Below are 55,696 nucleotides of genomic sequence, written 5' to 3' on the forward strand. Positions count from 1 at the left end.
GACATGTTTGCATAGGTTTCCGGTTCTGCTGTTTCCGCTACCCGAAAAGGACCATTCACTGCTCCTGCGTTCGATTCTACTGAGACTGCACGAGTGCCTTCTGCAGGCATTTTATTTCTTGCCTTGGCAGGAGGCGCGATGGTTCGGTCAGAATGCTGCGTGCGGATGCCGTCGAGTTGCTGGAAACTCTCATTCGAGACGTTAGCGTCCTGCTCTTGTCACGGACTTGAACAACCATGCTGGTGTATGGTTTATGACGCGGCATGAGCTCTGATTCCAAAATCTTTGTCGGCCTGAAGCCAATCCGCAAGAAAGCCGCCCCCGCGCTGGATGTTAAAGGTCCACGATGCCAATGGGATGGATGCAGCAAGACGGGTACGCATCGTGCGCCGGTCGGGCGCGATGCCGAAGGACTTTATCTGCTTTTCTGTCTTGAGCATGTGAAGCTCTACAATGCCGGGTACAGTGCCACGGGGCAATCCGAAGGCCAGACCGCCCGCTATCAGAAGGAAGCGGTCTCGGGGGCACGCGCGACGCAAGGACAGGTTGCGCGCGAAGCTGAGGAAATCCCCCTCCCCTCGACGCAGCGTTCAGGCTCGGCCAAGTCATTGAACGCGCGCAGGAGTGCGGCGGAGCGTCAGGCCCAGAAGGCTGAACTCCAAAAACGGAAGCTGAAAGTGCTTGAAGCGCGCGCCTTCGAAATCCTGGGCCTGACTGAAGACGCAAGTGCAGACGAGATCCGTCGTCGCTACAAGGAAAAGCTCAAGATGCATCATCCTGACGCCAACCAAGGTGAGCGGGACACTGAGGGCCAACTTCAGGCATCGATCGAGGCGTACAGGATCCTCAAACTGAACGGTTTCTGCTGACCTTGTCGATAAGCAGTGCGCGGCTTCTGGTGTGAGCGCCGACGGTGCGTCATGCGGGCAAGCCAACTGCAGAGAATTGGTCGACGGGCCGGTTGCTTCGGCTTCCATCAACGCCACTTGTGAGATCGAAGGAAAGCAGCCATCAGCATGGTAGGCATCTCGAGCTTGCAGCCCGGTTTTTCCTTGGCTGTGATTGCAAGCCGGGTCGGCATGATAACTGATCGTGGTACGGCTCGGGCCGTGATGGCAGCGACCAATGCGGCTAATTAGTTATCTGGCGAAGCAGACTGTAGTGTTGGGTCCGCGTTTTCGCCTGAGATGAACGACTTCCAGCCTGCGGCGTCCCTTTGCCGCTTTTGCTAGTTCTCCTTAGGCGGGCTCGATGAGGCAGGTCTGACCGGCAACCGGCTTTGCCTCGATCGTCTTCCCGCAACGGCAGTCACGAGATTTGTTGCCCCGGACAGCTTTGCCGCCCTCCGCTCCATCCAACAAATCTCCTGTCCTGCCGCCCTCCATTGCATTGCGGCCCTTTGGGTGCGGTCCGATCGTTGCCAGTCTTTTCGACTGCTATCGAGGCCGCAATGGAGCGGCTAGATACAGCAAAAGGAACCACGATAATGGCTACCATCGGCACATTCACCTCTGAAAAGAACGGCTTCACCGGCTCGATCCGCACACTCGCTCTCCACGTCAAGGCACGCATCGCCCGCGTCGAAAACCCTTCCGAAAAGGGACCGCAGTTCCGCGTCTACGCCGGCCCGGTCGAGCTTGGCGCCACCTGGCAGAAGACGTCCGGAGAAGGTCGCGATTACCTCTCTCTCAAGCTTGACGATCCGAGCTTCCCGGCCCCGATCTATGCGACGCTGACGGAAGTTGAAGGCGAAGACGACCTCCAGCTCATCTGGTCCCGCCCAAGTCGCGACTGACACCGGCCCTCGGCCCTGCCCAAGGTGGGGCCGAACCGCTTTGAAAGGCTGGCAAAAGGTGATGGCGGCATCCGCGCTGCTCGAAAAGTCTTGGGCGCGATGAACGGAGCGCGAGATGTTGGTCGACGGTTAAGGTTGTAGGCAATGAAGTTTGATATTTGGGTAGGGATCAGTGCGTAGGCGCTGATCCGCGTTTCGTAGGGGAATACCCTCGGCTTCGCTTAAGGCGTGTCAGGTCGAGAAACAGGATCACCGCTTCTTTTTCGTTCACGAAATAATGGGCCAGTTCCTGCCCTTGCGTTCCAATCCGACCCCAGCGGCGTCGCAGGCAGATTTCTCCGAACAGCGTGCGCTCAATGGCAAGGGTATAAAACCGCGCCATGTTCTTCCGTCGGTCGGTTCGCTCGATATAAATCCGGTAGGGTTGCGTGATCATGGCCGAGATTCGCGCATCTCGAATCTGCGGTCCAACGAGACTTTTGAATCGGTCAGGTGACATCGATTCATTCGCGTGAAGTTTTTTGCGGACTTGGCCCCGGCGATGCGAAATGCACTCTGCACTTTTGTCGGCTTCACACGCCAAGCGCAGGATAAGGTCAACCGATCGCGTTGTTCTGCTCAGCGGAGTGTCCGGAAGGCAATCGAATAGATCAACGCACTCGCAAGAGCGATGAGGTCGAACAGCAAAAACATTGCCGGACCTCCAAACGCTGCAAGTGTCAAACCGCCGATGATCGCTCCAAAGAAGTTTCCGGCATGGCTTATGGCATGCGCACCGAAGTAGCTGCCGCTTCTTGGACCGGAAACCAATGTGTCCACCAGCACAAATTCTGCGAGAACGACCAGAACCTCGGCAATGGACAGAAGAACCATGGACGCCATCAAAGCCGGCAAGGCGGTCGAGATGGCGAAACCGATCTGGCTTGCACATAGCATGATACAACCTGCCAACAGTCCGGGCAGGCCCCCAATGCGCGCAATCATCCGCCGGACGATCGGATTGGCCAGGAGCACAACAATACCGTTGGCCGAGATCAGGATCGCATATGTTTGTGGGCCGTCTGCTGTCGTGGACATGAGGTAGGGACCCATGGTCGCAGACCAGTGACTATAGACCGAAAGCGCGAGCGCACTGCCGCAGATCAGACTGAGCAAGCGCCTGTCCTTGAGTGCGTCCCAGATGATGGCGACTAACCGAGAGGTGCCGGTGATGTCGACGGGCGTTTCATCGGGCACCGGCATATTGACGAGGAGGAGAACGAAAAGCAGCACCGCAAAGATCATCCCCGCGATCAGAAAGCCTGTGAGCGTCGCGGGGCCCGCGGCAACACTGATGATCGGACCGATCGCCCATCCCAGGTTCGATGCCGTATAACGCCAGGAATAGTGGATGAGCCGATCCCGCTCCTGCGATGCATCGCTGATGATTGCCCTCGATATCGGGCCGAACACTGCGATCGAAATTGCCGCGATCGTATAGGCGATGACGTAGAGCAAGGCCCCGCCCGCCAGTCCCATGGCTGTTATGCTCAAGGAAAGCATCCCCAGCACAACTGCAACAACCGCTTTCCGTCCGATCGTGTCCGACCACGTACCGGCGATGGGAGCGCAAACCGCCCCGAGCAATGGACCCGTGCCGACGATCAGGCCGATTTCGGCCAATCCCATATCAAAATCGCGATACATGACGATTGCAACAAACGTCAGGCTCGTGGCGCGCGCCACGGAAACAAAGAACGAGCCGGCAATGATGAAGACGACGGCCTGCGGCATGCGCAGCGCATCGTCCAGGGATCTTCGTAAATTCCTCAATGTCGCGTACTCCGGCGTGTTGTTACGCTCGTCGGATTGCCTCGGCATTTTCTATGACTGCCGTCGCGGGTGTTTTGTGAAAAAGGAGAGTTCGCATGGCAGGAAACATGCGTTTGTCGAAGTCTCTGGCAAGACTGCGGCTGGTCGTAGATTCGACCGGATTCGAGCCTGCACTGCGCGACGTTTCCGCGATCTACGGCCTGAAACACACGACATGCCTCATCGTGCGCGCCAATGTCGGCACGAAACTTTATCCCTTTTTCTGCACGACATATCCACGATGCTGGACGGATATCTACCTTGCGCGTTCCTATTTCAAGATAGATCCCGTGGTCGGCAGTATCCGCTGGGCACGTCTGTCGGTGGACTGGTCCCGCTTCCAAAGGAACTCGCCGGCTGTCGATCAATTTTTCGAGGAAGCACGCCTGCACGATGTCGGCACGAGTGGCCTGACGGTGCCGGTCAGGGGACCAGGTGGCGAGCGCTCGCTGTTTTCCGTTTCGTCCGATCTGCCGACGCAAACCTGGGCGAAAATCAGTGAAGGACTGAGCCATGATCTCCAGATCCTTTCCCACTATATGCACGAAAAGGTCATGACTGTTGTCGACATCCAGGCTGGCTCAGCGGTCCGCCGTCTTTCTGCACGTGAGAAACAGTGCCTTGAAGCACTCGCATCGGGCCGGCTGCCAAAACAGATCGCGGCATCGCTCGGCCTGTCAGAAAGTGCGGTCAGGCTTTATCTACGGTCTGCCAAGCGCAAGCTCGGCGCATCGACGACCTATCATGCTGTCGCCAAGGCAAGCCTGTTCGAACTGATTTCGATCTGAGCGACGCGGGCGGCGACACCGTCAATCTGCGTCCATTTCCACACCCGTCAATCTGGCGAAATTGGCAGGTTGTTGCTGTCTCAAATCACATCCAAACTCTGCGTTTGCTGACCGACCGCCACCGCCTGACGCGGTGAACCGGCGGCTTCCACCTGCAAAATCGCATAGGCTGGATGGAGAAATGTCGTGATCGATGCCGAGCTTTTGCAGCGGTGGCGCAACGCGCCGCGTCTAAACGACTTCGCTGCTTTCTTTGAACGGACCGCTGCCGGCCAGGGTGGCGCGCCTGATCTCGCTGAGCCAAATATCGATCTCGGCCTGCTCGACTTCGATCTCGAAGCGCGTGTCTTTGCCGATACGCACAGGCGTCTCTGGGGTCCCTTCGATTTTCATTATTTCGCGAGCATTCCCTACCGCCTGGAAGAGGAATGCCGGTTGGGGCCGGCTCTCCTTCGCACGGCGCTTGGGACATGGGCCCAGACGGGGCGGCCAGCGAGCATCTATACGCTCGGCACCGGCACGGGCTGCCTTGCTCGTACGCTAGCGCTGTTCGGCGCCGGCCGGATTGAGGCATTGTGCTGCAGCCCGACGGCCTCCAACGAGCAAGCCTTTCTTGCGAACCGCGCCAGCGATCACGCCTTTTTTCATCATGGCCCATTCTTCGACCTTGATGCCGATCGATACGCAAGCGATCCCGAACTTCGACGCTTTGCCGACGGCTTCGACATCCTGTTCGAGGACACCACGTTTCAGATGTACGACGCCGATCGCATCCGGCAGCTTGAGTTTGTCTATCCGCGCATCAGGCCAGGCGGGCTTCTGGTCCAGGTGCAAAAACTCGCGCACCCGGATCCGGAGCAATACCAGGCACGCGAACGACAGAAAGACGAACTGTTCAAGTCGCGTTATTTTTCTTCGATCCTGATTTCCGACAAGAAGGAGGAAGTGCTGGGCACGATGAGTGACATGCAGGTCGATAAGGACACCACGATCGCCGCGCTCAAATGCTTTTTCCGCTATTCCGTTGCGACCTGGAACAGCGGCAATTTCTATACGATCGTGTCCTCCAATTCCCGCGCAGCCATTGTTGAATTCATATTTCTCCTGTTGAGACCGGCAATCCCTCCGGCATTCAGTCACACCGACCTGCCCGCTGTCTGGAATGAAACTGAGGCACACCCGATCTCGACCGCTCTTTCATGGCGCTGGCCGAATTTCACAGCTGGTGCCGCTGCCAGTCCGCGGCTGGCATCATGAAAACCGGGGGCACCATGATCGATACGGAGGCGAAATGCGCAACGCCCGAAGAGGTCCGCGCTGCCCTCACCGTACTGATGCCGCCGCTTGCCGATTTCTGGTCGCGGCCTCTCCGGGACTATGCTGCCTTCGTTTATCAGACCGCGCGTCGTCGCCCGGTCAGCGCTGCCAGAGCATTTGCCATGGACCGGCTGCAGGATGCCGTTCTCCGCGCGGCTCTGCGAGCTGGCTTTGAGCATCAGGAAGCGCAAGCGGCCGCGGAGGAATTATATGCATCACCTGTGGTGCAGACCGGGCCGCATTGTCTGATGTTGTATGAGCCCGATGCCTTTTAAACGCATCTGTTCAGCCTGCTGGGGCTGCGCGCGTATTCCAGGAAATGGCATGTCGCTTATGCTGGCTCGACCATGTCATTCAACGAATCCGCAAAGAAGGGACCCGGCTGGCTGCGGATAGGCGGAGAGCCGCTCAACGTTTTCGGATTGGCGCGCAGCCGCATGGACGGCAGCAGCATCTGCTGCAGCAATGGACCATTTCGGTTTGCCCTAACGAATACCGCGGGCCAGATCGCACCGAACGCCGCTGCGGCTGATCTTCTAGCACATTTGCCATCGTCCTCTTTTTCGACCGCAGCCGAAGCACTCAAAACCGCAAACATTGTCCTATGGGAGCAGAAATTCTCGTCGGCTGCAAAGCTCCTGCAACTCGACGATTTCGACCTGGCCGACCTGATTGCAGACCACCTTGATTCCCCCACCTCCTGGCTCGCGTCCGCGTTCTTCGCAGATGGGGGCGCCAAGCATATGCTGCAGGTGATCGAAGACCTCAATTGTGGGCCGTGGCGCGGGTGGATACGGCCGACCACCGATTTCTTCTGGCATGTCGGTCGGGACCGCATTCAGCCTTTACGGCTTGAGGATGGTCTCCTTCGAAGCGCTAGCTCCGTAAGCGTCTCCGTGGAATTCTCGGCGTCAAGCATTTCGAGGGCGCTACGACGGCGTTTGCTTTTACCGAACATGTTCATGGCCTTTCTCGTCCTGTCGATCCTGCCGGGTATCCGCGCACTCGGCGGCTGCCGCCAGACCGTTTACTTACCGCTTATGCGCTACCTCGCCGCCATCGCTGTTGCGCGATCGGGTGACCGCACCTTGCTTGGTGATCTACGAAAAGATGAAGGGCCATCGCTCTGGGGACATCGCGTTCTGCGACCGGTCGATGCGGATGCCTTTCCCGAAATGGAGCGCTGGACCACAGTCGAGAACCTGTTGGCAGCATATTCCGAGATGCCGCTGATCTTGGCGAGCGGTGATCTGGCCAGTTTTACCGGCGATACGATCTGGGGGAGCATGTCCAGTTCTTTGAACTCCGGAACAATCGGACCGGCCTCTCTGGAATGGGTGTGGTCGGGGTTCGCGTAATGAAAGCTGTCAGCGCAATAAAACGCTTGATTCCTATTGCGGCGCGATCACTCCTCCGGGACAGCTTCGGCGGGCGACGCAACTTTATCTGTTGCGCCGCGACCAGCTTTTGCGGCGGTCAAATCCAGAAGTGCGACAGGGCGAAGGTTGCGGGCATCGACTCCCACATCGAACTGGCGTGGCAGCGGTTTCAACCGTCCGTGTGAATGACCATGAAGATTGATCGACTTCTTTCCCATCTGGTTCCACGTCCGAAAAGCATAATGACACAGTATCAGATGACGTCCCTCTACAAGCAACTCCGTATAATTTTGAACGCTTGACCATTGCCGGGCGCTGGTTGTGCTTGGAGGATCGTTGTTGCCGATAATGAGATGTTTGCGCCCGTTGAGACGGGCAAGCAAGAGGTCGCAATCGCCGGCGCGCGGCGACAGGACATCACCCAGATGCCAGACGTCGTCGTCGCGGCCGACAACGTCATTCCAGTTGGCAATCAGCGCTTCATCATGTTCCTTGATCGATGAGAACGGGCGACGATCGATGCGCAGAACACGGTTGTCCCCGAAATGCGTATCGCTTGTGAAATAGATCATATCTAGAGCCCGGAAATCATCGCATCTCAATCGTGCCGTTTTCCTCGCCGTCCCAGTACTGAACGCGATCGGCTCGCACTTTGATCAAAACCAGCCCTGGTGTTTCGGGGCCATCCGGGAACCAGCGATCGAGCGCTTTCATCCAGTGATGTGCAAATTTGGGTTTGTCGCGGATCAATTCCGCCTGGCCTTCAATGGAAATGAAGATGCCGGGTTTGCCCAAGAGGCCCGGCGGTTCGGCAAACGACAGTGTCACGCCTGGATCGCGGCCGATGTCAGCGACCTTGCGCGTGTCCTCATAGGAGAAAAACCAGCTGTCACCATCATAGTCAACATCACCGTTATTGCTCATCGGCCGGTTGGAGATTTCTCGGGTTAAGCCTTTCGTCGACATCATGCAGAAGTCGATTTTCCTCAGTTTCGCGGCGATTTCATCCATCGTTTTTTTGCTCATGCCGTCCTCGCTTTTTTGGGGGGCGACGGTAATCGCCCCCATTTTCATTGGGGATCTGCCGGGTTCACGAGATTTTCCGCAATATGCCGTCAGCGTTCAGACAGATCTGGCGTCGTCGTCAGGCAACCTGCCGTCCGGTGTCAGCTCATCCACGGTGCGTGGAAGGTCCTTGCTCAATCGCGACAGTATCTCGTCGCGTGACAGACCCGTTTTTGTGGCAAGCTCATCGAGGACATCGGGACCGATTGCCTGTGCGAGCTGATCGGTATTGATGTCCTCGTTGGTGCCGGGCTGGACCCATGATTCCGCTTTTGCCCCTTGCCCGTTCTGCTGGAACGTCTTGAGAAGGTCGCTCAGGCCTCCATTGAGGATGCCGCCGGAGGTCAGCCCGCCGAGCAGGCCGCCCAGGCCGCCGGATCCGCTCGCGCCCGTCAGCTTGCCGAGCAGATCATCCAGGCCGCCACCGCTTTGGCGAGGCGATGGTCCAGATCCCGTTTGCGCGCCGCCGGTCCCCGCTCCTTGCGGCTCGGATTTTTGCAGTCCGCGCAAAAGTTCGGCGATTTTGTCGCGGTTTTGATAGCCCGCGACGGCGAGCACGCCCAACAATGCCTTCAATTGACCACTTACCATGACACTCTCCTGATGTCGGTGTTTGTGATCATCCAAACGATGGCATCTCACGAACGTTCCGAGAAAATCAGGAACGCGCGCCGGGTGTGGCGTGTTTGTGTGATGAGGCCGTGGTGTGCCAATCGGACATGACGGAGACGGTGAACGCAGCGGTTTTTCCGATTTCTCGCTGCGGGCAACGAAATGCCAGGCGAGCACCTTTACCTGTCCACCGCGGTCTCATCCATAAACAGGCACACCGGAGCACACTGAGTTGCCACCGTTTAATCTGCGTGCGGTGTTCCGTGACCGGTGATCTCGAGAACGCCGTCGTCGAAGCTTTAAAGCTGCCGGCTTAACGACCTCGCCCGCAGCTGCGCGATCGAGGCATGTGCGGACGCTCATTCCAACATCGCCTGGAAGCGCGGGCCGTCGATTGATGCCAACTTTTTACCTTATGCTTTTGCTTGTTCTAGGCCGCGCGCCCATGTGCTGGCGCGTCGGGCGGCGGTGTCAATATTGTCCACAACGGTCAGACCCGTTTTCGCTTTTCTTGGCTTGAAGTCGTGATCGCCGTCCTCAAGCCAATTCAATTCGATAGAGCCTGAAAGATCGTAGGACTGAACTTCCTCTTTCAATCCGAACGCGTCGCGCGTGCCCTGGCAGATGAGGGTTGGCGTCCGTAAATCTGTAAGGTGAGCGGTCCGCAGTGCTTCCGGCTTGCCGATCGGGTGGAACGGATAGCCGAGGCACAACAGCCCGGCGATCGCGCCCTTGTCCAGCAGATCGTCAGCGATCATGCTGGCCACGCGACCACCCATCGACTTGCCGCCAATCAGCAGGTTTGCTCGGCTGCCGAACTCTTCAACGACGGCCATGAATTCGTCCTGCAGGTGCTCGGCGCGCGGAGGCGGGCTACGCTTGCCGGTGATGCGGCGCGCGGCCATGTATTCGAATTCGAACCGGACGACCTGAAAGTCGTTCCGCGTCAGCGCGCCCGACATGTCCTCCATCCATCGGGTGTCCATGGCGCCTCCGGCACCGTGGGCGAGCAGGATTGTAGCAGCCGCATGTTCTGGACCCGTTACGATTTTTTTGTGGCTCATAATCCCTCCGTTCGGTTCATCATTTTTCCTGTCCCGTTTGTCAGGGACCTTCACGCCACACGACACAACGCGATCGTCGATACGGGTTTTCTGGTGCCCGGCGGGACAAGCAGCGCCGTCGCCCAATAACCGATACCGCAATGAAAAAGTAAGCTGAAAAGGCCCGGCTCCCTCCCAAGATGCCGGGCCGACGCTCTGGAAGGCCGAGGCCGCATCAGAACTGGCCGGACGATATTGTTTATATTAGCAGAGTCAATGGATCATTCAACTCAATCGGGTCCGGCATCGTCTGATGCCGGACCCGAATATCTCTTCGAGGGGGATGAAGAGTTTGACCGGAAGCATGAAGGGCGGGGGACGGGGCGCTTCCGGTTACCTATTGAACGCTGAAGCCGGCCGATTGTTCCCATCAATCGCAGTGGTCGCCGAACTAGGCTTTGTCTCGCTGGCGACAGGCCGCATGGCTGCCATGCATGAACACGCATTGCTGATCCCCGGCGGGTTCGGTTACGAAGGATTATCGAGATCGACACTCCTCCTCCCAGTCGGTCCCGGTCGGACGGGCAGCACTCCTCCTCCCAGCTGCACGTCACTTTTCGAAACCCGCCGCACCTCCTCCCGCGGCGGGTTTTCGCGTTTTGCAGCTTTAATGGTCGCGTCATACCGCACTTAGGGTTCGGAAGCTTGCAAGCCTGCGCTACTTCGCATGCGCCTTCTTTGGTCCGAAAATGCCAAGGGCAAGCACGATCAGAGCGCCCACCGCAATGCCGAGGACCGCTTGCAGGAACGAGGTGGCGATCCAGCCAACCACTACGGGGATGGCACCGACCGCTTGCTGCACGACTGTCGCGACATGTTCAATGAAATGTTCTGGGCCATGAAGTCCGAATTCGGCCAGGCCGTGGATGATGATGCTGCCGCCCACCCAGAGCATTGCGGCCGTACCGATGACGGTGAGTGCCTGCAGCAAAACCGGTGTGCCTTTGACGAGACCGCGGCCGAACGATCGTGTCGGACCCGATCCCGTCTCGGCGAGGTGCAGTCCGATATCGTCTGCCTTCACGATCAGAGCCACCACGCCATAAACCACGACCGTGATCAGAATGCCGACCGCAGCCAGCACGGCCGCCTGTGTCACGAGGTTCGACGTCGATACGCCAGCGAGCGTAAGGGCCATGATTTCGGCCGAGAGGATGAAATCCGTGCGGATTGCACCGGACACCTTTTGATCCTCCAGCTGCTTAGGATCCATCGCGGTCTCGCCGACGCTGTCGTCATGCGCTGCATGGGGGCTGATTGCTTCATGCAGTTTTTCGACGCCCTCAAAGCACAGATAAGCGCCGCCGATCATCAGCAGCGGGGTGATCAGCCAAGGTGCAAAATATCCGAGCAGCAGGCAGATCGGCAGCAGCAAAACCAGCTTGTTCCTGAGTGAGCCGAGCGCGATCCGTCCGATGATGGGCAACTCGCGGCTGGGTGACAGCCCAACGACATATGTTGGTGTCACGGCGGTGTCGTCGATAACGACGCCGGCGGCCTTAACGCTGGCCTTGGCAGTCTGGGCAGCGACATCGTCCAGTGAAGAAGCAGCCAGTTTAGCAATGGCTGCAACGTCGTCCAAAAGTGCAATCAACCCTGTCGCCACGCGTCATTCCCTATAAAGATTTCCGCAGTGTATCTAGTTGGGTAATTGGTTTTTGCTAGGTGGTGAACGGTCGCACCCGTGCGAAATCCTCTGCGCACCACACTGTTTGCCACGGGGCGATTTGCATGCGGCGAGATACACCGGTGGCCGTTTCACCTACGGCTGCGCTGAAATGCGCAGAGCCAATGCTTGCGTTCCGAGCGGAACGGTTTTGCCGGGGGTGATCGGTCCCGCCTTCCGCTGCGCGGCGCTTCGCTAAGGCTCCTGCGGCAGCCCATTTTCCGGTCAAAACCGTATCGAGAATTCCCGCTTTCCCGGCTGCGGCCGTCGCTATGCTGAAAGCTCCGATACTCTTCATTGCTGCTCCCGGATCTTGGCCTTGACGCCGGCTGATCCGTGATGGCGCTTGCGCGCCGTTACGCTTGCGGTGGCGGTTGCATTATACGGAGAACTGGATCTGCTCAGATCTTCTCATTTTGGCGCGACGCTCGACCAGTCTCAAGGATGAGCGGTCCCCCCGATTTTGCGCGCCGGACGAGAGTCGTCCCACAAAATCGGCCCCCCCACTCCTCGGCTCCGCCGTTCGCGTTCGCGATCCCTGACCGAGGCCAGTCTCTACGCTCCAGAACGTCATCTTTCGAAACTCAGGGAGAACGGGAACGATGACAATGTCACTCGAAACACTGATTGAAGAACTGCGTGCCGAGCTAGTAGCCTTCATTGACTGGGATGAGTGGCAACAGATCAAAGCAGAGATGACCATCGTCGAGGTGAAGCTCACTGAGGAGAAAGCAGCTTTCGACGCGTTGACGAGCTCGGAGCCAACCGACTGAGGGCGGTAATGTCTAAACCGGTTTCATACATCAGCTCCAGCCGTTCTCGACCGAAATCAAACAATCGACGCTCCACATCTCCCGAATGAACGGCGACGCTTGGATCACTCCGGTCGAGGCCGAGTTCTGCCCAGAGCTTGCGCACTTCAGGGGTGAGAAAGTGCTCTTCGATACCGATCAGCTACATGGAGGTTTCTCCCTATCAATCTATCCCATCACCAGGGGACTGTCTTACCCATGCGATCGAGATATTCGAGGCCAGGTTTTCCCTGCTTTTCAAGAAGCGTATCGACCACTTGGGGAACCGCTTCCTCGACGGCAAGCGGCGCAGCCGCACCTCCAAGTTCGGTCTTGATCCAGCCTGGCGCGATCAGAACGAGGGCGCGGGCGCCACCGGCGTTCCTCGCGGCATAGCTTCGCATATACTGGTTCAGCGCCGCCTTCGTGCCACGGTAGACTTCGTGGCCACCTTTCTCGTTGTTGGTGACGCTGCCCTGGCCGGAAGACATGATCCCGATAAGGCCGGCAGGCTTTACGACATCCTGAAGGTTTTCGACGGCCCGCATCGGGCTCAAGGCGTTGGTGACCATGACGCGAACGAATTCTTCGGTGGAAACGTCGGCAATTGTTTCGTCCTGATTCCTGTTCGCGGTTCCAGCATTGACGAACAACATGTCGAAGCTGCGGCTGACCAGTCGAGCCCGAAGCGCACCGACCTGCTCGGGTTGCGTTATGTCCACCGTCTCGATCTCGATACGGCCCGCGTATTTTCGGGCGAGATCATGGAGAGCGGACGGCTGGCCACGGTCGCGCACGGTCGCGACGACGATCCAGTTTCGTTTCGCGAATTCAGCGGTGATCGCAAGACCCAGCCCGCGTGATGCGCCTACAAGCAAAAGCGAGGGACGGGAATGGTCGCTGTCAGAAATAGTCATGATGGCATTGCTTCCACTGTTGCATACGTCCCTAATCTAAGGCTCAAGAGAGATTGCGCCAGACGCGCGAAAGGCAAACAAAGTGTGCGTTGAACGCCTTCCCAACAATGACGTCCGCTATATATCCTGCCTATGCAGAGCGTTGATCTGAACCTTTTACTGGCATTGGATGTCCTCCTTTCCGAGAGGAGTGTGACAAAAGCGGCGCGCCGTTTGCGGCTGAGCCCATCGGCAATGAGCCGCACGCTCGCCCGATTGCGCAAATCCACGGGTGACCCGTTGTTGGTGCAGGCAGGGAGGACGCTGACGCCTACGCCCTATGCGGAAAGTTTGGTCGAGAGGGTTCACACTCTCGCCCGTGACACGCAAGCCGTGCTCCAGCCGTCGGTGGTGTCTTTGGACCTGAGCACGCTGGACCGAACATTTGTCCTGCGCGCAAGCGAGGGGTTCGTTCAGGCACTTGCCGGGCCACTCGTCATGGCCGCAATCAAGCATGCTCCGAAAGTTCGGTTTCACTTCGTCCCGAAGCCCGACAAGGACGCACAGCCGCTCCGTGATGGCCTGATCGATCTCGAAGTTGGCGTTTTCGGAACGACCGCGCCGGAACTGCGCCAACAGCTTCTATTCAGAGATCGGTTTGTAGGCGTCTGCCGTGCAGACCATCCGCTTTTGAAAGAGGAAGTCACCGCCGAGCGATATGCTGCTTGCCGTCATGTCGTGGTGACGCGGAAAGGCATAACGGCCGGTCCTGTCGATGTTGCTCTCCAACAACGGGGACTTCACAGAGAGGTTACGCTCACCGTTCCGTCCCACCCCGAGGCCGTCTGGATCGCCAGGAACTCCGATCTCGTTGCGCTGGTCCCAAGGACCTGTCTCGGCAACGCGATCATCGGCGACTACACGACTGATCTTGGTGTCACGGCGTTTACGCTCCCGGTCCAGACGGAAGAAATAAGCGTTTGCGCCATCTGGCATCCACGTCTCGAAGTAGACCCCGCTCATCGTTGGTTGCGCGAAACTCTTTCGGCGGTGTGCAGGACGGCATATCCAACAAAACGCGGATCTGACGAAGAGTAATATTTCTATCTGGGCGTGAATACGGCGCCGCCGGATATGGCCTAAATGACTCTAACGATACCGCGCGCGAAGCAGAGACTGCTCGTGCTTGTTCGAATTGGCGCTGGGTTTGCCGGTATTTTGACCATGGCATCACATTCCGTAGAAGAATCTTTCGGTTACACTGAAGTCGGATAACGGCCGAAAGTGGTCCTCGAAGCTTCGACACCGTCAGGATAAGGCGCCGAGCTCGGCAGTTGCTTCCTCTGCGCCAATCTCGGCATCACGCCGGAGCTCGAGCCTCGACCGGATCACGCATCTTACCTGCAGTCGTGGCTTTCGGTGCTGGCCCATGACAAGCGGGAGATCTTCCATGCAGCCGGAGGCGGAGTTGAATGCTGCGGCCTGACGCTGAATTGCGGTCGGCACCACCGGTGGCGGCCGCGTGATCCACAATGCGAGGTTCCCCATCCTGCTGATCCTGGAGACCTTTTGCGATGGCAGCATCCAGCCTTCCCCAGATCGAGGGTTTTGCAGCATCTGGCCTTGGTTTCCGGGATGACTTTCGTTCGACTGTGAACGGCTTGGTCTGCTGGCGCGTAGTCTCTCCAGTTTGCGACTCGAATTGCAACGATATCGCATGGGGCATCGTGGACAAGGCCGCGAATATTGGTGGGGGGAGCAGCCGCCGCCAATTGAAGCTTGCAGCAACGACGGTGCAAGTCTGGGGTGGTGTAGGATGCCATTCGCGCCCCCAAGGCAAATGCGGCGTAACGCCATCGCCATTTCCTTGACGTCAGAGTTTCCGGCAACCCATCTGCGGGCTCGATGTGGCATGTCTGACCGGAGACCGGCTTCGCCTCGATCGTCTTCCCGCAACGACAATGTTCAGATTTCTTACCCCGGAAGGCTGCGCCCTCCTCCTCTCCCACTAACAAATCTGCACCTTGCCGCCCTCCATTTTATTGCGGCCTTATCAGGTGCGGGCCGATCGTCACCGGTCTTTGCGACTGCCATCGAGGCCGCGATAGGCGCGGCCCGAAACACAGAAAAGGAATAGGACAATGGCAACCATCGGCACCTTCACCTCCACCGAAAACGGCTTCACCGGCTCCATTCGTACTCTCGCCCTCAACGTCAAGGCGCGCATCGCCCGGGTCGAAAACCCCTCCGATAAAGGCCCGCAGTTCCGCGTCTACGCCGGAAGCGTTGAACTCGGCGCAGCCTGGCAGAAGACCTCTGAGCAGGGCCGCGACTACCTATCGGTCAAGCTCGACGATCCTTCCTTCCCGGCCCCGATCTACGCAACGCTTGCTGAGGTCGAAGGCGAGGATGGCCTTCAGCTTATCTGGTCTCGCTCGAACCGGGACTGATTGACATCACGAGGCTCCGCCACAGGCGGGGCCTTCCCCTCTTCCGAGAGGTCAAAGCCGGACCTGGCGTCGAGCCAGTTTCGGCTTTCGTGGTGCCATACGGTGGGCGGGGAAGTTGCTCATAATGCGGAATGGTACCAAATGAGCAGGACGGCCTCAAGGATGAGCGGTTCCCCCAATTTACTCGACCCGCCCGATGGGCAGCGTCCGCAAATCGGCTCCCCCACTCCCCGGTTCAGCCGGTCGCGGTCGCGATCCCCGACCCCGCCATACCCTTCTTGGAGCCATTGGTCATCTTTCGCAAACGTCAAGGAGACGAAGATGACCTAATCTCTCGAATTCCTCATCGAAGAACTGCGTGCCGAGCTATACGAGCTTTCAGCATCTATCGACCAGAACGAGCGCCGGGAGATCGCGGCGGAGCTGGAAAGTGCCAAGGCAAAGTTAGCTATCGAGAAGGCAGCGTTCCAACAGTGCTAATTCGCGATAAACCACGTGTTGGTTTGAAGGGGTCGGTTGCTGCCGACAAGCTTTCGTTTGGAAAGGTAAACCCATCCCGCCCCGCGTCGGGCGGCTCACTTCTCTGGAGAGTATCGTGATCGTGCCTACAGCCGCCGGCGAAATTCACTCGGGCTCATTCCCACAATCCTGCGGAAGCTCGCTGCGAAGGATGAGGGCGTCTGATAGCCGACGCAAAGCCCGATTTCGGTCACCGGCAAGTCCCGATCTGCGAGCAATTCCTGTGCGCGTGCGATGCGCATCATCGTCAGCATTTCGTGTGGGTTGCGCCCGGTCGCCTTCTTGAATGCCGTGCAGAAATGGAAGCGGCTGAGATGCATGAGGGCAGCGAGCTCATCGAGGCCGATCTCTTCCTCCATTCGGCTGCGCATGTAGGCAATGACGCGCTTGACCTGCCACTCGGCGAGCCCGCCACGCCTTGCCGCAGGATCGTGAAGTGCCGCGAAGCTCGAATGACCGCGCACAAGCTGGGTGCAGAGGAGGTCAAGTCCTTGTTCGACGAACAGGCCCGAACTGGGCCCCGCGGCCATCGCTTCGTTGCTGAGCATCGTGATCAGGTGGACGACCGTCGGGTCTTCGAAGGCTACACGATGCAGCAGGTCGAAGTTGCGGCCATTCGTCAGTTCCTCGACAGTGGAGAGCAGGCGCTCGTGGGTCAGATAGACGTGGCTGACATCCGAGGTGCCTTCAATATCCCAGCGGCCCTCCTGCGCCTTAGCATTACAGTTGCGATTTTGATTTTAGGTGAGCGCGTCGGGCGGCAGCTTGATGCGCTCGTCTCCAACATGACCATGCGATGACGTAGGCAGGCTTTATGCGCCTCTGGGCAAGCTTATTAGCAATGCGTCGGACCTCCTGGATGGACCAGCGGATCAGATCTTGATGGTTCTCATCCGCGGTCTTTTTTGGGGCGCCGCGTTATTGGCGCGATATCGGATCACAGCCATCATTGCGAAGGCGAGCATGACGAGAGAGACATGGCGATGCCAGCCATGCCACGAGCGGGTCTCATTGTGATCGAGACCGAGCTCGTTCTTGGCGGTCTCGAAGCTATCTTCGATTGCCCAACGGTGACCTTCGACGGAAACGAGCGTCTGAATGCCTGTTCCGGTTGGACACCAGGTCGTGAAGAATGCAAGATCACCATCGCTGATATTGCGCCGGATCAACAAGCCACGCGTCCAAAGCCCGGTTTGCGTATCACTGTATTCGTCGGCATCGAGATCGGCCAGTTCGCAGTAGGCCCAGTCATGAAGCCGCGCGCCTTTTGTGCCATCGCCGGCGGAAAGGCGCTGCCATGCAGTTGGATCGAGATCACGAGCAATCTCAAGAGCGGTTCCTGCGACGGAAGGCTTACCGGACCAAGAGCCAAAATGATGATCCGATTTAACGCCCAGAACATAACCTTTGCAGGCTCGGCGCAGCGCTCCTTCGACGTCTCCGACGCCATACACGGCATCTGCTGCCACCCATGAAAAAGGCACATCGGCTACCAGCGCACGCCCGATCATATCGACGGCAAGGGCCGGCTTGGTGCCAAACGTTACAGCTTCAGGAACATGAGCGGCGGCAAGCCTTGCGGGATCGCTGGTCCAACTCTTGGGTAAGTAGAGGGCTCGATCGATAAAGGCATGCCCGCGAGCTGATACATAGGCGGCGAACACCCCGATCTGGCAGTTCGTTATCTTGCCCGCTGAACCTGTGTATTGACGCGAAACTCCGCAGGATGCCTTACCCTGCTTGAGAAAGCCGGTCTCATCAATGACAAGGACTGCATCATCAGTAGCAAGCTGCTCGATGACATACTCTCGCACGATGTCGCGGAGTTCGTCGGCCTCCCACCGTCCGCGACCCAGAATAGCTTGTTGCTTCCAAGGGCCTGAATCACCAGCCGCCTCAGCCCGCATCCAGCCCGTCTTACGGCGCTCGTCACCCAGTAAGCCATCCAGGAAAAGGTTTGCCGAAGCTGCAACGCGCTCCTGCGTAAACAGCCCGCGAATACGAGCCTTCACGTCTCGCAGCGACGATGCCCACAGGTCCAACGTTGTCTCGATTGATGCACCCATCATCCATGACCTCCGAATCATGGAGACCATAGATTCAGAATTAACAAAAAATCGCAACTGTAATGTTAGGTATGATGACGATCGTGCCCCGACGCGAACGTGCACGAAAGTTGACGCCGGCCGAACCGCGTAAGCTCATGTCGCCGTCGCCGCCGTGATGCGCAACGATCACGTGCGCGGGGAGTGCACCGAGCGTGTTATGGACAGGGCCGTGCTGCCAGCGTCCGGTAATCAAAGTGTCGCCGCGCCGCCCATCGGAAATGGTAACCGATGGCCTGGCGAGGATGCGTGCCATCCCGTCGAGCGCGTACTCGGAATCCTTGATGTGCATTGCTGGCGCTGGTGCCCGTGTCACCCGTGTTCGCCCCCTCACAAGCAGCCCGACCAATCGATTTGCAGAATTTTCTAGCACGGAGGCACCGCGACCGCAATTTCGGAACAGTTGCCGCAAGCCGCAGACGGCGGGCCACAGAGGAAGAGGCTATCTCCAACACGTCGGACGTAACGTCGCGCCGACACTCAAAAATCGAAGGAGATCAGACATGACCCAGCAAAAATCCATCCTCGTCACCGGTGCCGGTTCGGGCTTTGGCAAGGCGGCCGCCATCGGTATGGCCAAGAACGGCCACCACATCATCGCAACGGCACAGGTGTCGTCGCAGGTCACCCCGCTTCGCGAAGAGGTAAAGGCGCTGGGGCTGTCCGAAAAAATCCGCATCGAACGCCTTGATCTGACCGATCCCTATGACATCAAGCAGGCCCAGGGCTGGGACATCGACATCGCGACAGTGCATTTGGGCAGTTCAGCAAAGAAGGTGACCAATTGGCCGCGCGACAGTTTCCTGCGCAAGACCACTCTTCCATCGCTTGCCGCGGCATGAACCTGAAATACCCGCTTTGCAAGGTCCAGGCCGACGATGCTAACTTCCTTCATGGATGCTCTCTCCTCTAAGTGACGTTCTCGCGGATATCACTCTGGCACATTGCGATGCCGTCGGGAGGGGGCATCCACTCCATCAGCTCTCAGTGGAAATCAACACGCCGAGCTTGCGAAGAGCGCGCCTTACAGCGGCGGGTGGATTGTGAGGTGTTGGCATTTGTCGCCTTCGCACTACAAATATCGCCGATATGTGCCACGAAGATTACAATTTATCCAGATGACCGGCGCGGGAAGCTCTTATTTTCTTATCGCTTGGATCACGCCCTACAAAAAGCCCTGCCGCCAGGCAGGGCCATGCACGTTGAGAAACGTGGCGGCGCGCAAGTCGCGCCTGTTATTTGTTCAGGGTGTCTTTCAGGGCTTTCGCCGGCTGGAAGGCGAGCTTCCTTGCCGCCGCGACCTTGATCGTGGCGCCGGTGGAAGGGTTGCGGCCTTCACGTTCCGGCGTATCCTTTACCTTGAATTTGCCGAAGCCAGGGATCGAGGTTTCCGCCCCGGACGTCGCGGCATCGGTAATTGCGGCAAAGACGGCTTCGACGATCGCCTTGCCCTGAACCTTGGTCAGCCCGTGCTCGGACGCGATCTTGTCTGCGATTTCATTGGTCGTGGTCATGATTTTTCCTTCGTTGATGTCCGAACCGTTCCATCGAGACGTGATTCTGTCACGCCGTCACCGCGCTGCTTCGTGGAATCCGGAGGGTTCTCCACACGAAATCGCGTATGCGCAGGCAGTAAATTCCCCTTCCACTTTGCTTGCGCTCCTTCCTGTTTATGCGGGCACTTTGACGCTTGCAGCTGCGATGCAGATCCGGATGAGGTCGTCTTCAGGCCCGGACTGTATGCTTGCATCTGCGGTTTGCGCGCTGGTACGACCCTCACCTGAAATGGAGCAAGGAAAACATGCGCATCAAATCAATCTTGGCTGCTACCACGGCAATCGCCGCTTCCCTCATCGGCAGCGCGACCGCAACTGTGGCTCAGGAACCGACAGCCTGCCAAACCGTGCGGTTTTCTGACGTTGGCTGGAGCGATATCTCGGCGACGACAGCAACCGCCTCGGTTGTCCTTGAGGCGTTGGGTTACAAGCCGCAAATCAAGCTCTTGTCTTTGCCGGTGACCTACTCGTCGTTGAAGAGCAAGGACATCGATGTCTTCCTCGGGAACTGGATGCCTACAATGGAAGCGGATATCCGCCCCTATATCGAGGATAAAAGCGTCGAGACGCTCGGCGCCAATCTCGTTGGAGCCAAATACACGCTCGCCACCAACGCAAAAGGCGCCGAGCTCGGCATCAAGGACTTCAAGGACATTGTTACGCACGCCGACGCGCTTGGCGGCAAGATCTATGCGATCGAGCCAGGCAATGACGGCAACCGTCTGATCCTCGGCATGATCAAGAAGAACCATTTCGGGCTCGGGGCACTCGATATCGTCGAGTCTTCGGAGCAGGCCATGCTGGCTCAGGTCATGCGCGCCGACAGGGCGGGTGACGCGATCGTTTTTCTCGGATGGGAACCGCATCCGATGAATGCCGCGTTCAAGCTGACCTATCTGACTGGTGGCGATGATGTCTTTGGCCCCAATTTCGGGGGCGCCGAAGTGCGCACCAATGTACGCGCCGGCTATTTGCAGGAATGCCCGAACGTCGGTGCTTTCCTCAAGAACCTGAAATTTTCCCTGCCGATGGAAAACGAGATCATGGGTAGCATCCTCAATGACGGTGAAGACGCCGAAGACGCAGCCACAACCTGGTTGAAGGCGAACGGCGCAGCGATCGAACCGTGGCTTGCGGGCGTAACCACAGCAGATGGCAAGCCCGGACTTGAAGCCGTCAAGTCTGAACTGGGCCTCTGACCCAGTCGACTGAAGGAAGCAGCATCGCTGGCTTCCTTCAGTCGCTACGTCACAAGAGGCCGGTTGGCTTCGTATGGTCGGCCTGCTGATCTGTGTGAAACCTGTTTTGGCCGACACAGGGTGTCATGTCCCGCCGACGGAACCACATCGCGCGACCGCATCGCAGCGGCGCATTGCCCGCCGTGAAGACGATCTGTTCGTCGGCGCGCATTCGCAGGACCTCATGCGGCTGAATCAGCGGCCGGGCGGCCATTTGCTTTGAACGCGTCCGAGACGATCCGTGCGATTGGACGCTGCGGCTGATTTGATCGATTTCGACCGTGGTCGTGCCGCACCGACGCGAGATATAGTCAGCTGTTTCCGGGTCGTTGATCGCGGCGAATGAGATCCAGCTGGCGCTCTCGAACCACTTGCTGGACGCGTCGCGCCCACCATAGGTTTCCCGCAGCTGGCCGATGGACTGGTAGATCATCGTCAGCGTGATGCCGTACTTTCGTCCGGCATCACGCGCTGTCTCCAGCACCCGCATGTAACCGAGCCTTGCAATCTCATCGAGGAGAAACAATGCCCGGCCTTTGATCGCTCCATCGCGGTTGTAGATTGCGTTGAGGAAGGAGCCGATGATGACGCGCGCCAGCCCGGCATGGGTCTCCAAGGTCTTGAGGTCTATATTGATGAACACGTCGGTCTCGCCGTCTGCCAGTGCATCGGTGGAGAAGCTGGACCCGGACACCAGCGCGCCGTAGTTCGTGTAGCTCAGCCAGTGCGTCTCCTTGATCGCATTGGCGTAGACCCCACTGAACGTTTCCGGTGTCATGTTGACGAAGGCGGCGACATTCTCCTTCACGAAGTCGGATGCGGAATTATCGTAGATCTCTTGCAGGCGCGCGCGAAGCTTCGGCTCAGGCTCCGACAGATTGGCGCGGACCTGGCGCAGGGTCTGGTACTTCGCGTCCGTATGTCCGGAAAGGCAGACGTCGGCGATCATCGCTGTCAGAAGCTGGAGACCAGATGCACGGAAGAAGTCGTCGCGGACGCCGGTCGCGCGACCGCTGTCGCTCATGATCCATGACGCGACGGCGGCGATATCCTCTTCCTTTGTGCCGCCATGGCGACCGATCCAGTCGAGCGCATTGAAGCCAGAACCTGCATTCGTCGGGTCGAGGACAATGACGCGCCGCCCCGCCTTGCGTCGGTGCTCCGTCACCATCGGCGCGACCTCGTTGGACGGATCGAGCACGATGAGCGAGCCGCCCCATTTGAGAGCGGTGGGGACGGTCACAGACGTCGTCTTGAAACCACCCGAACCGGCGAAGACGATCCCGTGCGACGAGCCGAACGAGCCGTCGAAACACAACAGCGGCGCGGAGCCACCCTTGCCCCAGGTTGTCGGCTCACCCGGTCGAAACGCCGTCGCCGCCGGATCGTCCCGGTCGACACGATAACGCTCGCCGATGACGATACCGCCCGTTTCCGCAAAGAGCTTCTCCGCCTCCTGCATCCGCATCCAGTCCGCCTCCCCGTGCAGGGCGCGCTTGCCACGGATGCGACGCGGCTCGCTTCGCGAAAAGGCCGCATTGCCCATCCTGGCGACGCGCAGCGCGAAGAATGTGGTGAGCAGTGCTGCGCCCGCTCCCACGATGGTTGAAGGATCGGCATAGGAGAGCAGCGTCCTTTCGGTGGGGACTTGCTCGGCAAACGCAAACAGGCGTGAGCCCTCCCTGATTGCTGCGACGATGACCACGCCGAAGCCGCCCGCGGCGACGCTCCAACCGGCCGCCCTAACGTTGATTGAGCCCCTGGTTCCGAAGAGAAACAGGAGACCGCAGGCGCCGGCGAGCACATAGGGCAATGCCAGCCCGATCCGCCCGAGCATCAGCTTTGCCTGATCGGTCGTACCGAACGCTGAGAGCCACCGTTCGATGCCGGGCAGGCCCAAACAAATGGCAGTCATGGCAATGGCCGGAATGCTTGCGACAAGTATCTTCCTAGGCGTCATCGGCGAATGCCTTCGCACCGAGTTCACTCAGGCGGCTTCGCTCCGCCTCGTCCGACTTGATCCGCGCGCCGGCATCGATCAGGAGCCCGAGCAGCAGCGCACGCTTCTCGTAGCGGAGGCCAGCCTTGACGATCAGTCCGCCGAGTTCGATTTTCTCCCGCGCGTCTTTCTTGCGGGCTTCGGTCGCAGTCATCTTCTGCATGCGCTCAAGCCTCAGGAGATTGGACCGCAGCCTCGCCAGCGCCGTTCGGCGACGTGGTCGCAGGCTTGCGTCCTTGGGCGGGTTTCGTTCCTTCGCGAAAGCGGCCGGCGACCTCCTCGAACGCGGACAAAAGGTCGGCCTCTTCGATCTCGATCTCCCCGAGGCCTGCCCGTATCGCGATCCGACCGATGCGCTCGGCGTCACGTGTTTCCGCCTCCTTCAGCTTCTCCTGCAGGCGAGCAATTTCTTCCCGGATTTTGGCAGTTGGCTTCTTCATGGGCTTGGCTTCCTCGTTGCTGATGGTTCGATGGAGACGAACCGTGCCCCGCATTTTCTACCGCTGGAAAGATGCAGATTTGCACCTCGCCAAAGCGCCAGCTTTTGGCGAATGATCCCGCCGTTTCGAAGAAGCGGATCCAAGGGCGCAATTATACGTCGCTGACGCGACGTGCTCGAAAGAGCGGATTTGCGGGGCCGCCTCTATCTTCGAACAGATTGGAAACGTTCGTAAAATGGGGAAGATTAGCTAGTGGCCGTCCCACATTTCTCAGTCAGCATCGTCGCCCGTGGTTCCGGCCGCAGCGCCGTGCTGTCCGCGGCCTACCGGCACTGCGCGAAAATGGATTTCGAGCGGGAAGCAAGGACGATCGACTATCGCGCTAAGCAGGGGCTCTTGCATGAGGAGTTCGTCATTCCTGAGGACGCGCCGGGCTGGCTGCGGGTAATGGTGGCCAATCGATCCATCTCAGGTGTGTCCGAGGCTTTCTGGAACAAGGTCGAGGTTTTCGAGAAGCGGTCCGATGCTCAGCTGGCGAAGGACGTCACCATAGCCCTGCCGATCGAGCTGTCAGCCAAACAGAATATCGCGCTGGTCAGGGATTTCGTCGAACGGCATATCACGGCCAGCGGCATGGTCGCCGACTGGGTCTATCACGATGCGCCCGGCAATCCGCATATCCATCTGATGACGACGCTGCGGCCGCTGATCGACGACGGGTTCGGGCCGAAGAAGGTTGCAGTCCCCGGTCCCGATGGAAAGCCGCAGCGCAACGGTGCCGGGAATATCGTCTATGAGCTTTGGGCCGGCGGTGCCGATGATTTTAACGCCTTTCGCGACGGATGGTTTGCCTGCCAGAACCGGCATCTTGCCCTTGCCGGCCTCGACATCAGGGTCGATGGCCGTTCCTTCGAAAAGCAAGGCATCTCGCTGGAGCCAACCATTCACGTCGGGGTCGGTGCGACGGCGATCGAGCGGAAGGCGGATGGCGCGAGTGAGACCGCGCCGGCCGCTTCGGTAAAGCTGGAACGGATCGAGCTTCAGGAAGAGCGCCGCGAGGAAAATGCGCGGAGGATCCATCGCGATCCCGGTCTCGTCCTCGATCTCATCACCCGCGAAAAAAGCGTCTTCGACGAGCGAGACGTCGCCAAGGTTTTGCACCGCTACGTCGATGATCCAGCCCTGTTCCAGGATTTGATGGCGCGGGTTTTGCAGCATCCGGATGCGCTGCGGCTGGATAGAGAGCGGATCTCGTTTTCGACGGGTGCCCGGTCGCCGGCGAAATACACGACGCACGATCTTATCCGCATCGAAGCGGAGATGGCGAACAGGGCATTGTGGCTCGCGCGGCAGCGCTCTCATCATGTTGCAGCCCAGGTCCTGACCCAGACTTTCGAACGGCATGGCCGTCTTTCGGAGGAGCAGAAATCGGCGGTGGAGCATATCGCTGGCTCAGAGCGAATTGCCGCCGTTGTCGGGCGCGCCGGTGCCGGCAAGACGACAATGATGAAGGCCGCACGCGAAGCCTGGGAGGCGGCCGGATATCGCGTTGTCGGCGCAGCCCTTGCCGGCAAGGCCGCAGAGGGCCTGGAGAAGGAAGCGGGCATTGCATCCCGCACTCTGTCTGCCTGGGAACTGCGCTGGGATCAGAACCGCGACCATCTCGACGACAAGACCGTCATGGTGCTCGACGAGGCCGGCATGGTCTCCTCACGGCAGATGGCGCACCTCGTCGAGGCGGCCACGATGTCAGGCGCGAAACTCGTTCTCGTCGGTGATCCCGATCAGCTCCAACCAATCGAGGCGGGCGCTGCTTTCCGCGCGATTTCCCAGCAGATCGGATATTCAGAGCTCGAAACGATCTATCGTCAGCGCGAGCAGTGGATGCGTGATGCGTCGCTCGATTTTGCCCGCGGTAACGTGTCGTCTGCGCTCGCCGCTTACGCGGGCCAGGGCATGGTTCGAACAGGCTGGACAAAGGACGAGGCGATCACGACTTTGATTGCCGACTGGGACCGCGAATTCAATCCGGCCAGTTCCTCGTTGATCCTCGCGCACCGCCGCCTCGACGTGCGAATGTTGAACGAAATGGCCCGCGGCAAGCTTATCGAGCGCGGCCTCATCGATACCGGACACACCTTCGAGACGGAAAATGGTCACCGACAATTCGCAGCCGGCGACCAGATCGTCTTCCTGAAGAACGAGGGTTCGCTCGGCGTCAAGAACGGCATGTTGGCCCGCGTGGTCGAAGCGCAGCCCGGGCGTATTGTTGCCGAGATCGGTGGTGGCGATGATCGTCGTGAGGTCGTGGTCGAACAGCGCTTCTATGCCAATCTCGATCATGGCTATGCCACCACGGTTCACAAGAGCCAGGGCGCCACTGTCGATCGCGTCAAGGTCTTGGCATCGAGCACGCTGGACAGGCACCTTTCCTATGTCGCCATGACCCGCCACCGCGAAACGGCCGAGCTCTATGTCGGCCTGGAAGAGTTCGCCCAGCGGCGCGGTGGGGTGCTTCTCGCGCACGGGGACGCCCCCTACGAGCACAAGCCGGAAAACCGGGCCAGCTACTATGTCACGCTCGGCTTTGCCGATGGACAGGAGCGGACTGTTTGGGGTGTCGATCTTGCCCGCGCGATCAATGAATCGAAAGTCGAGATCGGAGATCGCATTGGTCTCAAGCATCTCGGATCGCAGCGCGTCACGCTGCCTGACGGTACCGAGGCTGATCGCAATTCGTGGAAGGTCGTCCCCGTCGAGGAGCTGGCGATGGCGAGAATGCATGAACGCCTGTCACGCGACGGATCGAAGGAGACCACGCTCGACTACGAGGATGCTTCTTCCTATCGCGCGGCACTTCAGTTTGCGAACGCGCGCGGCCTGCATCTGATGAATGTCGGTCGCACCCTGCTGCGCGATCGCCTGCAGTGGACCATCCGCCAGAAGGGAAAGCTGACCGATCTCATCTCGCGGCTTACCGCCATCGGAACCCGGCTTGGATTGGGTCCTGGCGTCGCCGAGGAGCCCCGCGTTCGTAGCGCCTCCGAAACCCGAAATCAGACCAACTCTGTCATCCAGAAGGATAGGACGCCCATGGTTGCCGGTATCACCACATTTGCGAAATCGATCGAAAAATCTGTCGAGGACAAGGTCTCGGCCGATCCCGCCTTGAAGAGCCAATGGCAGGAGGTCTCGGCCCGCTTCCACCTCGTCTATGCCGATCCGCAGGCGGCGTTCAATGCGGTGAATGTCGATGCCATGGTCGGAAGCCCCGAGATCGCGAAAACAACGATTGCGACGATTTTTAAGCTGCCGGAAAGTTTTGGTTCGTTGAAGGGCAAGACCGGCCTTTTCGCCGGCAAGGCAGAAGTCCAAGCGCGAGAGACCGCGCTCGTAAACGTCCCGGCACTGGCGCGTGATCTGGACGGGTACCTGCGCAAACGGGCTGAAGCCGAACGTCGCTATGAGGCGGAGGAGCGTGCTGTTCGCTTGAAGGTCTCGATCGATATCCCCGCGCTCTCCGGCGCGGCCAAGCAGACCCTAGAGCGGGTGCGCGATGCCATCGACCGAAATGCTCTCCCCTCCGGCTTGGAATACGCCCTCGCCGACAGACAAGTGAAGGCCGAACTGGAAGGATTTGCGAGAGCCGTCTCCGAACGTTTCGGGGAAAGATCCTTCCTGCCGCTCGCGGCAAAAGACGCGGATGGCAAGGTGTTTGAGAAGCTTTCCGGCGGCATGGCGCCGGCTCAGAAGGCCGAGCTGCAATCGTCCTGGAATACGATGCGGACTGTTCAGCAACTATCCGCCCATGAGCGGACGGTGACCGCCCTAAAGCAGGCGGAGATCATGCGCCAGACCAAGACCACTGGGCTCTCCCTGAAATGAGTGCCGAGCCATTGAACATGCGTCGTTCCAGACGCGTGGCGGTCATTCTGCTTGGCGCCCTTCTAAGCCTTGCAGCGGTCCTGGTGATGGGCTTTGGTGCTGGCATCAGGGTCAACACCACGCCAAGCGAGCCGCTAGGGCTCTGGCGCATCGTGCCGGTCAATCGCCCCGTCGAAATCAGTGATCTCGTCTTCGTCTGCATGCCAGACACCGTCGAGCGCAGGGAGGGGATATCGCGAGGCTATCTGCGGCGGGGGCTCTGCGCCGGTGGAACTGGACCGCTCATCAAGCACGTTGTTGCTGTCGCCGGGCAGCAGGTCGAAATTGCCAGTAGCGTATCGATTGATGGAGCAGTCCTCGACAATTCCCGACTCGTCGAGCTTGACGGTCGTGACCGGCCGCTACGACCATATTCCGGTGGTACCGTGCCGCTTGGGCAGGTGTTTATCCACTCTCCGTTCCCGGGGTCTTGGGACAGTCGATATTTCGGCCCGGTTCCGGTTTCCGGGATCCTCGGATTGGCGCGCGAGGTCCTGACCTATGCGCCATGATCGGCAACGAGCAGCGCTCATGGTCGCGGGCGCGGTCGCATGCGGCTGGATTGGATGGAGCGGCTATCTGTTGCTCTTGCCGGTCTCTATCGCCTTCCCCTATCTGTGGTCACGGGCGCCGGATCGGACTTCTGCGGCGCTTGTGTCTACGGGATATTTCCTGGCGGCGTCGCGGAGTTTGCCGCAAGGCGTTGCGGCCTTCTATCAATCGGACATTTGGCCTGGACTGGTCTTGTGGCTTCTGGCGTTCAGCGGCTTTGTCTCTGTCCATTCCGTGCTCTGGACGGGGCGACTGGGTGTTCGAAGCGTATTGGCCTACCTCATCGCCATGGTCCTCATGGCTCTTCCGCCATTCGGCATTCTTGGCTGGGCCCACCCAATTACGGCGGCAGGTGTCATCCTTGCTGGATGGGACTGGCTCGGTCTGTTAGCAATGGCATCCGGCCTATCGATCATGACGACGCGATACTGGCCAGCTGCTGCCATCACCTTCGCAGGTTGCTGGCTCTGGTCCGCCGCATTCTGGACGCAGCCGCAGATAGGGCGCGATTGGCAAGGTGTCGACCTCCAACTCGGGAAAAGATTGGGTCGAGACGCGGGCCTTGCCTATCATCGTCAGCTCCGTGCATCGATCGGCCGAAGCAAGGTTCGAGACCGGATCGTCGTCCTTCCGGAAAGCACTCTCGGCTTTTGGACGCCATCTGCCGCAGCCCTTTGGCAGACATATGCGAAAAGCAGCACAATGACCGTTGTCGCAGGTGCTGTTGTCGTCGACGAAACCGGTTACGACAATGTCCTTGTCCAGATTACCGGACAGCGCAGCGATATCGTTTACCGCGAGCGGATCCCGGTGCCAGGTTCGATGTGGCAGCCGTGGCGCCAACTGGCCGGGCAAAGCGGGGGAGCCCGCGCGCACTTTTTCGCTAATCCTGTGGTCTACATTGCCGGGATGAAGTCCGCGCCGCTGATCTGCTACGAGCAACTCCTTGTCTGGCCGATCTTGCAATCCATGCTGCATGACCCGGACATGATCGTCGCCGTTGGTAACGGCTGGTGGACGCAAGGCACTTCCGTTGTCGAAATCCAGCGCATGAGCGTCGAGGCCTGGGCCCGCCTCTTCGACCGACCTTTCGTTATGTCCTTCAATACCTGATGCCGACACTCAAGCGGGAGAGATCAAATGGATGCGGAGCTGATAGACAAATGCCGCGATCCGGCATTAACGCCGGCTATCGTCGAGCAGTTTGTTGCGGCGGCCGGGTCAGACGACCCTCTAGCCATAACGATCAAGGCAGATGGCCGGCTGGTGCTGATCCCGAAACCTCAATCAACCGAAGGCGCATTGGCAGTGGTCAAGGAGTATGCGGGGCACGCGATGGTCAGGGTCGGGCTGACCCAATTTCCCGCCGGCTTAGGCATCCGTGATGTTTCCCATATGCAGGCAAGTTTATTCGAACCGTGCGAAAACCTACGCACGGGCACCGCCTTGTTCGCGAAAGTCGCGCGCATCGTGACCCAATGGTACGGGCAACCGACCAATCCGGAACTCTTGCCGCAACTGTTTGATGACGCAGTGGTTGCCTGGCGAAACGGCAGTTTCGAGGGAGAAAACATCTTCAAGGCCGATGATCCTGGCGGCCCGACGTTTTTCACCGGGGAGGCGGTTCCTCCCCGGTCTCCTCTCTTCAATGCAAGCGTTCCCGCAAGGCAACCGCTGTCTGACGATGCCGTCCCGGACGTCGGCATGCGTGTCGACCTGTCCCGGATACAGGGAGATCGTCAATAGAGGTGTTGCGGCAATACAGGTGGAGGCAATCAGTCCGAGACGAGGTCCGCACCAAACCATCGGTAGCTGATTTCTTCAAGGGTACCGTCCGCCTTGATGGATCGTAAAGCCGTGTTCAACTCTTCCGCGAGATGCGAACTGTCTTTGCGAACACCAATTCCAACTCCAGGACCAAAGAGCCCGCCGGAAATGCGTGGTCCATAGATCGCGACTGTCGCGTGGTCATCCGTATCGAGGAACGCTTTCCAGACCGAATAATCCGCCAAGCCTGCATCGATGCGGCCCACCGAAAGATCGATGTTGAGATTATCCTGGGTGTCATATGTCCGGACCTCGACGGCATCGCCGAGATATTCCCGAACGAAGGCTTCAGCATTCGTTGACCCCTGGACACCGATGACCTTGCCTTGCAGGTTGTTTTTTAGCGTCTGCAAAAATGCCTTGTCGCTGTCGGACGCAGATGAGAGATCGATCCGTGTGTTTTCGGGAAGTTCAGGCAGCCTGCTGGCCTTCGAGGCCACGAAATAGTTGGATGTCAGCGCATAGGGTTCAGAAAAGGCAATAACCTGCTTGCGCTTGTCGGTGATCGACATGCCGGCCATGATCGCGTCGAATTTGCCGACCGTCAGCGCGGGTATGATGCCGTCCCATGCCTGCGTGACGAAGGTGCAATCGAACTTCGCACGCTTGCAGAGCGCCTTGCCGACATCGATATCAAAGCCGACCGCCTGACCAGAAGCGTCGACCGCATTCCACGGCGGGAAGGCCCCTTCCGTGGCAAATGTCAGCGATTTCTGATCCTGTGCTCGCGCCTGCACGATAACAGTCAGCGAGGCCAGCATGGCGATTGCAGCGATGGTGGTTTTCATGGAATTCCCCTTTTTGTTTTTCATTCAGACATAGAGTTTCGGAACGTGATCCCGCAATCCCGCATACAGCCCAATGATGTCGGTCCCCCATCGCGCTGCAACTTCGTCCCGTGTGATCATCGCTTCCCCCTGACGCCCAAGCAGAACCACTTCGTCGCCGAAGCGCGCTTCCGGAATGTCGGTGAGATCGATCCGGACATGCTCGAGATGTGATGGACCGATCAAGCTTGCGCGCCGCCCCCGCACGAGACCGACCATCCCGTTGGGCAGATATCTTGGCAAACCGTCACCCCAACCCATTGCCATGACACCGAGTATCATCCCCGAGCGAAAGCCGGGACCATCGGGCACGGGACCAAGTGACGCATCGACGCGCTTGACCGAAACGAGCCTCGTTGCGATTGCCTTCAGCGCCGGGCGCAAGGCAATTGGACGCGCTGGCTCACTGATTTCGGAAATACCCAAAAGCAGCGCGCCGGGATCGACGGCATCGAAATCCATATCCGGATGCTCAAGGACACCTTCCGTGCTCGACATCATCACGAGCGCCGGCCGATGACCGGAGGTCTCGATCGTGCGTAGAGTGTCGTGCATTCTTGCGAGTTGTGCCTCGGCCTTGTCGTTCTGCGAACCGGGCAGCTCGCTCATATGCGCGTAAAGCCCCTCAACTTGAACATCGGGATACTCGGCTGCGATCCTTAGAAGCTCAGGCAGCTGAGCCGGCGTGGTACCGGCTCGAAAGAACCCTAGATCGAGCTTCATGAATAGCCTGGTCGTCGTCAGCACTCGTCGCCACTGCATCAATTCCTCGATGCTCGAAACGCTGATCGTAAGACTGTTTGCCTCAATCAATCTTGCGTCCTCGAGACCCGGACCGGGATACAAGAGAATGGGACTTGAGACGCCACGCTGGCGAATGGCGATCGCATCGGCGATGGATGCAACGGCAAAACCGTCGATACTCTCCTGCGCCAGTGCCGCGGCGACGACCCCGGCCCCGCAGCCAATGGCGTTGCGCTTCAGGCATCCGTAGATCTTGACGTGTTGCGGCAAATTCCGACGAAGCTGACGATAGTTGTGACGTATGGCGTTGATATCGATCTCGACCCAACATCCGCGGATCCGAATGTCTGCTACGGCGTCGGCTTGATCGGTATAGCGGTTTTGATGTTCAAGAAGGTTCATTTGCCACCTTCCTGCACGGCAAGCTTCATTCCGGTCCGCCCGCGAGCAAATGTAATGCGCGGCCCAGACCTCGGCCGCCTGTCGCTTCTTGATATCCGTCCCTCAACCAACCGGAAGAACTGCGTGGTCAGAAGCGTGATCGCGAGATAGATCAGAGCTGCCGAAATGAAGACCTCGTACGGCGAGAAGGTCTGCGCGACGATTTTACGCGCGTTTCCGGTCACCTCCATGATGGTGATGGTGCTGGCCAGCGAGCTGGCTTTCAGCATCATGATAACCTCGTTGGCATAGGCAGGGAGTGCAAGCCGGATACCGGTTGGCAAGACCAGACGCCTCAATCGAAGCGTATAAGACATGCCCAGGGCCTTGCCGGCTTCGATCTCACCTGCAGGTATGGCGCGGATGCCGCCACGCAATATTTCGGCGGTATAGGCGGCATGGTTCAAAGAGAACGCAATGACGGCGCACCAGAGCGGGTCTCTGAGGATTGGCCATAAGAATCCGAACCGGACCCAGCCGATCTGACTGGCGCCGTAATAGATGAGAAACAGCTGAACGAGCAAAGGCGTTCCGCGAAACACAAATGTGTAGATCTGAGCAGGCAAATACACGATAGCGGACGATGATGTCCGCATCAGCGCCATGGGAATGGCCAAGGTGCCGCCAATGACAACAGCGGCCAGCGTCAGGCCTATTGTGAGGACCAGACCATCCATCAACCGCGGGATCACATCGATAATCAAGGAGAGATTCATGGTTGCATCCTCACATCGCAAACCGCGCGCCGCGGCTGGCGCGGTGCTCGAGTTGCGCCAAGCCGATGATTGAGGCGGACGTGAAGGCCAGATAGATTGCCGCCGCCGCGCAATAGAATGTCAAAGGGTCATGCGTTGCGCCGGCGGCGATGCCGGTCTTGCGCATCAGGTCTTCCAGTCCGACCACGGAAACGAGCGCCGTGTCCTTGAGCAGAGTGAGCCAGAGGTTTCCAAGGCCCGGCAGGGCGTGCCTCCACATCTGCGGCAGGATGACGAAACGCCAGATCAGGACACTTGGAAGTCCGAGTGCGCGTGCTGCTTCGATCTGACCATGCGGGACTGCCCGGATCGCCGCCCTGAACACTTCGGTTGCATAGGCACCAAACACCAGGGACAGCGCAAACACACCACTCGTGAATGCATTGATCTCGGCATAACGACCGGCCAATGCGGTCAGCGCGACAGTCCCTCCGAAATAGAGGATGAGAATGATGAGCAGTTCCGGAATGCCGCGTATGACCGTGGTGTAGAGAATGGCTGCCGCCCTTATCATCGCGACATCGCTCTGCTTGGCAATTGCCCCGCAAAGCCCGACGGCGACGCCGAAAACAAGACTCGTTGTGGCGAGCCCCAAGGTGGTGGATGCTCCGGCGACAAGCTGGCCTGCAAAACCTTGCAATTCGATCATCGGTCAGGCTCCTGCAAATGGCTCGAAAGAAACTGCGCCAGTCTCGGGGAAGAAGGCTGCCGGAAGAATTGTTCTGGTCTCCCCTCCTCTTCGATCTGACCCGCATGAAGGAAAACGACGCGGTGAGAAACCTGTCGGGCAAAACCGAGTTCGTGGGTCACGATCAGCATCGTACGGCCCTCCTCGGCGAGAGCCCGGATCACTTTCAGAACCTCGCCGACGAGTTCTGGATCAAGCGCGGATGTCGGTTCATCGAACAGCAGGATCTCCGGCTCCATGGCCAGTGTCCGTGCTATCGCGATGCGCTGCTGTTGCCCACCGGAGAGATGGGCGGGGTAAGCCGACCGATGACTGGCCAGGCCGACTTTTTCGAGCAGGCTCAGTGCCCGCTCATTCGCCGCTCGCCTTGAGAGGCCGAGGACGTGGATGGGTGCTTCGACGATGTTCTCGAGCACGGTCTTGGCCGGCCACAAATTGAAATTCTGAAATACCATGCCGAGCGAGGTGCGAAGTGCGTTGATCTGCCGCCGTTTGGCGTTTCCCCGAGCCATCGAGACGTGGTGGTCGCCGACCCAGATTTCACCGCTTGTCGGTTCCTCAAGGAAGTTCAGGCAGCGCAGGAATGTGCTTTTCCCCGAACCGCTGCTGCCGAGGATCGAGATGACTTCGCCGCGTTGTGCCGTTAATGACAAGCCCGTGAGGACCTCGACCGGTCCATACTGCTTCTTTAAGTTGACGACACGCAACGCAGTCGTCCGAAAGTCTTGAGTGCTCTGTAACCTGCCACGTGAGTCAATCGTCATGTGCCCCTCTTTTTCCCGGAGGGTGCATGAAGTGCCATTGCAGCGCTTGCACGCATTTGATGCAGATGCGGTTTTTGATCGCCGAATGCGTCGACCCTGCCAGTGAAATGGATGGCGAAACGGGTCTTTGTAAATGAGATCAGTTCGGCGCGAAGGGCTTTACCTGCTCAATCCGATATCTCTTTTCGAATTCTCGCAGGACCATCTCGAGCGTCGCCGCGAAGGCTTCCTGATCGAACAACATCGATTCTTTCGCCTCGTGTAGGTAGCGCTAATCAATGAAGGCGTTCCGGTGCTGAGCGAGAATGTGATGAATGCTGTAGCCTACATGCAGTCCGCTTGAATGATACGGTGCAACTGACGCCTTGAACTCTGCGTCGAGCTTTTTCTGGCTGTCGGATTTTAGGCGCCGAAACAGCTTTACGAGGTCGTGGGATCTCATAAAATCGGCATCATGGTAGTCAAATACGAACCATGCTTTTAGAGCCAATTCCATTCCAAGAGCCAGAAGCATGGGTTCGACACCTACGTGTTCGGTGTCGTCAATATCGCCAAACTTACCAAACTGGGCCTCCGGAAAGGCTCGGGTTTTGTTGAGGATGGCCCGCGCGGCCCTTCCAATCTTGATGGCGGTCGTCAAACGCGCACTCATTTCATATCCTCAGGTGTCGAGACGATGGTTTCGAGGCTTCAAAAAGAATGTGGCCTGTGGCCAGCGAGCGCCTCGGCAGCTCATTTCAGGCCCATACAGCATTCGATTGCCAATTGGCCGGGAAGCCCATCTGATCGATTGGAATATTCGGATGATCGGCAATCAGCTCACGGAAGCGGTCGACCCAATGCGTTTCAGAGGAGATGATCTTCAGCAAAGATTGTATCGCGACCGCGTGATTATAGAACTTCTTTGGGTGGTGGACATGACTTGCATCCACTTTTGTAATCGAAGGGACGACGCAAAACTCCCTGTTCCAAACCCGGCTGTGATGTGCGCAAAGATTTCTCAAGTGCGACGCAGCATGGAGCCACGATCCGAGACGGTTGCGCGGTATGCCGAACGCGGCAGCCACGCTTTTCTTCTCACCGTCCACGAGATTTTTGTAGACCTTCGAGATGGCACCAAACGATAGAATTTCCATTACCATCCAACTAGGTGGCAACAACGGGGGATCGTATGTCCTGAAATAGTGGGCGATGAACTCGGTTTGCTTGTGCTGATCGAAAGGCACCAGGCCAGTTTCCCGACGAACCAGTGTCATGAACCCGGCATGGTAGGCGGGTACGAAATGGACACTATCCATATACCAGTGCGGACCGTGCCGCTGTGACATGACGTCCGAAAGCGCGGATCGAGCCGCTACCTCAATCCTCTCGATTTCATCCATGGCAATACCACGGAGCCGCCGATCGAATATGTAGCGATCCAAAACCGTGTCCAGATCAGTGTTTGGTCTGAAATTGCTGTGGTTCGCTGTGCCGTCGCGAAACTGGAAAGGAAACCAGTAACCGGACAGGCGATAGTAGCCGACGTAAGTCAGAAATTGCGCCGCTTTTCCCGGATCGGAAATCAACATCCCGCGCTGTTGGAGCAGGGCAAGTTGGTCCGGAACGCTCAAGGCCGGTTTGTTGAAAGGAATTTTGGCTAATAAAAAACCCGCCTGTTGCGCTTCGTCGAGAGGCGTGGCGGGTGTGTTGCGCCATATATGCTCTCGATTCAGTCCGTAGTCAAGGTCTCTCACCGCCATAGGTCGCGACGGACCCAAGGCGGCTGAAACCGATATATCTCTTGAAAATGCACGAGGCAAACTGGCTTTGCGGAGGCAAGGTTTACATCTGAAGGACAAAGGTCGAGAGACAGTTTTCGCTGCGCCCTATAATGATGGGATCACTAAAAGCCTTAGGCTATTTCTCCGGGCACGGCAGCATTTGCTCACAGCGCTTTAGCCTAGAGACCAGCTATGCCGGTAGTTCAGTGGTGTTGTCCCGACAACGCGCTTGAATGCATTGGAGAAGTGGCTGGAACTGGAAAAGCCACACGCCAAGGCAATGTCCGTGACCGATAGATTTGTTGCACGAAGCTGGTGCTGTGCCTGTTCCAACCTGCGTTGAACGATGAACGTATGCGGTGGGCAGCCAACCGTCTGGCGGAATGCGCGGCAGAAATGCGGGACGCTGAAGCCGATGTGTTCGGCGAGCTGGACGAGTGACAGTTCTGCTGTCAGATCCTCGTCAATGAGCTCAACCACACGGGTGAGATGGCAGTTGGTAAGGCCGCCTTTGCGTGCAGGCGCGACGAATCTCTGTTTGCGCAACAATTGGGCGAAGATGGTTGCGATGAAGCTTTCGGTCAGCATGGTGCTTACCGGATTGCGATCGTCGATTTCCGAGGCGATGCCGCGTGCAGCATTCATGATGACAGGATCCTCAAAGCCAAGGTCGGGCGACAGTGCCGGCGGCTGCCCGCCGGAAAGCTCGGTGCAAAGTTTTTTCACCAGCGCAGGGTCGACGGAAATCGACAGATATGCGGCGTTGGGGGCGCCGTCTTCCCAACCGTGCCACTCACAACCCGCCGGAATGAACAGGATGGCGCCCGGTTTACGACGCACGAACTCTGCTTTCCTGCCATCAAGAAAATGCTGACCTCTCTCTGAGGCGCCTTTCAGGTTCAGGAGGAGAAGATGCCGACTCGAGACGGCGGTGGTTTCCTCTTTTCCCAACCCCGCGCGTTCGACAAGGTCTGCTCGAGAAAAGCGCCATGATCGTGATCGATGCGAAACCACCTGGCACGCGCCCTGTTTGAAGCGGGGTGGCTGTAGATCTGCGAGCGCGTTCAATGATTGCACTCCTCTTCGCACTGCTGCCGGTGCGTCGCCGGATCGTATTCCGCAGCGACGGCATCCGAGAGCTCCTCACCTAGTGCCGCCACGAACGACGAAATCCGATGTCGAACTCGCGGAGGTAGCGCCAGCAGCCCGTTGTTGAGGCGCCGGCCCTCCATGCTTGCGGCAAACGCGATGTGTTCATGTATCGGCGGTTGGGCCTCTGGGGCGGAAATTCCGTTCCCCGGCAATCCGTCGAACAGGCGGCTGACAGGGGCGCCGAAAGCTTTGGCAATCTCGAACAGCATCGAGGCGCTGATACGATTGCGGGCGCTTTCATATTTCTGGAGCTGCTGAACGCTGATCCCCACGCTTCTGGCGAGTTCGGTCTGCGTCATGCGCGATTGCAGCCGAAGAAGGGCCACCTGACGGCCGACATGGCGATCAGCCGCGTGCGCCGAGGCGCGCGCTGGTGTTTGAGATCGCTGCGAATGAGACTGCTGCTGTGTCTGCTGTCCCTTGCGGTCCTGCATCATGCACTCCCCGTCGAGTGAGTTAGTCGCGGTGCGTCCCCGCGATAGACTCACTAAACCTCCGATTGATCGGGGAGTTCGAAACTGTACGAGACAGCCCTGAGGCCTTTAGTTCCGGGGAACCTGGACATACGCCACAGGCTCCCCGACCCGAAAGGATCAGAGAGTTCGGTGCTGAATCGACCAGCACCAGTCGCTCGTAGGGGTTTCGACGCCCCCGGGCAGTACGTGCTGCCTCACCTGAAATAATAGTCGATGCAGGCGGGTGTCGCTAGTGCTTTGTGACGAAATTGTAAGCTGCTGTCGTGATTTAGGAGCCGCTGTTGGACGAGATGCCTGGCATCACCCGATGATGATCAGGTTGCATCCGGGCTCGGAGACCGTCGCGCGCCCGCTGCATGCTTCGGTCGCAGCAAGATCAGGATGCCCGTGGCGATCAGTGTAACGAGGCCATAGAGCAGAAACATCGTCGACGGTTCGAGGCGGTTTGCTCCGAGTGAAACAGCGCTGAACAATATCAGCCCCATGGCGACTCCAGAGCAGTGAAAGATCCCCTTTGCTCTGCCCAAGGCAGAATTCGAGACCGTAGCCTGCAGCATAACCTCGACCGCTACTCGGCCAAGATTATAGAAAGTGCCCACTGCTGCGAATGTCGCGAGGGTCCATAGCAGCGGCGAAAGTTTTAAGCTCGCGAACGAGAGCGCGATCAGCATCAAGGCGCCGATCAACAGAGCGGAGTGTTTTGCATAGCGCGCCAGCGGAATGAGGAGAATGGCGCCGAGGATTGATCCTGCCGACCAGGCGCTTTCGAGCTTTCCGAAATCAAGTGCGTTGCCGCCGAACTCGTCGAGGATGAGGCCGGCCCCCAGGATGCTGACAAGTGTGCCCCCTCCATAAAGCAAGGCGTAGACGCAGGCGAGGTAGACGAAACGTGCATCGATTTTCAGTCGCCGACGGTCATTAGTATCGATGGCTCTAGGCCTTGAATGCGTGCCGGAAACAAATGCCATGCTCATGAAAGATATGAAAAACGCCGCCGATATCGTCGCAAACGCCGCGGGCACCGAGATGACATGAAGAAGCATGCCGACCAGTCCTGCGGCGATCAGGCCGCCGACCTGCATGCAGAAGAAGCTGATCGAGTTGGAGGTGTCGGGCTTCAGGTGCGCGCCGACGGATGGGATCATCGCTTGCGATGCTGTGAGCGCGATACGATCGCAAGCGGCGAACAGTCCAGCGGCCGAGTATATTACCCAGGGCAGGTCCGTCGACATAAGCGCTAGTGATGCCAGCATTCGAATGACGTCGGCTGCAATGAAAACGGGACGTCGTTTAAAGCGATCGGATATCCATCCGGCAATTGGACTGACCAGCAGCTCCGTCAGGCTGACGACCGCAACAAAAGTGGCAACCGCGGCACTTCCCCCGTTCGACGCCACGAGGATCCAGGTGCAGGCAACGGCGTATCCATTTCGACCCAAAGCGGACGCCAAAGTGCAAACTAGGAACCAGCGGAATGACGGGTAACCCAGGATAGGGACGATAGCAGAGCGCAGTAATCGGATTGGAGCCATGTGCGGCCCTTGAGGCGAAGCGGGTGCCTTGGATTATCAGCACAGCTCCTTCAGGGCTTTCGAATTCGCGCCATGATAGCGAAACTGTGCCAGCAAACATGCCCGCATCAACGTCGCCAGGTGCGTCGGAACTCGAGTGGGCTGGAACCGAAGGCCTTTTTGAAGGTAGCCGTGAAATGGCTGGAACTTCCAAAGCCGCTTTCGAATGCGATGTCCGTCGCCGACAGGGTGCTTGTGCGCAGGAGATCCGCTGCACGGTCCAAACGCTGATCCAGCACATAGGTATGGGGCGTCTTGCCGGTGGATTGTTTGAACGCCCTGAAAAATTGACGCCGGCTCAAACCGACCTCACCGGCGAGTTCGCTGAGGCTCGGTGGGTCTGCAAGCCTCCCATCTATCGTCGCAACCACCCGACGGAGATCGAACCCGGACAGTCCGCCTTTGGTCGTGTCGAAACCGAGCAACTGCAATCGAACCAGATGGATGATCATCTGTATAGCCTGGCTTTCGACCATCATCGTGCTGATGGGGTCTGGATTCGCAAGCTCGTCCGCGACCAGCTTCAGCGACGCCTCGATCATCGGGTCTCTCAGCCCGATGACCGGCTTCAGGTCGGGCAAGTCGTCGATCTCAAAAGACTTTGCTATGAAGGTGCGATGGATGGTGACCAGGAGATAGGAGCCGGTCCTGTCTCCTTCGTCCCAGCCACGCCACTCGCTAAGGGCCGGCACAAAAACGATGGAGCCCGGGCGGCGCGGCGTGAATGACACCCTTTGCCCATCGACAAAATCCTCGCCGGTTCTCGCCTCCCCCTTCAAGTTGATCATGACAGCATGATGCATTGGCGCGAGCAGCGTCTCCTGGCGTGCCAGCCCGGTCCTTTTGACAAGGTCGGCTCGCACCGATCCCCAGTCCATATACCTATGAATCAAGCTACGACGATCCGCACGTCGCACCTCGTCTGGTTTGAAATCGCGTGTCTCTGGCAAACTGTGAGCTGCCCCGCAAGATAGTTGGCACTGCAACGATATAAAAGCCCACCGGAAGTTATTGTGCAATGCGATATTAACCGCAGGTGGGGCGAAGATGGCACTTTTGTGACAATGTGGCAGATCTCCGAAAGCGTGATCGTTTGCGTGGACTTAGCTTCTGCGAGCACGCTGGTTGTCGCGAGCCTACGCGGGATGAACGGCGTTGCACCGTGATGTCTTTTGAAGAGGTGTGTTGCGATGCAAGATTTCAACGAATTCTTTGATGAATGCGATCAGGGTCCGCGTCTCAATCAGCTGTCGGGCTTTTTCAGCGAAACGGCAGCCGGCAGGAGCGGCATGCCGCTGCGTCGACCTGCGGTCGATATGCGGCTCCTCCCCAACGACGCACTCCTCCTTCAACTGGTGGAGATACATTCCCGTCGGCAAGGATTTTTCGATCAGCACTATCACGCCAGCATTCCTTATCGCCTCGAGGAGGAGTGCCGAATGGCGCATGCCTTGCTGCGCTATGGCCAGACACGTCCGAGCGATCTTCTGGTCTATACCCTTGGGACCGCCGAGGGCACGATGGCGAGAGTGATCTCCGAGATGAGCGGCGGCAAGATCCAATCCCTGGCCTGCAGCCCCAATGAAGAGAATTATAAATGCTTCATGGCATATGGGGACCCGCTCGGCGCGAGTTTTTTCCTCGGGCCGTTCCATCGGCTGACCAAGGAGCACCTAGCCTCGACGGCGAACCTCGCACGCTTCTCGGATGGCTTCGATGTCATCCTGGAAGACACCACATTCCAAATGTATTCGCCCAATCGCGCCGCGCAAGTGGAGTTTATCGCGCAGCATCTCAAGCCTGGCGGCATCCTCCTTTTCCTGGAAAAGTTTCGCGCCTTCGATGCACTCGATTATCAGGCGCGCGAGGAGCAGAAGAATCTCGGTTTCAAAGCGCATTACTTCGGCGCCGACGAGATCGCCCGAAAGACCGCGCTTGTGCTGAACACCATGCACGAAAGCGAAGCCACTTTGCCTGACATGGCGGATGCTATTTACGCGCATTTTTCCCACTGCATCGTGACCTGGAACAGCGGCAATTTCTATGGTCTCGCGGCGAGCAACGACGCTGACAATCTTGGCCGCTACCTGACGTCGATGCTGCAGCCGGCAATACCGGTCGAATACGTCTACGAGCCGAAACCCTATTCCGATCTGGCGGGATGGCTGAACCGACACAACGGCCGATCCTGACCGCCGAGCCAATCATTCGCAGCCGGCTGTTGCGGGTACGTCCGGCTGCCTGAAAATTGATGACAGAGGCCGGCACAAGCTTGGCGAGAAGGATACAGCCTTCTGACCCACCTTGGTGCCACATGATACAGAGGCATTCAGTGGACAAATTGATTGGAAAGCTCCTGGATATCAACGCAGTCGCCCGAAACCAGACGACATTGAAGGCGGCGCTTGCGGCTCTCGCCGATACGTTCGGTTTCAGTGGCTACGGCTATCTCAACCTGCGGCCCGGCGATCTTCATGCCGTCTCCAATCTGAGCGACGCATGGCAAGAGCGATATTTCAAAGACACATTGAGATTGCTGGATCCACGGGTCAGGCGCGCGCAGCGGGAGAAAAGGGCTTTCGTCTGGTCTACGGATGGGCCGACTGGCAAATGGTCAAAGGAGGACAAAAAATTTTATACCCTGGCGGCCGAGTTCGGCATTCGATCCGGTCTTGTCATGCCGGTGCAGGTCTCGAATGGCGCGATTGCCATGCTGAATTTTGCGTCGGCAGAGCCCGTACCAATCAGGGAATGGAAAATCGATGCAGTTGCCGCAGCTTCGGCAGTTGCGCAATTGCATATGCTGATCGGGCACCTCAGAACCAAGCCATCCATTGAAGAGCATATTTACCTCGGCCCAAAGGAAGCGACCTTCGTGCGTTGGCTTGAGCTCGGCAAGACGGTGGAGGACGTCGCCGATCTGGAAGAGGTCAAATACAATACCGTTCGCATCGCGCTGGTTGATGCAAGACGACGCTACGATCTTTGCAACAACACCCAATTGGTGGCGCTCGCAATTCGCCGCGGGCTGATCTGACGTTTTTTTACTGAACCGCCGGCGTGCGCCCGAGGATTTTCAGAAGCGTCGTCAGCGCCGACATCTGTGCATGCATCTCGATCGTCGCATCGAGATAGGCAACGTGGTCTTCGCCGACAGTTTCCCGGCCTGTTCTGATGGCCTCGGGGAGGCCTAGGAACAATTCTTCTGCCTTTGTGACCAGGTGCCGGTGCTTCTTGATCGCCTGGACAGTCAAATGCTCGAGAACGGGGTCAGATACTCCTGACAGCAGACCGACCAATGGTCTAAGATCGAATTCTGGTCGTACAGCGTTTTCGTCGCGGATCATGGCGATACTTTCTTCAACGCGGCGCGATGCGCACATACCGTGGCTCCGCCTATCCATGTTGTAGCGCGCTTGTGACGGGGTTTCCACGCGCAGATTTGCAGTGTTGGTCATTGGATCATGAGGCACATCCACAACCGCTCTCCTCGCAAGGCTTGTGTCCTCCGCAGGGGGATTGCTTGACGCGTACGTCATTTTGACGTACATACTGGCGAGAGATTAAAAACAGGAGGCGACGATGTTTGCTTTCAAAGATGCAACCAGCGAAATCGATGAACCTAATGACGCCCGGATGAATTTTCGGACGAAACCACGGATAAAGGATGCAATACAGCGAGCGGCAGCGCTTTCCGGCATGGACGATTCCGCATTCACCATCAATGCCGCTTACAGGTCCGCACTGGAAACGATCGCTGCCCACGAGGCGACCAGGCTTAAATCGGTCGATCATGCGGCGTTTTTTGATGCGCTCGACAATCCTGCTGCACCCACCGCAAATCTGAAAAATGCCTTTGAGCGTCACCGCAAATCGGTGATCGCGAAGTAATGTCAGATAATGCAGCTGCGACGCTCGTCATTGAGCCGCTTGATCCTGAAAAGCACGATCGGGCGGCTTTTTCTTGCGGTATCGGCCCGGTCGACAATTTCCTGAAGAAGACAGCTAACAAGCTTTCAAAGGCGGACAATCTTCGGGTCTGGGTCATGACCGAGGATGGGAAATCAATCATCGGATTTTACGCGATCAACGCGCATTCGATCGATTTTAGGGAGCTGCCGGAGAAATACGCACGCAATCGCCTAGGCCATGGTTCGATACCGGCAGCATATATTTCGATGATCGGTCGCGACCGACGATACCTCGGAAACGGCTACGGCGGTGTGCTTCTTGCAGATTGTCTGACACGGATCGCGACAGTCGCAGAGCAGATCGGAACGGCCATGGTCGTTCTGGACGTGCTCGATTGTGGAGACGTCGAGCGAACGAAGCGCCGCCAGGAACTCTATGCCGGCTACGGCTTTCAATCGTTTCCGTCTTCGCCAATGCGCATGTTCCTACCCGTTGCCACGATCAAGATGCTTGTAAGTTAAGCCGTGCCACCAGGATAGACTGGGTGCGCGACTACCGTGAGCTCGAGAGCTCTTCTGCAAGCTTACACACCGCATAAGAAATTGTTTGATGCGTACGGAGGAAACTAGGCTCTTCTGAAGAGCCGTTCTGAAGTGAACGGTCATGTCGAAGCCCTTCTCTCGATGGCCGGTTAGGGCCGTCTGACTTCCGCTTCGCGCCATTCGCCGACATGCCCCGATGCTCCAAGAAAAAGACGTTAATCGGCGAATAGCTCAAAACATTTATAGCTTTTACGCGACCCTCGTCAGTGTCGATTTCTCAGCGGCACCACTTCAATTAGGCAACGCTACCTGCCGGCGAGAGCGGCAAGAGCCAATTCTTTGCCGTCAAGTATATGCGGATATCAGTCAGAGAACAGCAGTTGCAGTCTTTAATCCCCAACCAACATGGGTTGCGTCGATTATCACGCAATCGTTGTCATCGAACCGGGCAGTAGGGTAAATTCTGCAATAGACGGTCTGGCATCGATACCCATATCCTTGGCATGTCATACGAGAAAGGACGCTGAAATGACTACGCTTTACGCCTATGAAGTCAGCCCGGTCACCAATCCGGATCGCTTGTACTTTGCAGCCACGCTAGATGAATGCCGGTCGGCTGCATATCAGCAGCGATCCGAGCTCCGCGCCGATCCAGACTACGGTTCTGTCGATCCCATGGCAATCTACAAGGTTGAGATGGAAATCCCCGATCTTCAGACTCTGCTGAATGGTCTGAACAATAGCGACGACCTCACGAACGCTATCATCATTGATCGGAAACTGGTCGAGACGGTTAGCGATTGAGTTTAAGCGGCGCTTTGCTAGACTATCCCCCAAGGACAGGGGGGTGAAATGGCAGAGCTTCACGATAGCTGGCACTTTGATGCACGCCCTGCATCTTATCGCCTGTTGGAAGAGCAAGGTAGATTGATGCTCACCACATCGACGTCTTCCAGCGGCTCGCAGTTTAAGCATGACAAAGTCTTCAACACGAATGACGAAGCGACAGCGGCAATTCTCAATCATGCTGGCGACAAGCCGTTTGTGGTGCTGACAGAACATGAGGACGGACGCTACACGTTGGAGCGGTATGCGTAGTTTTTTGGGGGTAGCATGCATAAGAGCAAGCAATTCACTTCGGACGAACTTGGTGTTCTGTCAAAAGCCAGCACCCAGATATGCGAAGCGATACGCATCAATCCGGATAGCGAACCGGCATTAGAGGTCAGGCGGCAGCTATTCCGCGACTGTACGGGGCAGGAACCCGTGGACGCTATTGTCGAGCGGTATCTATCGACACGCGTTAGGACCTAACCGTGCGGCATGTACGTTCCGGTGTGCGTGAAGTTAATCCAGAACCACATGTGTTGTGGAGGTGTTTTGTTGGAACGCTCTCGTGCGACGGCAGTTAAAAACGATCGCCAGTTCGATTCTAGCAGGACGACAATGACGAGTGAGTCAGACGAAATACCGGTAAACCAGCGCTACTTCGATGAGGGCAGGGCAGCAGCAAAGCAAGGGCTATCCTCAAGAGCTAACCCTTACAGGGAGCTTACCGAGTCCGTTCAGTATCGCTCTTGGTTCGCTGGGCATTCTGCTGAGACCGTTCCGCCCTCACAGTCGTGATTGCCGCGTGTGTCATATGTTAGAGATTCCTTGCGCGACTCAAGCTAAAACACCGTAATGGAAAATCTCGTTCGGACGATCTCGCAGCGCCGCTCTTTCGACATTGACGGTGTCCCACTCGTGTCCGACAAAGTGGCATACGATCACGGTCGAGCAGCCGCGATCCAGAGATTGGGTTTGAAAGAAAATCCTTATCTCGAAAGGAAAGAAAGCTCGCAGTTCCATGCATGGCTTAGCGGATATCGATCTTTAGACCTTCCGGAGATTGCGATAAGTGATCATGCTGAAACCGCAACGTCCCGGCGGGATAGCTATGATCGGGGCCGGAGTGCCGCTTTGCGAGGACTATCTCAAGTTTCGAACCCGTATTCAGCCGACACCTGTGGAGCCGAGCATTCAGCTTGGCTCGCTGGCTTTAACTCAACTTTTCGATGGGTCCCTGAATAGGTTTGTTGAGGCTGCGAGGTTGTAGCTTGCTTGAAAAAAAGGGTCCGGTGCCGAAGCGCCAGACCCTATCCACGATGTAATTGGAGAGTGGGACCGGTGCTGACCAAAGTCACCGATCTTGCATCTATATATGTACGCGTCGCTTTCAGTGCTTCAGTAGATTGCGCCATATGTCGTTCGCAGTCCTGCAATAATCGGCTCACCAGAAATTTGCTTTCAGTTCGCTAAACTCAATCCCCCGATCGGGTACTTCTGCATACCACATGCGCGGCTACCGTTGTAAAGGGCGCGTGTTGATTACTACCATTGTCTGCGTTGCGTAGCTTACGGCTCCTGTAAAATGCACAGCATCAATGTTCGCGGTCGAGCGGAACGGTTTTGCCGGGGGCGGTCGGTCCCGCCTTCCGCTGCGCGGCGCTTCGCAAAGGCTCCTGCGGCAGCCCTTTTTCCGGTCAAAACCGTATCGAGAATTCCTGCTTTCCCGGCCGTGGCCGTCGCTATGCTGAAAGCTCCGATATTCTTCATTGCCTGTGCCGGATCTCGGCCTTGACGCCGGCTGATCCGCGGGGCGCATGTGCGCCGTGATGGTTTGGTGACCGGCTCACGATACGGAGAGGTTGGGTCTGCTCAGTAATATTCAGCATGGCGCTACGAGCGTCCGGCATCAAGGATGAGCGGTTCCCCCAATTTTGAACAACGGAGCGTGTCCGTTTGACAAAATCGGCTCCCCCACTCCCCGGCTCTGCCGGTCGCATGCGCGATCCCTGACCCCGGGCGCTCTCCGCGCCCCGGCCTCCCGTCTTTCGAAACTCAAGAAGAACGGGACGATGACGATGTCACTCGAAACACTGATTGAGGAACTGTGTGCCGAACTGATGGCCTGCACTGACTGGGATGAGCGTCTACAGTTCAAAGCCGAGATGAAGCTTGCCGAGCAGAAAACAGCTTTCGACGCGTTCATGAGCTTGGAGCCGCCCGACTGAGGGCGGTTTTCTTGAACCTGCCTTTGCCCGATTCATCTCAAATCGCGAAGACAGTGCGATCGGTCTCGCCGGCACTGCGCCATCAATTACGACTTGGCGTCAATTCCGGCGTATCTCGAGTGATAAATTCGCTGGGTGACACTCTCATGAGATGCTCACCTGCTGTAAGCTCAAACTTGGAGATATCAGGCGGCACGCGTCGTGGCATGGCAGGGTTACCTGACAGACCGGTTTTCGGATCCAAGATCAGGATCATCAGATTTAGTGTATCTGAGCAACCCGCCTGATATCCACGGTTGCGGACTTTTAAAGCGAAAAACTGTACCAGTTCTCGCGATTGTCCATCACCCGCACCATGCCGTCGAGCCTCATCGGTTTTGTGCCGACCATCCCAAGGGGCTGGGATTCTCCTCGTCAGCGCCGGTACGCAGCTTGGTTGGAATGTCCTCTGTCGGCCGTGTGCTGATGTTGAGCAAATCCATTCATTGACGGCCTGAGTTCGGAACGTTTCATGAGACCCCATAAGCTCTGCTGAGCATCAATTCTGGGGGTAAAGCCTCGGTCCGGTTGCAACAAATTGGATGCGAGACCGTTCATCTGGCGGGGAACCTCAATCAGGCGGGTCCAATGAACATCATTGCTGTCTTTAACCGCGATGGCGGAACTTTCCGGACTACCGACATGGTGGCTTATGAGTCGAAGGTCATCGAGGTATTCGAAGGAGCGGGGCATAGAATTGAATGCCGCGTGGTCGCTGGCAATGAGGTTGCCGACGCTTTGGAGGCGGCAGCCAATCGCCCCGATGTCGATTGCCTATTGGCGGGTGGTGGCGACGGGACGATATCGGCTGCTGCAAGACTTTCCTGGAAAAGCGGGAAAGTGCTGGGTGTCTTACCTGCAGGCACAATGAATCTGTTCGCGCGATCGCTGCAACTCCCGCTGGATGTATGGGATGTTCTCGAAAAATTGGCTTATGCCGAGAGTAGGAATGTCGATATAGCATCAGCAAACGGCCAGAGCTTTGTGCATCAGTTCTCAGCTGGGATGCGTCCGAGAATGGTACGGCTACGTGATGCCATGGAGTTTGGCTCTCGCTTCGGTAAGATCCGCGCGACTGTTCGGGCCGCATTGACCGCGATGGCGCGACCACCTCGGTTCGAGGTCGCGTTCAATATTGATGGCGAATCCAGAAAACAGCAGATTTCGGCCATATCGGTTTCTAATAACGAATTCGGCCGCGATGCGCTAATGTTTGCAGAGAGCCTCGACGGAGGGCATCTCGGGATCTATCTGGCCGAGCCGTTGACCTTTCGATCAGCAGTGCACTTGGCATTCGACATTCTGCGCGGGCAACTTAAAGAGAACCCCGCGATCACAGCTTTTAAATCATCAGAAATCAACCTTCATTTCCCGCGGCATCGACATGGCATACGGTGTGTGATGGATGGAGAGATTGTCGCAATGGACCAAGACATCGCCATACGGACACATCCGGGAGAGTTGAAAGTGCTGGTACCTTCAGCCAACGCCTAGCAATCTACAGCGTGGGGCGTAGTCGATTAGATCAGGGTGGTGGCCGAGCAGAAAACGTGCACTTTAATGAGGACTTTGGAGGAGGTTTGAATGAAAGATCCGAACGGCTGGCGACATATGAGTACCGCGCCAAGAAATGGAAGCCGTATCCTCGCGACCATCCGCCCATCGGAACAGGGAGCGGGAGCAGTTGATCTCATTTATTGGTCGAATGGTGATCACGGTAGCGAAGGTGGTTGGCGCTCTTCAGATTCTACACCTGGTATGATCATCCAGTATGCCGAGCCTGAACTGAAATGCTGGATGCCAATGCCAGAAGCAGACATCGATAGCCTAACGATGCCCGCAGCATGGGAAGGTGACGACGATGGAGAGTTGAACGGCTCAGGTATCTGATATTGGAAGTACCGAATTGTAAGCGCGGACACGCCTGCGGAACAAAGTGAACGATCTTCCGTTTCTCGCACCATCACCTCAAGGGAGAATTGTGATGCGTTTCGGGTTCGTATTTACCGTCGCAGCAGGGATTATATCATCGGCCGCAGTCGCGGAGGCTAAGAGCACCTGGCAACTTTACGGCGCTGTGCCTGTGGCTGGCGATCGACACTTGGAACTGGCTTACAGTGATGCGCTTTCCCGTTGCAGACTTGAGGGCTATAGGACACGCGAGACCGATCGTGTATTCCATGTTCAGTACGACGCGCCTGAAACGCGCAGTTGCCTGTCACGCAAAGGCTTCATTTATCAGAACGGGGACGCTCATGCTTATCCTGTCCCCAAAGGGACCTATACTGTTCGGTAGGTCGTGTGCGGAGGACCGCGATTAGTGTGCCTCCGCAGGTCCGGTAACCAAGCATGCGTACATTCCGTCGGATTTTGCGCCATGGCAAAAAGCGGTGTTTTGATACTTGCTCTTGATGCAAGTTTTCCATTGTCCGATGCAGGATATGCGCAAGCGGTGTTTTCTTTGCCGCTTGACCGAGCGGGGCGGAGGTTGTGAAGACGACCTCTGTGGTTTTGACGGCAGAAATGCGCCAAGTGCAAGTACCACAGCAACTTTGCGCGGACAACGATGATGGCGTTCAACGAAGGACAGATATGCTCCGGTGCTACAAAACTTCGATTGATCTTGTCTGTCCACAGCGAAGATATGCAAATTTCAACGCAGACCCACAAACTCGTAAAGTTTACAGCATGGGAAGGCGAATAGTGAAACATTCATGTTTTTGACGACGGGGTCACTTGCAATCGACTGAAACGCTGCGCTCATGTCCTGACGATGAGCGCATCAATGACCGCTTAGGGCCGAACCCGGACTGCGCCGTTGGCGTGTCATTTCACCGTTTGCCAGAACCGTTCTCTCAGTTGGCATACATACCCGGGAAGACGATGTCCTGATCGACAAGGACGTTGAAGATATAGCCGGGCCGGATCCTGATCGTCGGCTGGACATTGAGGTTTTTCGAGATCGTCTGCTCGGCCACACGGCCAAAGGTTTCGGCGAAGTTTCGTCGTGCTGCGTCGGATGCCGTATCCTGTGTCCCAAGCGTCGAGCTTTCAGGCATGGCCATGTCGATCCCGGTCCCGATGAGCGCGACGAGAGCGGCGGATCCGAAGGTACGCAGATAGTGATTGTCGACCTTGTCGCGAAACCCTCCATACCCTTGCGCATCCGTGCCGGCCATGCCACCGATCTGCAGGGTCGATCCATTGGGAAATATGATATCGGTCCAAACGACCAGCGCGCCGTTCTGGCCGAATGACACCTTGCTGTCATACCGGCCGAACAGTTTCGTGCCCTGGGGCACCAGCAGATAATGCCCGGTCGCGCTGTCATACACATTCTGGCTGACCTGCGCGGTTATCCGTCCTGGAAGATCCGAATTGAGGCCAGTGATGAGGGTTGCGGGAATGACGGATCCTCGCTTGAGCTCGAACCGGGACAATGGTGCAACAACCTGATTGGGCAGATAGCCGAGTTCCTTGATATCGGCGTTGAAAAAATCCGCCTTCGATGCCTGATCGTTCTGATCTCCCATCTGACCGGCAGTGCCCGCTTTCAATGCCGCGGCATAAAGGTCCGATGTGCCGCCAGATGATCTGGCGCCATTCGCTTGGTTGGATGCGTTGCCGGCGTCCTGTCCGTTTGCACCCAAATCTGCGGTATCGACCTTGAGGGGAGAATCGAGCGCAGCACTCTTGGCCTGCAGGCTGGCCATGCGCTGACGTTGCTGTTCACGCAGGATCTGCTCTCTTTGTTCACGGAGGATCCTGGCATTCCACTCTTCCTCCGGCTCCATGCGTGAGCCTCTACGTTCACGCGGTTCGACGGGCGCGATGTCCGTCGGCGTCGTGGATGGCTGTACGGACGGTACCGGTGTTGGCTGAAACACCTGCTGCGGTTCTTCCCGATCTCCGATAATGCCGTCTTTCACGCCACGCTTCATCTGTTCCGCGAAACTGGAGGCAGGTGTCCCGGCTCCCTCCCCTTCCGGAACCTGCTGACCGAACCTTATGCCGCGCGACGACAGACCGTAAACGAGCACAGCCAGAAACAGGGCGACCAGGCCGAGACCGACGAACAGGGGCACCCGGTTCAGGCGCCTCATGCGCTTGTCGCTGTCAGATTGCGCGGGATTCCCCAGCTGCAGAGATTGAACCATCGATCTATCCGCCTGTCAGTTGCGCTTCATCAGCGATAGAGGGCTTGCCGGCGTGGCCACACTGTTCGTGACGGTATAGGCACGTCCGAGCTCGAGCGTATCGGTCGACAGCCGGGCGAGGACCTGCCCGTCGATCGAGACAAGCGAATAGGCGAGCTCTACCCGCTCGGTGTTGTTCGGGCCCTTGATTTGTTTGTCGTCAGTGACGACCACATAACCCCAGCCTTTCAGGGCCGCCTCGAAAGCAACCGCGAAGTCGGATGCTTCGCTGTGCAATCTGATGGTCGCACCGGTCGATCCGGCCTGCTCCGCATATCGTGCAGCCATGTCGCCCGCGATTGTGCTGGCGGCCGGTCCGGTAATATCCGAAGGCCCAATGCTCTCGGTCAGCCCCTCCGAGGTATGGCAGGCCGAAAGCGAGAGGGCTATGAAGATCAAGGCTGTCGGGAAGCGGCGCATGGTTCAACCACCCCTCCGGATGGTGATTTTCTGTTTTCTCCACCCTACCCCCGATAACAGAATGGCTTTGTCGATATTGTAATCGACGATCATCATGTCGTTTTTCATGCGATAATTGACGACGCGGTTCTGTCCCCCGGACACGACGAACAGCACCGGTGCATCTTGCCCCGAAATCGCTCGAGGGAACTGGATGTAGGTCTTCTGGCCATCCGAATAGACCCGCTTGGGACGCCAGGGGGCACGGCCGGTGAGGGAGTAGGAAAAGGCAAGGTGTTCGGGTGCGACACCGCCGTTCGGCCCGCTCGTCACCTGAAGTCTGGCATTGATGTCCGACAGTTTGGACGACGCATCCTCCGGATATTCGAAGCCGATCCGGGCCATATATTGGGTAGGGTGGGATTTCAGCTGGAAATGGTAGGTGCGGCGTGATGTTGTGACCACCATGGAGGTGACAAGACCTGCCTCCGATGGCTTGACGATCAAATGGATCGCTTGCCCGCTCGCTGCCCCGGATGTCGCCGGTTCCACCTTCCAGCGAACCGTGTCGCCAACCAGGACGTCTCGCACAATCTCCCCTCCCTGCAGTTCGATATCGCACACCTGCAGAGGCGAGCAGACGACGGAGGGCTGTGTTTCGCCGAACAGGAAGACGACCTTTCCATCCGGTCCACGTGTCACCAGTCCGGACTGCGCTCGCCACTTCCCGGAGAGACCGGTTGCCTTTGCCTCGTTTCTGTTGAGGCTTTGTGATACTGCCGGACTTGCCGCACTCAACGAGGCAGCAAGCGCCATCAGGCAGCCAAAGGCTGCATGTCTGTTTATCATCCGCATTGCGGTATCCCTGCCATTAGAGTTGCGCGGTCCAGTCGAAATCGATGACGTAGAGGCCGATCGGATTGAGCCGGATCGTGGTTTCATCCTGGGGTGAGTTGATCGAGACGGTGGCGATGCCGCGGAAGCGTCTGGTGGCCAGGTCCCTTCCCCGTCGATCGCGCTCGTACTCCGTCCAGTCGATCTGGTATGTGTGGTTGGAAAGCGCGACGATATTGTTGACTTCGATGGCCACCGTCGCATTCACGGCTTTCTCGAACGGCGAGTTACCCCGAAACCAGGCATTGACCTTCTGGGTCGAGGGATCGCCTGTCCGCAAAAGTGCGTAGGCCCGGTCGACATATTGCTTCTGCACAACGGCATCCGGGGTGACTGACCGGAAGCTTGTGACAAAAGCACCAAGGGACGCCCGCACGACACGTGCGTCCGCATACTCGATCTGCTGCGGGAAGCCGGCAGAGACCGTGGTTCCAAGCTTGTCCACCTCGACAATGTAGGGAACGAGCTTCACCTGTGTGCTGAGATAAAGCGCATAACCAAAGCCGATTACTGCCATTGTCAGGCTCAATATGGCGACGGTTCGCCAGGCGGCTGCGGCCTTGACGTAGGAACCGTATCGTTCCGACCATTCCTGCCTTGCGGCGATATAGGGATTGTCGGGTGTGCGTGGCGCTGCCATTCTGCCCATCCTGTCTGCGGGTTATGGTTTATCCGATCGTTCGGGTGAGACCGGTTTTGACGCGGGGTTGCCCCGAGCCTGGTCGAGCTTGGCGTTTGCAAGCCCGAGCAGCGACCCGGCATATGCACCCGGTGCGCCGATCGCCTTTTCCTTGGCCGCCGAGCCCGTTGCTGCGGCCCCTGACGTAAAGCTCGCGCCCATGCCACGCAGTGCGGCACCGGCAACAGATGATCCACCGGCTCTCGCCGACTGTGCAGCGGCAAACCCGGCACCGGCGGCGCCGGCGGCCAGAAACGCACCACCCGCAGCAAATGACGCTGCCTGTCCACCATGGCGGATGGTTTCCATTCCGCCCGTAACGGATGCGCCCTGAACCACGCCCTGCAATATGGTCGGCACATACATCGAGATAATGAAAACGACGACCGATACGCCGGCTATGGCAAGGGTGGTAATGAACTGGTCGCTTTCCGCGGTCGGTGCCCGGGCCATGCCCAACAGCACTTCGGATCCGATCCTGGCAATCATCACCAGTGCCATCAGCTTCATGCCGACACCAAAGGCATAAACGAGATAGCGGATCGCGAAGTCCTTGGTGAACGACGATCCGCCAAGTCCGAGCATGATCATGCCGGCCAGCAGGCCTACATACATTTCGACCATGACGGACACGAAGATGGCCGCGACGAGCGAAAAGCAGACGACCACGATACCCATGGCAAGAACGGCTGCGATCCCGAGAGCATTGTCCTCGAACACGCCGAACTTCGCCTGCTCCGACATCTGCGATGCGACACGGATGCCGGCATCGAACACTTCCGCCGGCGAGGCCGAACCCCCGCCTGATCCGATCTGGAAAAGACTGTCGACGACCGCACGCGCAAAACTTGGCCCCTGCGTCAACACGAAGGCAAAAAAGCCGATGAACATGATGCGGCGGACAAGCTCGGCAAACCAGCTGTCGAGGGAGGCGGCCTGGGTTGCGAGCCACACGGCGGCAATGCCGACCTCGATACCGGCAAGGATCCAGAACAGCGACCGCGCCGCATCCATGATCGTGTTCTCCCAGCCTTGGGCGGCCGCCGAAACCTGGTTCTGCAGCTCCGTCAGGACATCACCCTGCTGGGCCAAGGCCGGGGCGGCCAGCAGGAGCAGCAGCGGCCCGGCAAACTGTGTGACCTTCCAAATCTTGATCATTGCCATCTCGGCCGCATCTCCTGGCCCTTCGGGATCGGCGGTAAAGTCTTGCCCGTGCCGAAGAATTTCTTCCTTGCCTTCCGTTGCTCCTCGCTCATGTTCGGGGGATCCGGCGCGTCACGCCGGACCGTCAGGCTGACTGACAATGCCGCGACAGAGATGGCGCAGGCCAGGATCGAGAGCAAAAGCGTCTTATTCACCAGCGTGGCTCCATCTTCTGGCCTTCCGGAATGTCCCGGACTTCGGCATTGAAGAATTTTTCACGCCGAGCCTGAGCCAGATCCTTGTCGGTCTGTTCGCTCTGCAGCCACGTGCCCATCAGTGTCATCTGCTGGGACACCAGGCCGCGCAGTTTCTGCATCTGGCCGACCTGTTGCGTGGCGATCTGGTGTCCGACCTGCAACGCCTTCATCTGGCCATCGGCGGTCTGCGACATTGATCGCAGCTCACTCATCGTCTCTTCTTCGCTGTCAAACTGATCAGCTGTCAGACTTGCCGCCTTGAGCGTTCCGGCGATGGTGTCGCGATTGGTTTCCGACCATGTCTGATAGGTCGTCGAAAAACTTTCGGCATTCGGCAGACTGGTCTTGAGATCGGCGAAACTCTTGAAGCGCTGCTTCAAAAGATCGTCGGCATTGCCCATCGAAAATGCGATGCCCTGCCCCTCGGCGACGATATCGCGCAACTGGCCAAGATCACCTTCGATCTGCCCCCATATGTGTTTGGGAAGCTGCGCCGTGTTCTGCAGCATGTTCTTGTAGATGTTGAGCTGGTTCTGGATTTGCTCGGCAAGCTGGGTGATCTGGGTAATCTGGTTGGTGATCTGCTCGCCGGATTGACCGACCAGCGAGATCAGCTCGCCATTGTTGAGAAGTTGCGTCCATTCCGTCGCGCCGCCGGCCGCAGCTCCAGCGAATGACGCGGTGGGCGAGGTTGCGAGCATCAGCGAGATGGAGACAGCGAAAAGCGAACGTCCTGCCGATCGGCCTTGAGTTTGGTCATGCATGGTCGTTTATCCCTCTTTCCAGAAGCCATTGTTGCGGCCAGGACTGTCCATGATCGGCGTGCAGCGCCCGGATGCGGGCCAGGTCGGCCTTGCCGGTAGCGCCGACGAAGGAAAGCGTGACGGGGCCGAGTGACATGTCGAACAGCCGGCGCCCGTCAGGCGATGTGACGTAATATTCGCGCTTCGGAATGGCATTCGCGACGATCTCGATCTGACGTTCGTTGAAACCAATCCGCTCATAAAATTCGCGGGTGCCGGGTTCGCGGGCAGCACCATTCGGGAGGCAGATTTTTGTCGGGCAGGATTCCTTCAGTACGTCGATGATACCGGAGCGCTCAGCATCCGAAATCGATTGCGTCGCCAGCACAACCGCGCAATTGGCCTTGCGCAGCACCTTCAGCCATTCCCTGATCTTGGCGCGAAACACGGGGTGACCGAGCATGAGCCACGCCTCGTCAAGGATGATGAGGCTCGGCCGGCCATCGAGGCGCTTCTCGATCCGATGGAAAAGATAGGTCAGCACGGGCACGAGATTGCGTTCGCCCATATTCATCAACTGCTCGACCTCGAAACATTGGAAGCGGCCAAGCGTCAGACCATCTTCCTCGGCGTCGAGCAGCAGGCCCATAGGCCCGTCGACGGTATAGTGATGCAGTGCGTCCTTGAGCTCGCGCATCTGAACGCCGCTGACGAAATCCGAAAGCGAACGACCGCTGGCCGATGCCATGAGAGCAATCTGGCGCGAGATCGCATTGCGATGG

59 protein-coding genes and 3 pseudogenes (1 of these 62 cut by a window edge) are annotated in these 55,696 nt (G+C 58.0%); 26 read left to right on the forward strand and 36 right to left on the reverse strand.

Annotated elements, in window-relative coordinates; all coding sequences use genetic code 11:
• Positions 1-263 precede the first annotated feature (263 nt).
• Positions 264-869 carry a DnaJ domain-containing protein gene (locus EDF70_RS26715; protein WP_132280303.1) on the forward strand — a complete coding sequence of 202 codons (606 nt, stop codon included), beginning with the start codon at positions 264-266 and terminating at the stop codon, positions 867-869.
• A 617-nt stretch (positions 870-1,486) separates the two neighbouring features.
• Entirely contained in the window at positions 1,487-1,795 is a 309-nt protein-coding gene (locus tag EDF70_RS26720) for a DUF736 domain-containing protein (RefSeq protein ID WP_132280306.1), read from the forward strand.
• A 169-nt stretch (positions 1,796-1,964) separates the two neighbouring features.
• Here EDF70_RS26720 and EDF70_RS26725 read toward each other — a convergent pair whose 3' ends face one another.
• The gene (locus EDF70_RS26725) at positions 1,965-2,231 is read right to left on the reverse strand and encodes a WGR domain-containing protein (RefSeq protein WP_132280309.1); all 267 of its coding nucleotides are present in this window, start codon (positions 2,229-2,231) and stop codon (positions 1,965-1,967) included.
• A 182-nt stretch (positions 2,232-2,413) separates the two neighbouring features.
• Positions 2,414-3,655: an MFS transporter gene (locus EDF70_RS26730; protein ID WP_132280312.1), complete on the reverse strand. Its 1,242-nt coding sequence runs from the start codon at positions 3,653-3,655 to the stop codon at positions 2,414-2,416.
• Between the two features lie 47 nt (positions 3,656-3,702).
• On the opposite strand from EDF70_RS26730, the gene EDF70_RS26735 reads away from it, so the two are divergent.
• The 4 genes from EDF70_RS26735 to EDF70_RS26745 all read left to right on the forward strand — a co-directional run bounded on the left by EDF70_RS26735 (position 3,703) and on the right by EDF70_RS26745 (position 7,109).
• Positions 3,703-4,434 (forward strand): LuxR family transcriptional regulator, encoded by a 732-nt coding sequence (locus EDF70_RS26735; protein ID WP_132280315.1) that lies wholly within the window; start codon positions 3,703-3,705, stop codon positions 4,432-4,434.
• A 186-nt stretch (positions 4,435-4,620) separates the two neighbouring features.
• A complete protein-coding gene (locus EDF70_RS26740; protein ID WP_132280318.1) occupies positions 4,621-5,691 on the forward strand; it encodes a class I SAM-dependent methyltransferase in 1,071 nt (356 codons plus the stop codon).
• 14 nt (positions 5,692-5,705) lie between these two features.
• Positions 5,706-6,026 carry a hypothetical protein gene (locus EDF70_RS30755; RefSeq protein ID WP_348639741.1) on the forward strand — a complete coding sequence of 107 codons (321 nt, stop codon included), beginning with the start codon at positions 5,706-5,708 and terminating at the stop codon, positions 6,024-6,026.
• A 162-nt stretch (positions 6,027-6,188) separates the two neighbouring features.
• Positions 6,189-7,109, forward strand: coding sequence for a hypothetical protein (locus EDF70_RS26745; RefSeq protein ID WP_348639742.1), 921 nt, complete (start codon positions 6,189-6,191; stop codon positions 7,107-7,109).
• Positions 7,110-7,156: 47 nt separating this feature from the next.
• Here EDF70_RS26745 and EDF70_RS26750 read toward each other — a convergent pair whose 3' ends face one another.
• From EDF70_RS26750 to EDF70_RS26770, 5 genes are all read right to left on the reverse strand, one after another.
• Complete coding sequence (locus EDF70_RS26750) at positions 7,157-7,702, reverse strand: metallophosphoesterase family protein (RefSeq protein WP_245519382.1); 546 nt, start codon at positions 7,700-7,702, stop codon at positions 7,157-7,159.
• A gap of 16 nt (positions 7,703-7,718) precedes the next feature.
• On the reverse strand, positions 7,719-8,156 hold the full coding sequence (locus tag EDF70_RS26755; protein WP_132280461.1) for a pyridoxamine 5'-phosphate oxidase family protein: 438 nt from the start codon (positions 8,154-8,156) through the stop codon (positions 7,719-7,721).
• Positions 8,157-8,252: 96 nt separating this feature from the next.
• Positions 8,253-8,786: a YidB family protein gene (locus EDF70_RS26760; RefSeq protein WP_132280464.1), complete on the reverse strand. Its 534-nt coding sequence runs from the start codon at positions 8,784-8,786 to the stop codon at positions 8,253-8,255.
• A 434-nt stretch (positions 8,787-9,220) separates the two neighbouring features.
• On the reverse strand, positions 9,221-9,871 hold the full coding sequence (locus EDF70_RS26765) for an alpha/beta family hydrolase (protein ID WP_132280321.1): 651 nt from the start codon (positions 9,869-9,871) through the stop codon (positions 9,221-9,223).
• 697 nt (positions 9,872-10,568) lie between these two features.
• On the reverse strand, positions 10,569-11,516 hold the full coding sequence (locus EDF70_RS26770) for a DUF808 domain-containing protein (RefSeq protein ID WP_132280324.1): 948 nt from the start codon (positions 11,514-11,516) through the stop codon (positions 10,569-10,571).
• A 668-nt stretch (positions 11,517-12,184) separates the two neighbouring features.
• Here EDF70_RS26770 and EDF70_RS30110 point away from each other — a divergent pair.
• Complete coding sequence (locus EDF70_RS30110) at positions 12,185-12,349, forward strand: hypothetical protein (RefSeq protein ID WP_165932155.1); 165 nt, start codon at positions 12,185-12,187, stop codon at positions 12,347-12,349.
• 215 nt (positions 12,350-12,564) lie between these two features.
• On the opposite strand, the gene EDF70_RS26775 is transcribed toward EDF70_RS30110, so the two are convergent.
• On the reverse strand, positions 12,565-13,284 hold the full coding sequence (locus EDF70_RS26775; RefSeq protein ID WP_132280327.1) for an SDR family oxidoreductase: 720 nt from the start codon (positions 13,282-13,284) through the stop codon (positions 12,565-12,567).
• 132 nt (positions 13,285-13,416) lie between these two features.
• On the opposite strand from EDF70_RS26775, the gene EDF70_RS26780 reads away from it, so the two are divergent.
• The 3 genes and pseudogenes from EDF70_RS26780 to EDF70_RS26790 all read left to right on the forward strand — a co-directional run bounded on the left by EDF70_RS26780 (position 13,417) and on the right by EDF70_RS26790 (position 15,713).
• Entirely contained in the window at positions 13,417-14,361 is a 945-nt protein-coding gene (locus tag EDF70_RS26780; RefSeq protein ID WP_132280330.1) for a LysR family transcriptional regulator, read from the forward strand.
• Positions 14,362-14,583: 222 nt separating this feature from the next.
• Positions 14,584-14,721 (forward strand): annotated as a pseudogene (locus tag EDF70_RS26785) (zincin-like metallopeptidase domain-containing protein); the annotation flags it as partial.
• Between the two features lie 683 nt (positions 14,722-15,404).
• A complete protein-coding gene (locus EDF70_RS26790) occupies positions 15,405-15,713 on the forward strand; it encodes a DUF736 domain-containing protein (RefSeq protein ID WP_113240827.1) in 309 nt (102 codons plus the stop codon).
• 605 nt (positions 15,714-16,318) lie between these two features.
• On the opposite strand, the gene EDF70_RS26795 is transcribed toward EDF70_RS26790, so the two are convergent.
• The gene (locus EDF70_RS26795; RefSeq protein ID WP_245519383.1) at positions 16,319-16,780 is read right to left on the reverse strand and encodes an AraC family transcriptional regulator; all 462 of its coding nucleotides are present in this window, start codon (positions 16,778-16,780) and stop codon (positions 16,319-16,321) included.
• Positions 16,781-16,822: 42 nt separating this feature from the next.
• Here EDF70_RS26795 and EDF70_RS26800 point away from each other — a divergent pair, with 42 nt between their 5' ends.
• Entirely contained in the window at positions 16,823-17,032 is a 210-nt protein-coding gene (locus EDF70_RS26800) for a hypothetical protein (RefSeq protein WP_132280336.1), read from the forward strand.
• Positions 17,033-17,104: 72 nt separating this feature from the next.
• Here the strand turns inward: EDF70_RS26800 and EDF70_RS26805 are convergent, their stop codons facing one another.
• Both EDF70_RS26805 and EDF70_RS26810 read right to left on the reverse strand, forming a co-directional pair.
• The gene (locus EDF70_RS26805; protein WP_132280467.1) at positions 17,105-18,319 is read right to left on the reverse strand and encodes an IS701 family transposase; all 1,215 of its coding nucleotides are present in this window, start codon (positions 18,317-18,319) and stop codon (positions 17,105-17,107) included.
• A gap of 19 nt (positions 18,320-18,338) precedes the next feature.
• Positions 18,339-18,629, reverse strand: coding sequence for a hypothetical protein (locus EDF70_RS26810; protein WP_132280339.1), 291 nt, complete (start codon positions 18,627-18,629; stop codon positions 18,339-18,341).
• 211 nt (positions 18,630-18,840) lie between these two features.
• Here EDF70_RS26810 and EDF70_RS30675 point away from each other — a divergent pair.
• Positions 18,841-19,047, forward strand: a pseudogene (locus EDF70_RS30675) (SDR family NAD(P)-dependent oxidoreductase); the annotation flags it as partial.
• A gap of 29 nt (positions 19,048-19,076) precedes the next feature.
• On the opposite strand, the pseudogene EDF70_RS30490 reads toward EDF70_RS30675, so the two are convergent.
• Positions 19,077-19,232: pseudogene (locus tag EDF70_RS30490) on the reverse strand (IS110 family transposase); the annotation flags it as partial.
• Between the two features lie 340 nt (positions 19,233-19,572).
• Positions 19,573-19,851 carry an HU family DNA-binding protein gene (locus EDF70_RS26820; protein ID WP_132280342.1) on the reverse strand — a complete coding sequence of 93 codons (279 nt, stop codon included), beginning with the start codon at positions 19,849-19,851 and terminating at the stop codon, positions 19,573-19,575.
• A 287-nt stretch (positions 19,852-20,138) separates the two neighbouring features.
• On the opposite strand from EDF70_RS26820, the gene EDF70_RS26825 reads away from it, so the two are divergent.
• Positions 20,139-21,092: a choline ABC transporter substrate-binding protein gene (locus tag EDF70_RS26825; RefSeq protein WP_132280344.1), complete on the forward strand. Its 954-nt coding sequence runs from the start codon at positions 20,139-20,141 to the stop codon at positions 21,090-21,092.
• 49 nt (positions 21,093-21,141) lie between these two features.
• Here the strand turns inward: EDF70_RS26825 and traG are convergent, their stop codons facing one another.
• From traG to traC, 3 genes are read right to left on the reverse strand one after another with little or no spacing between them, the layout of a single operon-like run.
• A complete protein-coding gene (gene traG / locus EDF70_RS26830; protein WP_132280470.1) occupies positions 21,142-23,091 on the reverse strand; it encodes a Ti-type conjugative transfer system protein TraG in 1,950 nt (649 codons plus the stop codon).
• The gene (gene traD, locus EDF70_RS26835) at positions 23,081-23,293 is read right to left on the reverse strand and encodes a type IV conjugative transfer system coupling protein TraD (protein WP_132280347.1); all 213 of its coding nucleotides are present in this window, start codon (positions 23,291-23,293) and stop codon (positions 23,081-23,083) included. The genes traG and traD overlap by 11 nt, the downstream gene beginning before the upstream one ends.
• 4 nt (positions 23,294-23,297) lie before the next feature.
• A complete protein-coding gene (gene traC, locus EDF70_RS26840; RefSeq protein WP_132280473.1) occupies positions 23,298-23,570 on the reverse strand; it encodes a conjugal transfer protein TraC in 273 nt (90 codons plus the stop codon).
• A gap of 252 nt (positions 23,571-23,822) precedes the next feature.
• Between traC and traA the strand changes: the two genes are divergently transcribed.
• From traA to EDF70_RS26860, 4 genes are read left to right on the forward strand one after another with little or no spacing between them, the layout of a single operon-like run.
• On the forward strand, positions 23,823-27,455 hold the full coding sequence (traA, locus tag EDF70_RS26845; RefSeq protein WP_132280350.1) for a Ti-type conjugative transfer relaxase TraA: 3,633 nt from the start codon (positions 23,823-23,825) through the stop codon (positions 27,453-27,455).
• 17 nt (positions 27,456-27,472) lie between these two features.
• Positions 27,473-28,006 carry a conjugative transfer signal peptidase TraF gene (gene traF / locus EDF70_RS26850; protein ID WP_245519384.1) on the forward strand — a complete coding sequence of 178 codons (534 nt, stop codon included), beginning with the start codon at positions 27,473-27,475 and terminating at the stop codon, positions 28,004-28,006.
• The gene (locus EDF70_RS26855; protein ID WP_132280356.1) at positions 27,996-29,159 is read left to right on the forward strand and encodes a conjugal transfer protein TraB; all 1,164 of its coding nucleotides are present in this window, start codon (positions 27,996-27,998) and stop codon (positions 29,157-29,159) included. Before traF ends, EDF70_RS26855 begins: the two co-directional genes overlap by 11 nt.
• A 27-nt stretch (positions 29,160-29,186) precedes the next feature.
• Positions 29,187-29,792, forward strand: a complete 606-nt coding sequence (locus EDF70_RS26860) for a TraH family protein (RefSeq protein WP_132280359.1) — start codon at positions 29,187-29,189, stop codon at positions 29,790-29,792.
• A gap of 29 nt (positions 29,793-29,821) precedes the next feature.
• Here EDF70_RS26860 and EDF70_RS26865 read toward each other — a convergent pair whose 3' ends face one another.
• The 11 genes from EDF70_RS26865 to EDF70_RS26915 form a co-directional block, all read right to left on the reverse strand.
• Positions 29,822-30,661 carry a transporter substrate-binding domain-containing protein gene (locus tag EDF70_RS26865; protein WP_132280362.1) on the reverse strand — a complete coding sequence of 280 codons (840 nt, stop codon included), beginning with the start codon at positions 30,659-30,661 and terminating at the stop codon, positions 29,822-29,824.
• Positions 30,662-30,685: 24 nt separating this feature from the next.
• Positions 30,686-31,846 carry an alanine racemase gene (alr, locus tag EDF70_RS26870; protein WP_132280365.1) on the reverse strand — a complete coding sequence of 387 codons (1,161 nt, stop codon included), beginning with the start codon at positions 31,844-31,846 and terminating at the stop codon, positions 30,686-30,688.
• Positions 31,843-32,601 (reverse strand): ABC transporter permease, encoded by a 759-nt coding sequence (locus EDF70_RS26875; protein WP_132280368.1) that lies wholly within the window; start codon positions 32,599-32,601, stop codon positions 31,843-31,845. The genes alr and EDF70_RS26875 overlap by 4 nt, the downstream gene beginning before the upstream one ends.
• 10 nt (positions 32,602-32,611) lie before the next feature.
• A complete protein-coding gene (locus EDF70_RS26880) occupies positions 32,612-33,289 on the reverse strand; it encodes an ABC transporter permease subunit (protein ID WP_132280371.1) in 678 nt (225 codons plus the stop codon).
• A complete protein-coding gene (locus tag EDF70_RS26885) occupies positions 33,286-34,092 on the reverse strand; it encodes an amino acid ABC transporter ATP-binding protein (protein ID WP_132280374.1) in 807 nt (268 codons plus the stop codon). Before EDF70_RS26885 ends, EDF70_RS26880 begins: the two co-directional genes overlap by 4 nt.
• A gap of 271 nt (positions 34,093-34,363) precedes the next feature.
• Positions 34,364-34,744, reverse strand: a complete 381-nt coding sequence (locus tag EDF70_RS26890; RefSeq protein ID WP_245519385.1) for a hypothetical protein — start codon at positions 34,742-34,744, stop codon at positions 34,364-34,366.
• 85 nt (positions 34,745-34,829) lie between these two features.
• Positions 34,830-35,834 (reverse strand): Abi family protein, encoded by a 1,005-nt coding sequence (locus EDF70_RS26895; RefSeq protein WP_132280377.1) that lies wholly within the window; start codon positions 35,832-35,834, stop codon positions 34,830-34,832.
• 195 nt (positions 35,835-36,029) lie between these two features.
• Positions 36,030-36,923: an AraC family transcriptional regulator gene (locus EDF70_RS26900; protein ID WP_132280380.1), complete on the reverse strand. Its 894-nt coding sequence runs from the start codon at positions 36,921-36,923 to the stop codon at positions 36,030-36,032.
• Complete coding sequence (locus tag EDF70_RS26905) at positions 36,920-37,441, reverse strand: helix-turn-helix transcriptional regulator (protein WP_165932156.1); 522 nt, start codon at positions 37,439-37,441, stop codon at positions 36,920-36,922. Before EDF70_RS26905 ends, EDF70_RS26900 begins: the two co-directional genes overlap by 4 nt.
• Positions 37,442-37,797: 356 nt before the next feature.
• Entirely contained in the window at positions 37,798-39,015 is a 1,218-nt protein-coding gene (locus tag EDF70_RS26910; RefSeq protein ID WP_132280386.1) for an MFS transporter, read from the reverse strand.
• 107 nt (positions 39,016-39,122) lie between these two features.
• Positions 39,123-39,932, reverse strand: a complete 810-nt coding sequence (locus EDF70_RS26915) for an AraC family transcriptional regulator (RefSeq protein ID WP_132280389.1) — start codon at positions 39,930-39,932, stop codon at positions 39,123-39,125.
• A 312-nt stretch (positions 39,933-40,244) separates the two neighbouring features.
• Between EDF70_RS26915 and EDF70_RS26920 the strand changes: the two genes are divergently transcribed.
• Both EDF70_RS26920 and traR read left to right on the forward strand, forming a co-directional pair.
• Positions 40,245-41,246 carry a class I SAM-dependent methyltransferase gene (locus tag EDF70_RS26920; protein WP_132280392.1) on the forward strand — a complete coding sequence of 334 codons (1,002 nt, stop codon included), beginning with the start codon at positions 40,245-40,247 and terminating at the stop codon, positions 41,244-41,246.
• 140 nt (positions 41,247-41,386) lie between these two features.
• The gene (gene traR, locus EDF70_RS26925) at positions 41,387-42,091 is read left to right on the forward strand and encodes a transcriptional regulator TraR (RefSeq protein ID WP_132280395.1); all 705 of its coding nucleotides are present in this window, start codon (positions 41,387-41,389) and stop codon (positions 42,089-42,091) included.
• Between the two features lie 7 nt (positions 42,092-42,098).
• Here traR and EDF70_RS26930 read toward each other — a convergent pair whose 3' ends face one another.
• Entirely contained in the window at positions 42,099-42,401 is a 303-nt protein-coding gene (locus EDF70_RS26930; RefSeq protein WP_132280476.1) for a transcriptional repressor TraM, read from the reverse strand.
• Between the two features lie 235 nt (positions 42,402-42,636).
• Here EDF70_RS26930 and EDF70_RS26935 point away from each other — a divergent pair, with 235 nt between their 5' ends.
• From EDF70_RS26935 to EDF70_RS26960, 7 genes are all read left to right on the forward strand, one after another.
• A complete protein-coding gene (locus EDF70_RS26935; protein ID WP_132280398.1) occupies positions 42,637-42,945 on the forward strand; it encodes a DUF1778 domain-containing protein in 309 nt (102 codons plus the stop codon).
• Entirely contained in the window at positions 42,945-43,487 is a 543-nt protein-coding gene (locus tag EDF70_RS26940; protein WP_132280401.1) for a GNAT family N-acetyltransferase, read from the forward strand. The genes EDF70_RS26935 and EDF70_RS26940 overlap by 1 nt, the downstream gene beginning before the upstream one ends.
• 549 nt (positions 43,488-44,036) lie before the next feature.
• The gene (locus EDF70_RS26945; protein WP_132280404.1) at positions 44,037-44,312 is read left to right on the forward strand and encodes a hypothetical protein; all 276 of its coding nucleotides are present in this window, start codon (positions 44,037-44,039) and stop codon (positions 44,310-44,312) included.
• Between the two features lie 48 nt (positions 44,313-44,360).
• On the forward strand, positions 44,361-44,606 hold the full coding sequence (locus EDF70_RS26950) for a hypothetical protein (protein ID WP_132280407.1): 246 nt from the start codon (positions 44,361-44,363) through the stop codon (positions 44,604-44,606).
• 1,802 nt (positions 44,607-46,408) lie between these two features.
• On the forward strand, positions 46,409-46,564 hold the full coding sequence (locus EDF70_RS30115) for a hypothetical protein (RefSeq protein WP_165932157.1): 156 nt from the start codon (positions 46,409-46,411) through the stop codon (positions 46,562-46,564).
• A 627-nt stretch (positions 46,565-47,191) separates the two neighbouring features.
• A complete protein-coding gene (locus EDF70_RS26955; protein ID WP_132280410.1) occupies positions 47,192-48,097 on the forward strand; it encodes a diacylglycerol kinase family protein in 906 nt (301 codons plus the stop codon).
• A gap of 90 nt (positions 48,098-48,187) precedes the next feature.
• Complete coding sequence (locus tag EDF70_RS26960) at positions 48,188-48,493, forward strand: hypothetical protein (protein WP_132280413.1); 306 nt, start codon at positions 48,188-48,190, stop codon at positions 48,491-48,493.
• Between the two features lie 965 nt (positions 48,494-49,458).
• Here EDF70_RS26960 and trbI read toward each other — a convergent pair.
• The 8 genes in view from trbI to EDF70_RS27005 are tightly spaced (at most 21 nt apart) and all read right to left on the reverse strand, a layout consistent with a single transcriptional unit that may run on beyond the window.
• Positions 49,459-50,760 carry an IncP-type conjugal transfer protein TrbI gene (trbI, locus tag EDF70_RS26970; RefSeq protein ID WP_132280419.1) on the reverse strand — a complete coding sequence of 434 codons (1,302 nt, stop codon included), beginning with the start codon at positions 50,758-50,760 and terminating at the stop codon, positions 49,459-49,461.
• 15 nt (positions 50,761-50,775) lie between these two features.
• Complete coding sequence (trbH, locus tag EDF70_RS26975; RefSeq protein ID WP_132280422.1) at positions 50,776-51,219, reverse strand: conjugal transfer protein TrbH; 444 nt, start codon at positions 51,217-51,219, stop codon at positions 50,776-50,778.
• A 3-nt stretch (positions 51,220-51,222) separates the two neighbouring features.
• On the reverse strand, positions 51,223-52,053 hold the full coding sequence (trbG, locus tag EDF70_RS26980; RefSeq protein WP_132280425.1) for a P-type conjugative transfer protein TrbG: 831 nt from the start codon (positions 52,051-52,053) through the stop codon (positions 51,223-51,225).
• Between the two features lie 16 nt (positions 52,054-52,069).
• Positions 52,070-52,732 (reverse strand): conjugal transfer protein TrbF, encoded by a 663-nt coding sequence (locus tag EDF70_RS26985; protein WP_132280428.1) that lies wholly within the window; start codon positions 52,730-52,732, stop codon positions 52,070-52,072.
• 21 nt (positions 52,733-52,753) lie between these two features.
• Positions 52,754-53,929 carry a P-type conjugative transfer protein TrbL gene (gene trbL / locus EDF70_RS26990; RefSeq protein ID WP_132280431.1) on the reverse strand — a complete coding sequence of 392 codons (1,176 nt, stop codon included), beginning with the start codon at positions 53,927-53,929 and terminating at the stop codon, positions 52,754-52,756.
• Entirely contained in the window at positions 53,926-54,129 is a 204-nt protein-coding gene (gene trbK, locus EDF70_RS26995) for an entry exclusion protein TrbK (protein WP_132280434.1), read from the reverse strand. Before trbK ends, trbL begins: the two co-directional genes overlap by 4 nt.
• Positions 54,126-54,935: a P-type conjugative transfer protein TrbJ gene (gene trbJ / locus EDF70_RS27000; protein WP_132280437.1), complete on the reverse strand. Its 810-nt coding sequence runs from the start codon at positions 54,933-54,935 to the stop codon at positions 54,126-54,128. The genes trbK and trbJ overlap by 4 nt, the downstream gene beginning before the upstream one ends.
• A protein-coding gene (locus EDF70_RS27005; protein ID WP_132280440.1) for a conjugal transfer protein TrbE crosses the window boundary here: on the reverse strand, positions 54,928-55,696 show its end. Its footprint extends 1,667 nt past the window's final position; the window shows 769 of its 2,436 coding nt (coding positions 1,668-2,436); its start codon lies beyond the right edge, outside the window; the stop codon is at positions 54,928-54,930. Before EDF70_RS27005 ends, trbJ begins: the two co-directional genes overlap by 8 nt.

The sequence above is a fragment of the Neorhizobium sp. JUb45 genome (genome assembly GCF_004343585.1).
Taxonomy (GTDB): domain Bacteria; phylum Pseudomonadota; class Alphaproteobacteria; order Rhizobiales; family Rhizobiaceae; genus Neorhizobium.

Coding starts and splice junctions, on each gene's coding strand:
- EDF70_RS26715 (WP_132280303.1), top strand. CDS start 264: ATGAGCTCTGATTCCAAAATCTTTGTCGGCCTGAAGCCAATCCGCAAG.
- EDF70_RS26720 (WP_132280306.1), top strand. CDS start 1,487: ATGGCTACCATCGGCACATTCACCTCTGAAAAGAACGGCTTCACCGGC.
- EDF70_RS26725 (WP_132280309.1), bottom strand. CDS start 2,231: ATGATCACGCAACCCTACCGGATTTATATCGAGCGAACCGACCGACGG.
- EDF70_RS26730 (WP_132280312.1), bottom strand. CDS start 3,655: ATGCCGAGGCAATCCGACGAGCGTAACAACACGCCGGAGTACGCGACA.
- EDF70_RS26735 (WP_132280315.1), top strand. CDS start 3,703: ATGGCAGGAAACATGCGTTTGTCGAAGTCTCTGGCAAGACTGCGGCTG.
- EDF70_RS30755 (WP_348639741.1), top strand. CDS start 5,706: ATGATCGATACGGAGGCGAAATGCGCAACGCCCGAAGAGGTCCGCGCT.
- EDF70_RS26745 (WP_348639742.1), top strand. CDS start 6,189: ATGGACGGCAGCAGCATCTGCTGCAGCAATGGACCATTTCGGTTTGCC.
- EDF70_RS26750 (WP_245519382.1), bottom strand. CDS start 7,702: ATGATCTATTTCACAAGCGATACGCATTTCGGGGACAACCGTGTTCTG.
- EDF70_RS26755 (WP_132280461.1), bottom strand. CDS start 8,156: ATGAGCAAAAAAACGATGGATGAAATCGCCGCGAAACTGAGGAAAATC.
- EDF70_RS26760 (WP_132280464.1), bottom strand. CDS start 8,786: ATGGTAAGTGGTCAATTGAAGGCATTGTTGGGCGTGCTCGCCGTCGCG.
- EDF70_RS26765 (WP_132280321.1), bottom strand. CDS start 9,871: ATGAGCCACAAAAAAATCGTAACGGGTCCAGAACATGCGGCTGCTACA.
- EDF70_RS30110 (WP_165932155.1), top strand. CDS start 12,185: ATGTCACTCGAAACACTGATTGAAGAACTGCGTGCCGAGCTAGTAGCC.
- EDF70_RS26775 (WP_132280327.1), bottom strand. CDS start 13,284: ATGACTATTTCTGACAGCGACCATTCCCGTCCCTCGCTTTTGCTTGTA.
- EDF70_RS26780 (WP_132280330.1), top strand. CDS start 13,417: ATGCAGAGCGTTGATCTGAACCTTTTACTGGCATTGGATGTCCTCCTT.
- EDF70_RS26790 (WP_113240827.1), top strand. CDS start 15,405: ATGGCAACCATCGGCACCTTCACCTCCACCGAAAACGGCTTCACCGGC.
- EDF70_RS26795 (WP_245519383.1), bottom strand. CDS start 16,780: ATGCTCAGCAACGAAGCGATGGCCGCGGGGCCCAGTTCGGGCCTGTTC.
- EDF70_RS26800 (WP_132280336.1), top strand. CDS start 16,823: ATGCAGCAGGTCGAAGTTGCGGCCATTCGTCAGTTCCTCGACAGTGGA.
- EDF70_RS26805 (WP_132280467.1), bottom strand. CDS start 18,319: ATGATTCGGAGGTCATGGATGATGGGTGCATCAATCGAGACAACGTTG.
- EDF70_RS26810 (WP_132280339.1), bottom strand. CDS start 18,629: ATGCACATCAAGGATTCCGAGTACGCGCTCGACGGGATGGCACGCATC.
- EDF70_RS26820 (WP_132280342.1), bottom strand. CDS start 19,851: ATGACCACGACCAATGAAATCGCAGACAAGATCGCGTCCGAGCACGGG.
- EDF70_RS26825 (WP_132280344.1), top strand. CDS start 20,139: ATGCGCATCAAATCAATCTTGGCTGCTACCACGGCAATCGCCGCTTCC.
- traG (WP_132280470.1), bottom strand. CDS start 23,091: ATGACGCCTAGGAAGATACTTGTCGCAAGCATTCCGGCCATTGCCATG.
- traD (WP_132280347.1), bottom strand. CDS start 23,293: ATGCAGAAGATGACTGCGACCGAAGCCCGCAAGAAAGACGCGCGGGAG.
- traC (WP_132280473.1), bottom strand. CDS start 23,570: ATGAAGAAGCCAACTGCCAAAATCCGGGAAGAAATTGCTCGCCTGCAG.
- traF (WP_245519384.1), top strand. CDS start 27,473: ATGCGTCGTTCCAGACGCGTGGCGGTCATTCTGCTTGGCGCCCTTCTA.
- EDF70_RS26855 (WP_132280356.1), top strand. CDS start 27,996: ATGCGCCATGATCGGCAACGAGCAGCGCTCATGGTCGCGGGCGCGGTC.
- EDF70_RS26860 (WP_132280359.1), top strand. CDS start 29,187: ATGGATGCGGAGCTGATAGACAAATGCCGCGATCCGGCATTAACGCCG.
- EDF70_RS26865 (WP_132280362.1), bottom strand. CDS start 30,661: ATGAAAACCACCATCGCTGCAATCGCCATGCTGGCCTCGCTGACTGTT.
- alr (WP_132280365.1), bottom strand. CDS start 31,846: ATGAACCTTCTTGAACATCAAAACCGCTATACCGATCAAGCCGACGCC.
- EDF70_RS26875 (WP_132280368.1), bottom strand. CDS start 32,601: ATGAATCTCTCCTTGATTATCGATGTGATCCCGCGGTTGATGGATGGT.
- EDF70_RS26880 (WP_132280371.1), bottom strand. CDS start 33,289: ATGATCGAATTGCAAGGTTTTGCAGGCCAGCTTGTCGCCGGAGCATCC.
- EDF70_RS26885 (WP_132280374.1), bottom strand. CDS start 34,092: ATGACGATTGACTCACGTGGCAGGTTACAGAGCACTCAAGACTTTCGG.
- EDF70_RS26890 (WP_245519385.1), bottom strand. CDS start 34,744: ATGAGTGCGCGTTTGACGACCGCCATCAAGATTGGAAGGGCCGCGCGG.
- EDF70_RS26895 (WP_132280377.1), bottom strand. CDS start 35,834: ATGGCGGTGAGAGACCTTGACTACGGACTGAATCGAGAGCATATATGG.
- EDF70_RS26905 (WP_165932156.1), bottom strand. CDS start 37,441: ATGCAGGACCGCAAGGGACAGCAGACACAGCAGCAGTCTCATTCGCAG.
- EDF70_RS26910 (WP_132280386.1), bottom strand. CDS start 39,015: ATGGCTCCAATCCGATTACTGCGCTCTGCTATCGTCCCTATCCTGGGT.
- EDF70_RS26915 (WP_132280389.1), bottom strand. CDS start 39,932: ATGGACTGGGGATCGGTGCGAGCCGACCTTGTCAAAAGGACCGGGCTG.
- EDF70_RS26920 (WP_132280392.1), top strand. CDS start 40,245: ATGCAAGATTTCAACGAATTCTTTGATGAATGCGATCAGGGTCCGCGT.
- EDF70_RS26930 (WP_132280476.1), bottom strand. CDS start 42,401: ATGATCCGCGACGAAAACGCTGTACGACCAGAATTCGATCTTAGACCA.
- EDF70_RS26935 (WP_132280398.1), top strand. CDS start 42,637: ATGTTTGCTTTCAAAGATGCAACCAGCGAAATCGATGAACCTAATGAC.
- EDF70_RS26940 (WP_132280401.1), top strand. CDS start 42,945: ATGTCAGATAATGCAGCTGCGACGCTCGTCATTGAGCCGCTTGATCCT.
- EDF70_RS26945 (WP_132280404.1), top strand. CDS start 44,037: ATGACTACGCTTTACGCCTATGAAGTCAGCCCGGTCACCAATCCGGAT.
- EDF70_RS26950 (WP_132280407.1), top strand. CDS start 44,361: ATGGCAGAGCTTCACGATAGCTGGCACTTTGATGCACGCCCTGCATCT.
- EDF70_RS30115 (WP_165932157.1), top strand. CDS start 46,409: ATGACGATGTCACTCGAAACACTGATTGAGGAACTGTGTGCCGAACTG.
- EDF70_RS26955 (WP_132280410.1), top strand. CDS start 47,192: ATGAACATCATTGCTGTCTTTAACCGCGATGGCGGAACTTTCCGGACT.
- EDF70_RS26960 (WP_132280413.1), top strand. CDS start 48,188: ATGAAAGATCCGAACGGCTGGCGACATATGAGTACCGCGCCAAGAAAT.
- trbI (WP_132280419.1), bottom strand. CDS start 50,760: ATGGTTCAATCTCTGCAGCTGGGGAATCCCGCGCAATCTGACAGCGAC.
- trbH (WP_132280422.1), bottom strand. CDS start 51,219: ATGCGCCGCTTCCCGACAGCCTTGATCTTCATAGCCCTCTCGCTTTCG.
- trbG (WP_132280425.1), bottom strand. CDS start 52,053: ATGCGGATGATAAACAGACATGCAGCCTTTGGCTGCCTGATGGCGCTT.
- EDF70_RS26985 (WP_132280428.1), bottom strand. CDS start 52,732: ATGGCAGCGCCACGCACACCCGACAATCCCTATATCGCCGCAAGGCAG.
- trbL (WP_132280431.1), bottom strand. CDS start 53,929: ATGATCAAGATTTGGAAGGTCACACAGTTTGCCGGGCCGCTGCTGCTC.
- trbJ (WP_132280437.1), bottom strand. CDS start 54,935: ATGCATGACCAAACTCAAGGCCGATCGGCAGGACGTTCGCTTTTCGCT.